Below are 55573 nucleotides of genomic sequence, written 5' to 3'. Positions count from 1 at the left end.
CGAGCCGGAACCCCGGGGCCGCTCAGCCGTCCTCTCGACCCGACCGGGCACGGCCGTAGCCGCGCGGGGTGTCGCCCAGCACCGACCGGAACTCCCGGGTGAGGTGTGACTGGTCCGCGAAGCCCAGTTCCGCGGCGAGCGCCCCCAGGTCCGCCGCCGGATCCGCGCGCATCCGTTCGGCCGCCTCCTGGAGGCGACGACGGCGGAGCAGCAGCTGGGGCGGCATGCCCACGTACCGGGCCGCGAGCCGCTGCAGCGAGCGCTCGGACACGTGCAGCCGCCGGGCGAGATCGGCCGGGCCCCCTACCCCGGCACCCGCCTCGACGAGGTCGACCATGCGGTTGGCCACGGCACCGTCCTGCGCCTCGCCACGGGGCCGGCCGACCGCCAGGGCCCGGACGTGGTCGGCGAGCAGGGCCGCCGCACGCTCGTGCCGCTCGGACGGGTCCGGCGCCGACATGGCCCGCGCGACGGCCGGGCACAGTCCGAGGACGTCCAGGCGCACCGACCCGTCGAGGAGCTCCGCCGGGTGCTGCGTGAACAGCAGGACCCCCGCCGGGCGCAGCAGCGCACCGACCGCCCAGCCCCGGCCCGTCAGCACCCGGGTGGACGCGCGGCTCGTGGGCCCGTGCAGCGTCACCCCGTCCGGCTCGACCACCACGTTGCTCGCCGGATACCCCAGCACCAGCTGCTCGATCCGTTCCCCCGCCGGCAGGTCCCACTCGGGGATCCACAGCTGCCGGACGAGGTGGGCGACGTCGTCGGGCGCGGGCAGCCGCGCGACCGTGGCGCGCGGTCCCGGGGTGAGGTGGCCCCGCGTGGTGGGCGGCTCGCTCATGGCACGAGCGTAGTCAGCGGAGGGTGGCGGGAATCTTCAAGACCGGCCGCGGACCGCTCCCTAGGCTCGGGGCATGAGCACAGAGCAGAACCTCCGTGGGGTCACCGGAGCACACACCACCGACGGGACGCCGCACGGGTTCACGTCCCTCACCCCGTTCCTCGCCGTGGTCGACGCCGGCGCGGCGATCGGGTTCTACACCCGCGTTCTCGGCGCCGACCTCGTCGACCGCACCGACATGCCGGGGCCGGACGGGACGCCCGTCGTCGTGCACGCCACTCTCGACCTCGGCAACGGACGTCTCCAGCTGGGCGAGGTGAATCCCGCCTTCCACCTGGTGGCCCCGCCCGCGGGGGACGACGACTGCTACTCCCTGGGTCTCTACGTCCCGGACGTCGACGACGTGGTGGCACGCGCCGTCGCCGCCGGCGCCACGGTCCGCGAGCCGGTCAGCACGTTCGTCTCCGGCGACCGCTACGGCAGCATCCGCGACCCGTTCGGCGTCCGCTGGTCGGTCATGACCCGGGTCGAGGACCTCTCCGAGGAGCAGAGCAGTACCCGCGTCGCCGAGTGGGCGGAGTCGGCGGGGCAGGGATGAGGGCCAGGGCACGGTCCTCGCACGCCCCCTCCTCGCATCCCCACCTTCTCGAACGCGACCGGGGGCCCGGTGCTGCGGGCGGGACGGTTCAGGACGCGGCGAACCAGAAGTCTCCGAACCCGTATTTCAGCACCCGGTAGGCGAAGCCGTTCTCGGCCGGTCCCTCGAGGGCGTAGTCGAAGCGAGCGACGACCTCGCGCTGGGCGTCGTACTCGGCGAACGTCATGGCCTGGCCGCTGTTGACCAGGAGCGGACCACCGAGGTCCTGCACGTTGCTGACGATCGCGGAGTAGGGCACGGGGAGCGTCTCGACCAGGGTGTAGGTCCCCGCGTTCTCGTCGACGAGGTACTTGCGGTACTCCGAGCGGAGGGAGGGGTCCGCACCGAACACCGGGGAGGTTCCCGCGGGCGCGGGACCCGTGTAGTCCGGGCGGCTGTCGATCCTCCAGAACCTGTTGTCGAACATCGTGAGGTGGTACTGGCCCTCCGCCAGCCCCTCGTCGTCGTGGCGGACCACCGAGTGCTGCCCGCCGCTGTCCGGGAAGTCCCCCGTCTTCTCGAGGAGCAGGCCCTCGGCGTCGGTGCCGGCCCAGACCTCGCGCTGCCCGATGATGTAGTCGATCGCGGGACTCCCGTGGACGTCGTCGACCTTCAGGATCGCGGAGGTCTCGCGGGAGCTGACGATCACGGAGTCGCCGTCCGGGGACCAGTCGACCGAGTTCAGGTGCAGCCAGTCGTCCAGCGCGTCCGAGCCGTAGGGCTGCGTGCCGGACTTGTAGTCGGCGAGGAGTTCCGTGAAGTCGACCACCTTCTCGGAGGTGCCGGTCTGCAGGTCCAAGGACACCACGACGTCCTCCACACTGTCCTTGGCGGTCTCCGTCGCCAGGATCACGACCTTCCCGTCGTCCGTGACATCGAAGTCGTGGTGCATCTCGTAGCCCGAGAGGACGTAGGTGGCCACGACCCGGCCGAGGCCGTCGATCCGGGCCAGCTCGTTGTCGGCGACCGTGGTGACGACCGTGCCGTCGTAGAACTCCAGGCGGTCCGTGCGGTAGCCGTCATGCGTGAACTCGGCGCGCAGGACGCCCGAGTTGTCGTAGAACAGGGTGTGGTCGGGGTGGCGCAGCAGGCCCGAGACGGCGAACAGCCCCTCGGTGAGCTCCTCGGCGTTCCCCTCCACGGTCCGGTCGAGGGTCGTGAGACCGCCCGCAGCGCTCGGCGGCGCGGTCATGGTGAACGAGAACTCCGTGGCTTCGCCGCCGTCGGGTCGCCATGTGGTGGTCACGGTGTTCTCGACACCCGGGACCACCCCGATGAGCTGCCCCTCGAACGACGAGGCGCTCGGGTCGTGGTCCTCGGCGACGCGCGTGAAGTCCTCGGTGCCGGGAGAGCTGACGGTGTAGGTCAGGGTGCCGTTGTCCTCGGTCTCGAACTGGGCGTAGACACCCGTGGTGTTGGTGCCGTAAGGGTTGAGCACGAGCAGGGGGTCCGTGGGAGAAGAACCCAGGGTCTGCAGATCCTCCAGCGTCGCGTCGACCACCTGCTGCACGTCCAGGGCGAACCCACCGGGCTCCACGGCAGCGCCGTCGCGGGCGACCCGGACGGTGTAGAGGTTCGTGTCGGCCTCCGGGAAGATCTCGGCCGTGGCCACCAGCTGCCCCGCGGCAGGCACCACGGGCGGAGCATCGGGCTGCTGCGGCACTCGCGGAGGCGTGACCGCGACGGCTGGGCTTCCCGACAGGACCAGGACCGCCGCCGTGAGAAGGGTGACGGAACGAGCGCGGGCTCTCTTCGACATCTCGGACTCCTCGCGGTGGGCGCGGCGGTCAGGTCCGGCCGAGTGTAGCCACCGGAGGGTCCTCTGATCAGGGGAAATGGTGTTGCGGAGGCAAACGCCCCAGCCGAGAAGCATGTCCGCGACCCAGGATGACCCCGGATGACCGCCGGACGGCGCCGCTCCGGGTGGTCGCACGCTGCCGGCGGCGCCGCCCGTGCGGGCTCCGGTCCCGGACCGGACCCTTCGGGTCCGCCTCACCGCCCCTCGCCGGGCTCGCACTGGTCGGCGCAGTCGCGCAGCCGCGCCACGAGCTCCTGCGCCGCCGGGTCCTGGTCGAACTCGCTCACCACGAGCCGCCGGACGCCGGAGCTCTCCCGGACCTCGATCACGTAGGACCGCTGGTCGGCCGCCCCGCGGCGGGCGGTCGGTGCGGGCGGTCCCAGCCGTTGCGCGCGGACGGTCTCGAAGAGGGCGAGGAGCGCGTCCCTCTGCGCCTGCGGCAGGGCCTCGGTCTCGAAGGTCCGGTCCACGGCCAGTCCGGGGAAGTACGCGATGCCGCCCTCGACGCGGTAGCTGACTCTCGCCATGGTCGGCACCGTCCCTTCGTAGGACGCGGGTCGGACCCGGCCGATCCTGTGCGGGGACCGGCGGGGCCGGGAAGGACTCAGTTCCCGATCCTACCCGTGGTGCCCTGCCGGATCAGCTGCCAGCAGCCGTCCGCCCCCTCGAACGTGGACATGGCACCGGTGGCGACGTCGCCCGCGAGGGTGCCCGCGTACTGGGCGGCGCCGGCGTCGAAGGACAGGAGCAGGGTGCCGTCCTGCCGGTGCCACTTCCCGGACAGGTCCCCGGTGAACGACCCGTCGTCGTGGAACGTGAGGGCCGTCTGCGCGGAGGAGTCCGTGCAGCCCCAGCTGAAGTGGAGCACCCACTCACCCGCGAGGGTGCCGGCGGAGCGAGCCGCGCCGGGGGCGATCCCCACCTGCTGCCACGCGTCCGCCACCACGGCCTGCTCGGCGGCTCCGCACAGAGCCGCGGCGTGCTGGACCGTGAGTCGTGCGAAGTCCGTGAACTGGGCGGTCCACCGCAGGCTCCGCAGCTCGGGGTCCCGCATCGCGGCGTACCAGATCCGCCCGGCCTTGTCCCAGCTGAAGCCGCCGAGCCCGGTCGCCGCGAGGTAGAAGGCCCGGTTCGGGATCCCGGAGTTGATGTGCACCCCTCCGTTGTCGTCCAGGGTGTGCACGAAGCGGGACATGTGGTCGGGCTGCGGGTCCTTGCCGAGCACGGCGTCGTCGAACGCGGTGCCGGGGGCCTTCATCGAGCGGAGGCCGACACCGTTGACGGCACTCGTGAACAGGCCGGCCCCGATGACCCAGTCGGCGTCCGCCGCGGTCTGCCGGGGAACGGACACGTACTGCTTGACCATGGCCCCGACGACGTCGGAGAAGTGCTCGTTGAGCGCCCCGGACTGGTACATGTACAGGAGGTCCGACTCGTGCGTGGTGACGCCGTGGGCGAGCTCGTGCCCGATGACGTCCACGGCGGCGGTGAAGCGGTTGAAGTACTGGCCGTCGCCGTCCCCGAAGATCATCTGGTGGCCGTCCCAGGCCGCGTTGTTGTACCTGTCCTGGTAGTGGACCGTGCCGAGCAGGGGCATCCCGGCGTCGTCGAGAGAGTTGCGCCCGAAGACCTCCTGCATCAGGTCGAACGTGGCGCCGAGCCCGTCGTAGGCCTCGTCGACGGCGGGGTCCTCGCCGGCGGGGTCCCCCTCGGAGCGCACGAGCGTCCCCGGCAGCTCGGCGGTGTTGCCCGCCGAGTGGACCCTGCGCTCCTTGTGGGCGGTCGCCCGCGCCGCGACGGTCCGAGCGGTCAGGTCGGCGATCAGCCGCTCCGCGCGGACCGTGGTGTCCACGGCGAGCGCGGCCAGGGCGTTCTTGCGGGTCCGCTCGTCCCCGTGCACCGCCATCTGCTCGTGCACGTACGGCGGGATCACGCCGCAGAACGGGCCGTGTCCGCGCCGGTGTTCGTGGTCCATGGTGCTCATCTCCTGACGTTCCCGCATCAGATCCGGTTGCCCGCGGCGTCCAGCGCGCCGGGTGCCGGCCCTGCGGAGTCCAGCCTCCGCCCGGCGACGTCCGCCGGCTGACCGGCACTGCTGTCCGCCGCCTCCGGCCCGCCGGGGGATCCCGGCCTGACCAGGTACCAGCACCCGCCCGGCGAGCCGTCGAAGGTGGACATCGCCCCCACCCCCGCACTGCCGGTGATCGTTCCGCCGTACTGGGCGGGTCCGTCGGCGAAGCGGAGCAGCAGGGTTCCCTCGCGCTGCCGCCAGGACCCCGAGAAGCCGCCGCCCGAGAAGGTGCCGTCCGGGTTGAACTCCAAGGTCACCCGGCCGTAGTCGTCGGTGCAGCCCCAGCTGAAGTGGAGCACCCACGGACCTGAGATCGTCACTGTCCAGCCTCTTTCCTCGTCCGGTGGGCGGGCACCGGCGGGACCGCTGCCCAGAGGTCCTCGTCGTCCCGACGTCACGGGTGGGACCGAGCACCTGGTGGGAACGGACCGCCGGCCGGGTCCTCCGGGGACCGGTGGACCATGTGCATCGATCATCCCACCGGGATCCGACGGTGTACCGGCCGGCGCGGGATTCAGCAGCCGGAGCCCTGCGGGTTCTCGAGGCAGTCGTCCGCGTAGTTGCGCACCGTGGAGCGCCAGACGCTGATCGGCACGGGCGCGCTCGCCACGTCGTTGAGACCTGCCACGGGCAGCCACGGACCGCCCGCGACGGAGTACTCGCCGGAGAACCAGGTGGTGAGCGAGACGGCGTAGTCGCCGGTCTCGGTGTAGACGTGGCTGGTGTCGGTCTCCACGTCCCACGCCCCGTCCGCGAGCGGGGCGCCGCTGAGCTCGGTGGGTCCGAGCGCGGTCCCGTCGCCGTAGTCCCACGCGTACTGGACCGGGACGGCCCGCACCTGCACCGGGAAACCGCCCAGCTCGGTGCTGAACTGCTGGGGCAGCGCCTCGGCCCAGACGTTGGTGTGCATGCCACGCAGCGTGTCGGGCGCCGGCTGGACAGCACTGGCCGCGGGGGCGACGGCGAGCGTCCTGAAATCCTGCAGCGTGAAGGTCGGCAGCTCCACGATCTCCTCCCCGCCCTCCGCCTCGGCGACCGAGATGCACATGGGCTCGCCCCAGGGGGTCCTGGGACCTTCGCCCTGCCGCACCACGACGTTCATGTACACACCCTCCCCACCGTCGGCCGTGGTGCAGTTCCGCTCGGCCAGACAGTTCTCGAGGATGTCGCCGGTCCGGTTGGTGCAGGGGTTCTGCAGGCTGAACGTCTGCGACTTCGACTGCGCGATCGTGTCCGGGTTGAAAGGCTGGTCGATCCCCTGGTCGCTCAGGTACTGGCGCAGCGCTTTCTGGAAGGCCGGGTCCTCGTCCGGGTTGTAGATATCTGGAATCGCGGTGCCAGAGCCCCGAAAAGGCGATGGGACATGTGCCCGGTCAGAGTCGACGCCCATATCTATCTGGAGAACTACTTGATCACCAGCCGCACGCGCGGTTGCATTACTGAATTCTGGCACGCCTCGTTGGCCAGCCCTTGACCCACCAAAACCCCTGGACTGCGCGGCATCTCCCGTCAATTCATCTGATCTATCTAACGCCTGTGAAATGGCTGGCGTGACAAATACCAACAAAAATGCCAGCATAAATGATGCAAAGTTATTTACTAGCATTACCCGCCCCGGGGAGATCTGCCGCAGATATATATATCCACTTATCCATCATATAGTCCATGTAAATGACATGAGGATCTCCCACGCCGTCATCGGGAGGTACATCCAGCGAGATACGGCCCCCTTCGACCAATTTCGCACCTTCTGTGGAGCCCAATACAACTGGCTTATATACACCATCGGCTGCAGGTGCGATCGTCGAGTCCTGAATTCTCACAGATTCTCGACCGCCGATAGCCCAGGCGTTGGAATCGTATATTTCGTCCAAAAGATCTAACTGGTCCAAACACACTTCGCATTGCAGACTGATGATGTCCCGCGCATACGAGGTGTCGCCGGTCTGGTACGCGTACCACATGGCATCGGACCAGTAGTCGAGGAAGGCCTGTGCGCCGTCCCGCGACTCCTCCTTCGCGAGCTCCGGCATGACGGGCTTCGGCACGTTCTGTGCAGGTCCGTCGAGCGAGGCCGGCACGTAGTCCTCGGATGTGGCATCGGGACCGGGTTCCAGCGAGGCGGGCGCAGCAGTCGGGGCGGCAGCGGAAGGCGACGCCGCCGCGCCGTCGTCGTCGGTGCCGCAACCCGTGAGCAGGAGCGCCGCCAGGGCGACGCCCCCGACGGCCGTGCCGACTGGGTAGGACCGGACCATGAAGTTCCCCGCTTCGCTCTGCCGCGGCCGGACGACCCGGCTGGATGGGTCAGATCGTAAGTGCCCCCCACTGTGCGTGGACAACCCCTGTGGACACGGGTAAAGCCGCGTATTCATGGGGCCTGGTCAGGGGCACCATGGTCACGACTTCGTTAACGTCAAGCTGACCAGAAGGGTGTTATAGTCGCTAGCACCTGAAGATCCGTACGTGCTTGGAGGTGACGATGACCGCGCAGAACGTGGCGCTGGCCGTGTCGACCGTCATCTTCGCCGCCCGGGACACCGGGCCCGCCGGCTGCAAGGAGCTCTGGCTGCCGCTGGTCCGTCGCATCCGGGACCCCTTCCGGGGGATGTGGGCCCTGCCCGGCGGGCCGCTCCAGCAGCACGAGGACCTCGAGGCCTCCGCCGCCCGGTCCCTGCAGCTCACCACCGGCCTGCAGCCCGGCTATCTTGAGCAGCTCTACGCCTTCGGCGGCCTGACCCGCTCGGCCAGCGCCGAGGAGCGGGTGGTCTCGATCGTCTACTGGGCCTCGATCCGCGCCGACCAGGCCTCCGACCTCCACGCCGACCTCAACGTCACGTGGATGCGCATCGCCGAGCTGCCGCCCCTGGCGTTCGACCACAGCGACATCGTGGACTACGCCCTCTACCGGCTGCGCAACAAGATCACCTACAGCCGGGTGGCGCACTCCTTCCTCGGCGAGACCTTCACCCTCGCCGCGCTGCGAGAGGTGCACGAGGCGATCCTCGGCACACCCCTGGACCCGGCCAACTTCCGGCGCCAGGTGCTGGCCTCCGGCGCCGTCCTCGACACCGGCACCCGCCTGGAGGGCACCCGACATCGCCCGCCCCGGCTCTACCGCTACAACACCGACCTCGACCTCGCCGACCGCACCCCGGCCGGCCGCACCATCCAGGAGCAGACATGACCTCCGTCGCCACCCGCATCGACCTGCTGACCGAGAAGCCGGCCGGCCTCCCGGGCACTACCCCGGCCACGAGCACCTGCAGCACCGACCTCTCCGCGAGCCCGTGGGACTTCGCGCCGACCGTCTCCGCCGGCTACGGCCCCGGCGCGTCCGAGGGCGACGTGGTGCCCGCCGGCGCGCCCGCCCAGCCCTCGATCCCCGAGGAGTACCAGCACGCCTCCGCCGAGGATCTCCGCCGGCGGATCACCGCCGCCAAGGAGACCCTGGGCGAGCGCGTGGTGGTGCTCGGCCACTTCTACCAGCGCGACGAGGTCGTGGAGCACGCCGACTTCCTCGGCGACTCCTTCCAGCTGGCCCGCGCCGCCAGGAGCAGGCCGGAGGCCGAGGCCATCGTGTTCTGCGGCGTCCACTTCATGGCCGAGACCGCCGACATCCTCTCCGGCGACCACCAGTCCGTGGTCCTGCCCAACCTCGCCGCCGGCTGCTCGATGGCGGACATGGCCGACGAGGACTCCGTCGAGGAGGCGTGGGAGCAGCTCATGGACGTCCTCGGGGAGACCGCCGTCGACGGCCGGCAGACCGTGATCCCCGTGACCTACATGAACTCCTCCGCCGCGCTCAAGGCGTTCTGCGGCCGGCACGGCGGCATCGTCTGCACCTCCTCCAACGCGGCCACCGTCCTGGAGTGGGCGTTCGAGCGCGGGCAGCGGGTGCTGTTCTTCCCGGACCAGCACCTGGGCCGCAACACCGCCAAGGCCATGGGGATCCCCCTCGAGCAGATGCCGATGTGGAACCCGCACCAGGACCTCGGCGGGAACACCGTCGACGAGCTCATCGGGTCGAAGGTGATCCTCTGGCACGGCTTCTGCTCCGTGCACCGCCGCTTCACCGTGGCCCAGATCGAGAAGGCCCGCGCCGAGCACCCCGGGGTGCAGGTGATCGTGCACCCCGAGTGTCCCATGCCCGTGGTCGACGCCGCCGACGAGAACGGCTCCACCGACCACATCCGCAAGGCGATCGAGGCCGCCGAGCCCGGCAGCACCTTCGCGATCGGCACCGAGATCAACATGGTCAACCGGCTCGCCGAACAGCACCCCGAGCACACGATCTTCTGCCTGGACCCGGTCATCTGCCCCTGCTCCACGATGTACCGGATCCACCCCGGATACCTCGCGTGGGTGCTCGAGGAGCTCGTGGCCGGCCGCGTGATCAACCAGATCTCCGTGGACCCCACGACCGCCCGGGACGCCGAGGTGGCGCTCGAGCGGATGCTGGCGGCGCTGCCGCGGTGAGCACGCACCCGTTCCCGCGCGTGCTCGTGGTGGGCAGCGGCATCGCCGGTCTCACCGCGGCCCTGGGCGCCGTCGACCGCGGTCTCGACGTCGTGCTGCTGAGCAAGGACGCCCTCGACGAGACCGCCACCGCCCGCGCCCAGGGCGGGATCGCGGCCATGACGGCCGCGCTGCCCGCCGGCCAGCCCCGCGACTCCGAGGAGCTGCACGTCCAGGACACCCTCGAGGCCGGGGCGGGGACCTGCGACGACGACGCCGTGCGCGTCCTCGTGCGCGGCTCCGCGGCCGCGATCGACGAGCTCGTGGCGCACGGGGTCGACTTCGACCGCACCGGCGGAGCAGGCTCGCCCTGGCTGCAGGGTCTCGAGGGCGCCCACTCCGTGCCCCGGATCCTGCACGCCGGCGGGGACGCCACGGGCCGCGGGATCCAGCGGGCGCTCGTGGCGGCCGCGCTGGCGGCCGAGTCCTCCGGGCGACTGGAGATCCTCCGGCACACCGTGCTGGTCGATCTCGTGCTCGTCCCGGGCGGCCGGGTGACCGGGGTCCGCGTGCTGGCGGGCTCCGGGGAGCGGGTCCGCGAGCTGGCCGCCGATGCCGTGGTGCTCGCCACCGGCGGGGCCGGGCAGCTCTATCCGCACACCACCAACCCCGCCGTGGCCACCGGGGACGGCATCGCCGCGGCCCTGCGCGCGGGCGCCGCGGTGGCGGATCTCGAGTTCGTGCAGTTCCACCCGACGGCGCTCGCGGCCCCCGGCTGCTTCCTGGTGTCCGAGGCCGTCCGCGGCGAGGGCGCGGTGCTGCGGGACGCCGCCGGCCGGCGCTACCTCGAGGACGTGCACCCGCGTGCGGAGCTCGCCCCGCGTGACGTCGTGGCGCGGGAGAACGTCCGCCGGTCCCTGGCCCAGGACGGACGGCCCGTGCTGCTCGACTGCACCCGGATGACCCCGCCGGGTCCCGGCCCGCACGGGACCCGCGCGACCGCCGAGTTCCTGGCCCGGCGCTTTCCCACGATCGACGCCGCCCTCCGCGCGCACGGCGTCGACTGGTCCCGCGAGCCGGTCCCGGTCACCCCGGCCGCGCACTACCTGATGGGCGGCGTCGCCACCGACGACCTCGGCCGCACGACCGTCCCGGGGCTCTACGCCGTGGGCGAGTGCGCGGCCACCGGTGTGCACGGCGCCAACCGGCTGGCCTCCAACTCGCTGCTGGAGGGCGCCGTCTTCGGGGCACGGGTCGCCGGAGCGCTCCGGGCGGACGCGCTGCGGGCCGGACGAGCGGACGACGACGCCCCGGCGCGCCTCGTCCTGCCCGGCCGCGCCGACGTCCTGCCGGCGGCCGGACGACCCGGGAGCCCCGTGCCGTCCGGCGGGACGGCGTCGCCGTTCGCCCAGGACACCGTGCCGCTCGACCGGGAGGGTGCGCTGGTCGTGCAGCACGCCAGGCCGTTCGAGGGAGACGCCGTGCCGTTCGACGCGGACGGTGCGCCGGTCGCGCGGAGCACCGCGCCGTTCGAGGGGGACGCCGTGCCGTTCGACCGGCGGCTGTTCCAGGACGCCATGTGGGCGGGCGCCGGCGTCCTGCGCGACCGCTCGGGACTCGAGGCGCTGGACCGGCGGCTGGCCGGGTTCCGCCCCTCGTCGGCGCTCACCCGCCGCGCGGTCGAGGACCGGAACCTGCTGACCGTGGGCCGCGCCCTGGTCGCCGCGGCCCTGCACCGCACCGAGTCCCGCGGGGCCCACTTCCGGGAGGACTTCCCGGCACCCGCTCCCGCCCGGGCCCGGCGTACGTTCTGGCGCCTGGACACGCCTCGACCTGCACCGGGCAGCCCTTTGCTGACCAGCACACATGCCATCACCGACATGTTCGATATACCGGAGAGGATCCCCGCATGCTGACCCGAGCCGCCGTCACCGAGGTCGTGGAGCGGGGGCTCGCCGAGGACGCCCCCTGGGGCGACATCACCTCCGAGCACCTCATCCCGGTCCATGCCACCGCCCGGGCCGAGCTGGTGGCCCGTGAGGCCGGCGTCTTCTCCGGCGGGCAGGTCTTCGCCGCGGCGTTCGCCGCCGTGGACCCCGCCGTGGCCGTCGAGCTGGTTCGCGCCGACGGCGAGCGGTTCGAGGCCGGGGACACGCTGGCCGTGGTCACCGGCCCCGCCCGGGCCGTGCTGACCGGCGAGCGCGTGGCCCTGAACCTCACCCAGCGGATGTGCGGGATCGCCACGCTGACCGCCCGCTACGTCGCCGCCGTCGAGGAGACGGTCGCCCGGGTGGAGCAGGCCGCGAACCTCCCGGTCGGCACCATCACCCGCACGCGGGTGGCCGACACCCGCAAGACCACCCCCGGGCTGCGGGTGCTCGAGAAGCACGCCGTGCTCAGCGGGGGCGGGCACAACCACCGGCACTCCCTCTCGGACGCCGTGATGGCCAAGGACAACCACCTGGCCCTGCTCACGGCCGACGGCACCGATCTGACCGGCGCCCTGCGGCAGCTGCGCCGTCGTCTGCCCCACACGGTGCACCTCGAGGTGGAGGTGGACCGCCTGGACCAGATCGAGGCGGTCCTGGCCGGGGGCGCGGACACGATCCTGCTGGACAACTTCTCGCTGGACGACCTCGTGAGCGGTGTGGCGGTCATCGACGGCCGAGCGACCGTCGAGGCCTCCGGCGGCGTGAGCCTGGAGACCGTCGGGGACATCGCGGCCACCGGGGTGGACGTCATCTCGGTGGGGGCGCTCACCCACTCGGCCCGGAACCTGGACCTGGGACTGGACATCGGCCTCGGCACCGGTCTCGGCACCGGCCCTGGCACCGGGCCCGGCGTCCGGACGGGCTGACCGTGCTGTACCTCGACTCGGCCGCGACGACCCCGGTCCGGCGGGAGGTCCTGGAGGCCATGTGGCCCTACCTCACGCAGGACTTCGGCAACGCCTCGAGCCACCACGAGGCGGGTCGGCGGGCGCTGGCCGGGCTCGAGCAGGCGCGCGGCACGGTCGCGCAGGTGCTGAACTGCCGGCCCGCGGAAGTCGTGTTCACCTCCGGCGGGACCGAGGCGGACAACCTGGCCGTCAAGGGCATCGCCCTGGGGCGCCGGGACCGGAACCCCGCGTGCACGCACGTGGTGACGAGCGCGGTCGAGCACTCGGCCGTGCTCGGCTCGGCCCGGGACCTGGCCCGCTGGGACGGCTTCGAGCTCACCGAGCTGGGCGTGTCCGCCGAGGGCCTGGTGGACCCCGGCTCCCTGGAGAGGGCTGTTCGCCCGGGCACCGGGGTGGTATCCGTGATGTATGCGAACAACGAGACGGGTGCGGTCCAGGCGATCGCCGAACTGGCTGCGGTGGCTCGGGCGCGGGACGTCCCGTTCCATACGGATGCGGTCCAGGCGGCCGGGTCGCTGGAACTGGACGTACAGGCGCTCGACGTGGCGGCGCTGAGCCTCGCCGGGCACAAGATCGGGGGGCCCAAGGGCGTCGGCGTGCTCTTCCTGCGCCGGGGGACCCCCCTGCGAGCGCTGCTGAGCGGCGGGGGGCACGAGCGCGGCCGCCGCTCCGGGACGTCGGACGTGGCCGGGGCCGTGGGCTTCGCCGCGGCCCTGCGGCTCGCCGCCGAGGAGCGCCCGGCCGGGGCGGCCCGGCTGGCCGGGCTGCGGGACCGGCTCATCACCGGGATCCTCTCCGCGGTGCGGTCGGCTGTGCTGACCGGCCCGGACCCGCGGGAGCGGCCGACCGCGCGGCTGCCCGGCAACGCCTCCTTCTGCTTCCCCGGCGTCAACGGCGAGACGGTGCTGGTGGACCTGGAGGCGCGCGGGCTGCTCGTCTCGTCCGGGTCGGCCTGCTCGGCCGGGGACGCCGAGCCCTCCCACGTGCTGACCGCCATGGGGATCCCGCCCGAGGTCGCCACGACAGCGGTCCGGTTCACGCTGTCCGCCGGGATCACCCCGGAGCAGGTGGACGGCGTCGTGGCGGCGACCCGGGACGTCGTCGAACGCCTGGGCGCACCGCGCGGCTGAGCGTGCTCAGCCGACCGGCACCGGGTGCTGCACCCCGCCGTGCACGATCGCCAGGACCGGCTCGCCCGGCTGCTCCACGGTGCGCATGCTCTCGGGGACCAGGTTCCACGCTCCGTCGGGGCAGGAGCGGGGCGCGGGTCCCTCAGGAACCGCGCTCGAGGCGCCCCCGCCGTCGAAGCCCTCCAGCCGGAAGCCGACGAGGGTCCGCCACAGCGTGCTCGGCGCGCTCGCGATCGCCCGGGTCTCGGTGACGACCAGGTCCGTCCGCTGGGCGCGGACCTCGGAGGTCCCCGGGTGGACGCACTCCCACGAGATCACGGTCACCGACCGGGTCTCGGCCACGAACTCGAGGGCGGCCGCGTTGGCCTGCAGCGTCCGGTCGTCCCAGCCGAGCGCGGCCCCGGCGTCGGCGCGGGTCACGAAGCCGGTGCCGTCGTCGTGGAGCTGCGAGGTGGTCCAGGGCGGCGGCGCCAGCCCGATCGACGCTCCCGCCGCCGCCAGAGCCGCCAGTACCGCCATGATCATCTGCATGTGCTTCCCGTCTTCCCGTCCCCCCGACGCCGGAGGAGTTCCCACGGGTCGTTTTTCCGAACGTTAATGCAGGCGGAAGAACGGGTCCAGCGGCGTGACCGTTCTGTAACCCTGGTCCGACCTGCGGCGACGCGACCCGCACGACGACTCGCCTCGCCCGGTCACCGTCAGGCCGCGACTCCCCGCTCGGTGGGCACACGGTGCACCACGCCCTCGTGCACGAGCTCGAGAGCCGGCTTCCCGTGCTCCTGCGACCGCTCGGTGGATCGCGGCACCCGCGCCCAGACCTCGCCCTCCTTCTCCGGGCAGGCGTCGAGATCGGGGCCCTCGACCACCGACACGGACACGGCGTCCTCGGCGAAGCCCCGCAGCTCGAAGCCCGTGACGGCCCCCGTCACCGAGCTGCGCTGTGCGGCGGCGACCAGGTCCGCCCGCGCGGTCGTCGTCGTCCGCCGCTCCTGCAGGGCCACCACGCCGGTGGACTCCTGCGCGCACTCCCAGGACGCCGTGGCCACGGAGACCGTCTCGGCGACGAAGTCGAGATCCGCCGCGGAGGTCTGCAGCCGCTCGTTGCTCCAGCCCACGGCTCGCAGGACGTCCTCCCGGCCCACGGAGCCCGTGCCGTCGGCGTCCAGGGTCACGGCCGCCGAGGCCGGCACGGTCAGCCCGATGGTGGTGGCCGTCGCGGCGGTGGCCACGCACGCCAGCAGTCTCTTCGTCACGCTCTGTCCCCCCGGTCCCCCCCCTGTCCCCCGACAGGAGTCCGGCCATCAGGCCGTGTTCCGGAAGGCTAGTGAAAAGTGCTCGAGGCGTCCAGCGCGACGGAACGGTCCCGCCGCCCACCCGGGCAGGAGGACCGCGCGCGACCGCCCGCCGCGCCTCAGCCGGCGGCCTGCTCGCGCAGGACGTTCTTGCGGATCTTCCCGGAGGCGGTGCGGGGCATCTCGTCGACGAGGGTCAGCGTCTTGGGCACCTTGTAGCGGGCGAGCCGCCCGGACAGGTGCTCCTGGATCGTCCCGGCGGTGACCTCCCGGCCCTCCCGGGGGACGACGACGGCGTGCGGGACCTCGCCCCACTTCTCGTCGGGCACCCCGATGACCGCCACGGCGGCCACCTCCGGCAGCTCGAGGATCGCCGCCTCGACCTCCGCCGGGTAGATGTTCTCCCCGCCGGAGATGATCATGTCCTTGATCCGGTCCGAGACGAAGAGGTAGCCGTCCTCGTCCAGGTAGCCCATGTCCCCGGAGTGGAACCACTCGCCCTCGAACGCGTCCGAGGCGTCGGGCCGGTTCCAGTACGCCCGGATGACGTTGGGTCCCGAGAGCAGGATCTCCCCGGCCTCCCCGGGCGCCGCGGGCTCCCCCGCAGCGTCCACGATCCGCACGTCGGAGAAGAAGTGCGGCAGCCCGGACGAGCCCGCCTTCTCGCGCGACTTCGCCGCGGGCAGGTGGGTGGCGCCCGGGGAGGTCTCCGTCATGCCGTAGTTGGCCGTGAACGCCAGGCCCCGGCTCTCGTAGGCGTCCAGGACCCGCATGGGCACCGCTGAGCCGCCGCAGGAGAGCTTGCGCAGCGAGGACAGGTCCGTCGCGTCCCAGTCCGGGTGCTCGCACAGCATCTGGTAGGTGGTCGGCACGCCCGACAGCGAGGTGACCCGGTGGCGCTCGATTAGCTCCAGGACCCGGCCGGGCACGAACTTGGACTCGAGCACCAGCGTGGCGCCCTTGAGCAGCGTCGGCAGCACCCCCATTCCCAGCGAGGCCACGTGGAACATCGGGGAGATCATGAGCGAGACGTCGTCGGCGGCCAGGTCGTAGTCGACCAGGACGTTGACGCAGTTCCAGGTGAAGTTGCCGTGGGTCAGGCACGCCCCCTTGGGCCGGCCGGTGGTGCCGGAGGTGTAGAGGATCACGGCGAGGTCGTCGAGTCCGACCGGGACGTCCTCCGTCCACGGCTCGGCCGCCGCGATCATCGTCTCGACGGCGGTGACCCCGTCCGCGTCCTCCGCGGCCACGACCCAGCGGGCCACGTCCGCCGACTCCCGCGCGGCCGGCTCGGCCAGCCCCGTCAGGTTCTCGTCGTGGATCAGCACCGAGACGCCCGCGTCCTCGAGCTGGTAGCGGATCTCCGGGACGGCCAGGCGCGTGTTGAGCGGGACGAGCACCGCCCCGAGCGCCCCCGCCGCGAACATCGTCTCGAGGAAGGCCGGGCTGTTCTCGCCGAGGAAGGCCACCCGGTCCCCGCGACCCACCCCCCGGCCGGACAGGGCCGTGGCCAGGCGCCGCGACCGGTCGTGCAGCTCCCGGTAGGTCAGCGTGCGCTCACCGTGGACCACGGCCACCTTCGGGCCGGACTTCTCGAGCCTCCGGACGAGCCAGGATCCCAGTCCCTGATTGCGCATGCGATCGTCTCCTCGAACACTCATCAAAGCCAATAGTTGAAAATTTCCACTAATTGCTTTCCAGCGTAGAGAGAGGTGGATCACATTGTCCAGAGGGGCGCCGTCCAGGGCTGCGGCGGACGGGGCGGAGCCGGGCCTAGAAGGCCACCTTCCGCAACAGCCGGGAGAGCTCCTCGCGCTCCGCCGGGGAGAGCGGGGACAGCGACTCCGCGGTGGACGCCTCCATCACGGCCTTCGCCCGCGCGTACAGCTCCCGGCCCGCCGCGGTCGGTGCGATGATCTTCGACCGGCGGTCCCTCGGGTCGGTCCGGCGCTCCACCGCCCCGCACTTCTCGAGCTCGTCCAGGAGAGCCACGATCTGGCTGGGGTCCAGGACCAGGAACTGGCTGAGCTCCCGCTGCGTCAGCTGCTCGTCCGCGCAGGCCAGCGCCAGGACCGAGTAGTGGCGCACCTTCAGCTCCAGCTGCGCGAGCCTCCTGTTGGCCACGGAGGAGCCGATGGAGGCCGTGCGGGCCATCAGGAAGACCGGCTCCGCCGCCAGCTCGGCCTCGGTGAGCCGCTCGAGGCCGGCGGCGGATTCGGTAGGGGTGGTCATAGCGCTGCTCCTGGGGCCGGGGGCTCCATTGTACGGAACCGGTGAACCCAGCATAGATGGAGCTTCTTAACCATTGACTTTCTCAACGAATGGCGGTGGAATGGGGTGAACCCGGTGCCGTGACGGGCGTCACGCGTCCGCCGGACCGCCGCCGGCAAGCACAGCAGCAGAAGCACAGCAACAGACGAAGCGGCAGCAGAAGAAGCTGCAGCGAAGAGGCACAGCGAAGGAGCCACCCCATGGCGCAGGACAGCACCGCATCCCCGAGCACCTCCCCCCTCGCCGGCAAGGTCGCCGTGGTGACCGGTTCCGGGCAGGGCCTGGGCCTGGCCTACGCGCAGGAGCTCGCCCGGCAGGGTGCGGCCGTGGTGGTGAACGACGTGAACCAGGAGACCGCCGACCGCGCCGTCGCGGCCATCGCCGAGGCCGGCGGCCAGGCTGTCGCCGTGGTCGCACCGGTGGGCTCCACCGAGACCGCCACCGCCCTGGTGCAGGGAGCGGTGGACGCGTTCGGTCGCCTGGACATCCTCGTCACCAATGCCGGGGTGCTCCGGGACAAGTCCGTGCTGAAGATGACCGACGAGGACTTCGACCTGGTGATCCAGGTGCACCTGCGCGGCACCTTCACCTGCGCCCGCGAGGCCTACCGGTACTTCAAGGAGAACGGGGTGGCGGGACGGATCATCACCATCGGCTCCCCCACCGGCCAGTACGGCAACTTCGGGCAGACCAACTACGCCGCCGCCAAGGCCGGGATCGTGGGCATGGTCCGCACCTGGGCGCTGGAGATGAAGAAGGCCGGCGTCACCGCCAACACCGTGATCCCCGTGGCCGCCACCGCCATGACCGAGACCATCCCCTACTTCGCCGCCGCCGTCGAGGCCGACCGGGCCGGGGAGCCCATGCCGGAGTTCTTCCGCAAGGACCTCGGCTTCGGCAACTCCGCCGACGTCGCCGGGCTGATCGCCTACCTCGCCTCCGACGACGCCGCCGGGATCACCGGCCAGGCCATCGGCGCCGGCGGGGACCGGCTCCAGGTCTTCAGCCACCCCGCCCCCGTGGTCACCGAGTACCGCGACGGCGGGTGGACCTTCGAGGCGCTGCGCGAGGAGTTCCCGCGGATCGTGCAGGACGGCCTCCAGCCGGTCGGTGAGACCCTGCCCCCGCTGCCGGAGGAGCTGACGCCCGAGTCCGCGACCGAGCAGTCCTAGGAGGCGCCGGCATGCGCTACGAATACGGTCTCGACCTCGCGTCCCTGGACGCGATCGACATGCACGTGCACGTCGAGTGCGACAGCCACGGGCACCCGTCCCTGCCCGCAGCACTGACGGAGGCCTCGGCCAAATACTTCCAGTCCGAGGACCGCTCCCCGTCCCTCGACACCATCGCCGAGCGCTACCGCGAGTGGAACATGGCCGCCGTCGTCTTCACCGTCGACGCGACCACGGCCCTGGGGCACGAGCCGAACTCGATCGAGGAGATCGCCGCCGGCGCGGCCCGCAACAACGACGTGCTCATCCCGTTCGGCTCCGTGGACCCGCACCAGGGTCCCGCGGCGGTGGAGCGGGCTCGTGTGCTCGTGGAGGAGCACGGGGTCAGGGGCTTCAAGTTCCACCCGTCCCTGCAGGGCTTCGACCCCTCCCACGAGGAGTTCTACCCGCTCTACGAGGCGATCCAGGCCCTGGGCGTGCCGGCGCTGTTCCACACCGGGCAGAACGGCATGGGCGCCGGGCTGCCCGGCGGGGGCGGGATCAAGCTGGGCTACTCCAACCCGCTGCTGCTGGACGCGGTGGCGGCGGACTTCCCGCAGCTCCAGGTCATCATGGCCCACCCCTCGGTGCCGTGGCAGGAGGAGGCCAACTCCATCGCCACGCACAAGGCCAACGTGTGGATCGACCTCTCCGGCTGGTCGCCCAAGTACTTCCCCGAGTCCCTCGTGAAGGCCTCCAACCGGATGCTCCAGGACAAGGTCCTCTTCGGCACCGACTACCCGCTGATCACCCCGCAGAAATGGCTGGGCGCCTTCGCCCAGCAGTCCTTCACCGACGAGGTCCGCCCCAAGATCCTCAAGGACAACGCCGTGCGCCTGCTGGGCCTGGGAGGGTCGCGGCCATGAGCGCCCCGCAGGACACCGGACGCCTCTATCCCGACTGCGATCCGTACCGGATCGAGGACAGGCTCACCGAGGCCGAGAAGGAGCCCCTGCGCCGGTTGCGCCGGGTTCTCGAGGAGGAGGCGCGGCCCCTCCTGGCCGAGTACTGGGAGGCCGGGGAGTTCCCCTATCAGCTCGCCCCCTCCCTGCACGCCCTCGACCTCATGACCCCGCCCGGGCTCACGGCCGACGGCGCAGTCCCCCGGTCCCTGTACCACGGGTTCCGGATCTTCGAGCTGGCCCGCACCGACGCCTCGATCGCGACGTTCTACACCGCCCAGGCCGGGCTCTTCCGCACGGCCTGCCGCGTGGGCGGCACACCCGAGCAGTTCGCCGAGTGGGACCCGAGGATCACCTCCTTCGAGATGACCGGGGTCTTCTGCCTCACCGAGCCCGACCACGGCTCCGACATCGCCGGCGGGCTGGCCACCACGGCCCGGCGCGAGGGCGAGGAGTGGGTGCTGACCGGCACCAAGCGCTGGATCGGCGGCGCCTTCACCGCCGACCGCCTCGCCGTCTTCGCCCGCGACGAGGCCGACGGACAGGTCAAGGGGTTCCTCGTGGACCGGCGGGCCCCGGGGGTGCGCCTCGAGAAGATCCACGGCAAGACCTCGCTGCGGATGATGCAGAACGCCGACATCCACCTCGACGGGGCGCGGGTGCCCGAGTCGATGCGACTGGGAGCCGTGAACTCGTTCAAGGACGTCGCGGCGATGCTGCGCGCCATGCGCTCCGACGTCGCCTGGATCGCCACCGGCGTCCAGGCCGGCGCCTACGAGGCCGCGCTGGCCTACGTGCGGGAGCGCGAGCAGTTCGGCCGACCGGTCGGCAGCTTCCAGCTGGTCCAGGAGAAGCTCGCCCGGATGCTCGGCAACGTCACGGCGTCCCTGACCATGGTCGCCGGCCTCGCCGAGCGGCAGCAGGACGGGGTCTACCGGGACGAGGACTCCGCCCTCGCGAAGATGTGGATCAGCCTGCACATGCGCGAGACGGTCGCCCTGGCCCGCGAGCTCGTCGGCGGCAACGGCATCACCCTGGCCCACGACGTCGCCCGCTTCCACGCCGACGCCGAGGCCGTCTACTCCTACGAGGGCACCCACGAGATCAACGCGCTCGTGGTCGGCCGCTCGCTCACCGGCCGGAGCGCGTTCGCCTGACCCGCCCTGCCGGCCCCGACGCCCCGCACCGGCGGCCCGTTCCGCCGACTGCTGCACCGGCCCACGACTGCCCACGTTCCACCCCGACACGACGAAGGACACACCATGACCGAAGCACAGCCCCAGCCCCGGACCGTCGTTCCCTTCGACGAGGTCAAGAACCTCGTCGGCACCGACCTCGGGCACTCCGCCTGGCGGGAGATCACCCAGGACCAGGTGAACACGTTCGCCGACGCCACCGACGACCACCAGTGGATCCACACCGACCCCGAGCGCGCCGCGGAGGGGCCCTTCGGCGCCCCGATCGCCCACGGCTTCCTGACCCTGTCCCTGCTCATCCCCATGTGGTCCGAGCTCTTCGACGTCACCGACGTGAAGACCAAGGTCAACTACGGCCTCGACAAGGTCCGCTTCACCTCGCCCGTCAAGGTCGGCTCGCGGATCCGCATGACCGTGACCATCACCGACGTCCAGGAGGTCAAGGGCAACGGCCTGCACCTGGTCGCCGACGGCACGATCGAGATCGAGGGCGAGGAGCGGCCGGCCGTCGTCGCCACGTTCCTGAACCGCTTCTACGCCTGATCGCGGCACGCCACCGGCCAGAGAGGGCCCGGGTGACCACGACCCCTCCTCGTGGTCACCCGGGCCCTCCGGTGCCGGGCACGGTGCCGAGGGGCTCAGCCGGTCGCGCCGGTCCGCCCGCAGGCCGCCACGGCGTCGGCCACCGCCGGCACGACCCGGGGATCCAGCGCGGACGGCACGATGTGCTCGGCGGTCAGCCCGTCCGCAGCGGCGATCGCCGCGAGCGCCCGGGCGGCCTCCAGCTTCATGGCCGGGGTGATCCGCCGCGCCCCCGCGTCCAGGACCCCGCGGAAGATCCCCGGGAAGGCCAGCACTTCGGTGATCCGGTTCGGGAAGTCCGACCGGCCCGTGGCCACCACGGCGGCGTGCTTCGCGGCGACGTCGGGCACGACCTCAGGGTCCGGATCGGCCAGGGCGAACACGACCGCGTCCTCGGCCAGCTCGGTCAGGAACTCCTCGGGGATCCGCTCGCCCGACACGCCCACGAGCACGTCCGCGCCCTCGAGGGCGTCCTTGGGTCCGCCGATCAGCCCGCGCGGGTTGGTGCGCGCCGCGCAGTCGGCCTTGATCGCGTCGAGGTCGTCCCGCTCCCGGGAGACGATGCCGCGGGAGTCCATCAGCACCACGTCCTCGACGCCCTGGGCCAGCAGGATCTCCGTGGTCGCGATGCCCGCCGCACCGGCGCCCGCGACCACGACCTTGAGCCCGGACAGGTCCTTGCCCACCAGCTGCGCGGCGTTGAGCAGGGCCGCCAGGACGACGACGGCGGTGCCGTGCTGGTCGTCGTGCATCACCGGGACGTCCAGCTCCTCGATCAGCCGCTGCTCGATCTCGAAGCAGCGCGGGGCCGAGACGGCCGCGAGGTCCACCGCCCCGAAGGACGGGCGCAGGACCTGGACCGTCCGCACGATCTCGTCGACGTCCCGGGTGTCGAGCACGAGCGGGATCGCGTCCAGGTCCGCGAAGGCCTTGAACAGGGCCGCCCTGCCCTCCATCACCGGCAGGGCCGCGGCGGGCCCGACGTCGCCGAGTCCCGGCACGGCGGAGCCGTCGGAGACCACGGCCACGAGCCGGCCGGCCCAGGTGTGGGTGCTCGCCGTGGCGGGATCGGCAGCCACCGCACGGGAGACCTCGGCGACACCCGGGGTGTACGCGACGGACAGGTCGCGGAGGGTCCCCAGCGGGGACGTCGGGACCACGGAGAGCTTCCCGCCCTCGTGGGAGCGGAGGATCTTCTCGTGCGGAACGGGGCCGGTCTGCTGGTTCTCGTCGCTCATGCGGGGTCCTCGTGCTCTCGTCGTCGAGTGCGAACAGGGTCCCCGACATTGTCCCCCACCGGGACGGCCGGCACCGCATGCCCGGAACGCCGCGGGGTCCCCGGGCCGTTCCGCGGCTCCTCCCCGGAGAGGCACAGGGCCCCTGGAACGACACTGGGTCTCCGGAACGACACAGGGCTCCCGCAACGGCACAGGGCCCCCGGACCGTGCGGTCCGGGGGCCCTGCTCGCGGTCCGGCGCGCGAGGCGCCGGCGGTGCGGGGATCAGATGATGGAACGACCCCCGGTGCGTGCCTTCTCGAAGCGCTCCTGGACGTCGGCCCAGTTCACGATGTTCCAGAAGGCCTTGACGTAGTCGGCCTTGACGTTCTGGTAGTCGAGGTAGAAGGCGTGCTCCCACATGTCCAGCTGCAGCAGCGGGATCGTGGCCACCGGGACACCGTTCTGCTGGTCGTACATCTGCTCGATGACCAGGTTCCCGCCGACGGGCTCGTAGGCGAGGATCGCCCAGCCGGAGCCCTGGATCGTGGTGGCCGCGGAGGTGAAGTGGTCGCGGAACGCGTCGAAGGACCCGAAGTGGTCCTCGATCGCCGCGGCGAGCTCACCGGTGGGCTTGTCCCCGCCCTCCGGGGAGAGGTTCTGCCAGAACACCGAGTGGTTCACGTGCCCACCGAGGTTGAACTGCAGGTCCTTGGACAGCTTGGCCGCGGCGGCACCGTCACCGTTGGCGCGGGCGTCGGCCATCTTCTCCAGGGCGGTGTTCGCCCCGGCCACGTAGGTGGCGTGGTGCTTGTCGTGGTGGAGCTCCATGATCTTCGCGGAGATGTGGGGCTCCAGCGCCGCGTAGTCGTAGGGCAGATCGGGAAGGGTGTACTTCTCGGCCATAGGAGAGTCCTTTCGATAGCTGTCGTGTGGTTCCACCCTCGTCCTGCGCGCGCGCGGGGGTCAAGGAGGTTCCGCCACCAGCGTACGGTGCTCCGCGGAGGGGCGCGCCGGGACGCCGAGCGGCCTCCGCGGGCGGTGTCCCGGCCGGGCCGCCGCCCGCGGAGGCCGCCGTGGTCTCAGACGAAGTCGGGCGGGCTCTCGAGCGGGCAGCGGGGCGGGTGGGGGGTCAGCTGGGACGGGACCGTGAACTCGTAGTCGCCCGACTCGAGCATCCGCCGGAGGGACTCGAGGGCGTTCCGGGCGCTGCGCCGGGCGGCGCCCCGGAGCAGGAACCAGAGCCAGGCCTTCGACTCGGTGTACCGCCCGTCCACGACCTTCTCGATTCGGGTGCCGCCCTCGACCTGCTCCCAGGTGATCGTCACGAGGAGGTCGACCACGCCCTTGGTCGTGCGCATCCCCAGGCGCCGGCCCGGCACGTGCTCGGAGACGATGTTCACGAAGGAGAACCGCAACGGGCCCAGGTGGGCCACGGACTCGATCGACGTGCCGAGCTGCAGCACGGGCGTGCTGACCCTGTAGTCCCGCTCCGGGATCGGGTTCCACCGGCGCAGGCACCCGGGGTCGAGCAGGAAGCGCTCCACCAGCTGCGGACTCGCCGCGACGACGGCGGTGTCCACCAGCCGGAACGTCGTGTTCTCCTCGGGCATCGCACCCTCTCCTCCGCGGTCGGATCCGCGCACGGGGCAGGCGGACGGCGTGCACGGACGGGGACGATTCGCATGTGCACATGCATACTCTAGCGACGGAGCGGCGCAGTGCCACCGTCCTGGGGTGCACAGGGGGTGGAGAAAGTTGTCCACAGGTGTGGACGGGCGTGTGCAGAATTCGAACGTCCGTACGCACCTTTCCCGAAGCAGGCCGTCGTCGCCGGTCAGCGCGCGGTCCGCGCGGCGGACGACGGCGTAATTCCACCAATGGAAGTTATCCACCCTGTGGACAAGTCCTGTGGAGAACCTGTTGAGAAGACCGGGCGGGAGGTCACGGGGAGTCGTCCACGGCCTCACCGTCCGCCAGGACCGGGAGATCGGCGGGTCACGACCGGACGGCCGGGCCCCGGGACGGGAGCGACCGGTGCCCGCCCGCGAGCGCGCGAGGACAGCGGCGCGCCGCCGCGAGGCCCGCACCCGGTGCCCGGACCGGGGTCACCGGTCGTCCCCTCCCGGGCGTGGCCGGTCGGCGGCGTGCAGCCCCACGACGCACGCCACGATGCCCGCCAGGAAGACGGCCTTCGGCCACGACATCTGCTCCTGGCCGGTGCCGGCCGCCCACGCGACCGTCAGCACGGCGCCGATGCCCGTCCACACGGCGTAGGCGGTGCCCATCGGCACCACACGGGCGGCCCGCGCCAGGGTCAGCATGCTCACCGCGAGGGCCACCGCGAAGAGCAGGCCGGGGCCGACCCGCGAGAAGCTCTCGGAGGCGCCCAGGGCCGTGGCCCAGACCGCCTCCAGCACACCGCTGACCACGAGCAGGGCCCAGGCGCGGGCCCGCCGGACCCGCAGGTCCGGCACGGCCCGCGGCTCAGCCGACAACCTTGAGCCCGATCACGCAGCCGATGATGCCGAGCACCAGCAGCACCTTCAGGGCCGTCGCGGACTCGCGGCCGGTCAGCATGGACCAGGCCACGGTCAGGGCGGCACCGATCCCCACCCAGACGGCGTACGCCGTGCCCGTGGGCAGCTCCGCCATGGCGTAGGCGAGCCCGGCCAGGCTCACGGCGGCCGTCACGGCGAACACCACGGTCGGCACGGGGCGGCGGAGGCCGTCCGAGGCCGCGAGCGCGGAGGCCCACACCGCCTCGAAGACGCCCGAGAGCACCAGTACGATCCACGCCCCCACGGCGGTCAGCGCCTCGGGACCACGCGGATCCAGAGGAACCCGTGGGCGTCGAGCAGGAGGCCGTGGCGCAGGTCGAGCTCGGCGTTGCCGTGCAGCTCGACGCCGTGGGGGAGGAACCCGGACAGGGTCTCGCCGGTGACGAACTGGGACCAGTCGGAGAAGTTGGCCAGGCACAGCACGATCGTGTTGCTGCCCGGGCGCTGGTAGCCCAGCACGTGGGGGTTGCGCGCGTCGAAGGGGATGAGGGTGTTGCCGTCGAGCTCCGGAGCGTTGCGGCGCAGCTCGACCATCCGGCGGATGCCCCCGAAGATCCTCCCCTGCACGGAGACCAGCTCGTGACGGCGCTCGTAGTCCTGGACGGGCCGCGGCGGGCGGTGCACCCACCGGGCGTCCCCGGCGTGGGCCGGGTCCTCGTTCCAGGCGGGGTCGTTGAGCTGGCCGACCTCGTCCCCCAGGTACAGCAGGGGGATGCCGCCGGTGCTCATCGCGACGGAGTGCGCGAGCAGGATCCGGTCCACCGCGGGTCCCGGGTCCTCGGCGAGACCCAGCAGCGACGCCGTGGTCCCGCACACGCGGCAGTCCCCCGTGCGGGGGTTCTCCTGGAACGGGACGCCGTCCGCGAAGCTGCCCGGGTGGCGCCCGGTGTAGAAGGCGTTGAGGAAGCGGCGGTGGTCGTGGCCGCGCACGTCCAGCCGGGCGGCGTCCTCGTCCGAGAACGTCCACCCGATGTCGTCGTGGCCGCGCACGTAGTCCACCCACGCCGTGCCGGGCGGGAGGGCGTGGCGCTCCTCGAGGGCCTGCGCCAGCAGCTTCGGCTCGCGGGTGGCCATCGCCTCCCACGTGAGGGCCATCTGGAGCGGGTTGTAGGACAGCTGGCACTGACCGGGCTCGATGTACCGGGCGACCTCGTCCGGGTGGACGATCGCCTCGGACTTGAACAGCACGGCCGGAGCGGCGATCCGGCACAGCGCGTTGTAGGCGCGCAGCAGCACGTGGGCCTGCGGCAGCGACTCGCAGGGGGTGCCCAGCTGCTTCCAGATGAACGCGACGGCGTCCATGCGCAGCACCTCGACGCCCTGGGCGGCGAGGAAGAGCATCTCCGCGGCCATCGCCCGGAAGACGGCGGGGTTGGTGTAGTTGAGGTCCCACTGGAAGGAGTAGAAGGTGCTCCACACCCACCGGGGGTCCTCCTCGGCGGCCCGGACCGGCGTGAAGGAGCCGGGGTGGTCGTCCGGGAAGATCTCGCGCGTGGTGCGCTCGAACTCCTCCGGGACGGTCCGGTCCCGGAAGATCCAGTAGTAGTCCTCGTACTCCTGCTCCCCCGCGGCGGCCCGGCGCGCCCACTCGTGCTCGTCGGAGGTGTGGTTGAAGACGAAGTCGAGGACCAGGCTGATCCCGTGCCGGCGCAGCTCCCGGCTCAGCTCGGCGAGCTCCTCCATGGTCCCCAGCTCCGGCGCCACGCGCCGGTACGACGACACCGCGTAGCCGCCGTCCGAGTTGCCCGCCGGGGCCTCGAACAGGGGCATGAGGTGCAGGTAGGTCAGTCCCAGCTCCCGGAAGTAGGGAATCTGCTCCCGGATCCCCTGCAGGCTGCCCGCGTACCGGTCCACGTAGCAGACCCCGCCGAGCATCTGCCGGGAGCCGAACCACGCCGGGTCACGCTCCCGCCGCGCGTCCAGGTCCTTGAGGTCCGCGGGGCGCTCGGCCCAGGAGTGCGCCAGCTGCAGGCCGAGCTCGCCGAGCTGCTCGAGGAAGTCCTCGCGGTGGCCGTAGATCTCGGCGAAGAGCAGGGTCAGCCGGGGGAAGTGCTCGTCGAACCGTCGGTCGAAGTCCGCCCACCCGGTGTCCGGGAGGTCTGCGGCGCGGCGCTCGTGCACCTGCTGGCGCACGTACGCGGTGATCACGCGTGCCTGGTTCTCGGGCGACAGTCCCGGGATCCCGGACGTAGTGGTGTTCGGCACACTGCTCCTTCGGTCGTCCACCCCGGGCGGGGTGAGGCGATGTCCGAACTCGAGATCCTCCTTGACGACGAGCCCTCGGATGGTCACGGACGCGCTGCCCGACGTCGGCGGGAGCGGCCCGCCCCTCAGCATACTGATGCGTCCCCGGCATTTCAGCGGATGACCGGGACGTTCCTCCACATCCCTGTGCACAGAGTTTTCCACAGGTGTGGACGACTCCTGGGGACACTGCGGGGAAAGCGGCGGGAGCGCCGCGTGGTCACAGGCCGGGACCGCCTCCGGACCCGGGGGCGATCCCGGCGCGCGTGTGGAGAACCCTGTGCAGGGCGGTTCCCGCCGGCCCGCCGCCCGGCCTCAGTACCCGTTGGCGGCGAGCCACTCCTGCGCGGCGGCCGCCGGGCTGACCTGGTCCTCGCCGCTGACCTGGCGGTTGAGCTCGATGAGGTCCTCCGTGGTCAGCTGCCCGGACAGCTCGTTCAGGGCGTCCACCGCCTCCTGCGGCAGCCGGTCCGCCGCGGCCAGCGGCAGCACCTGCTGGGCGATGAAGTTGTTCTCCGGGTCCTCCAGCACCACGAGGTCGTTGTCCACGATCGCCGGCGTGGTCGTGAAGATGTCGGCGGCGTCCACGTCCCCGTCGAGCAGCGCCTGGACGGTGAGCGGGCCGCCGCCGTCGTTGATCGGCTCGAAGGACTCCGGCACGCAGCCGTAGTTCTCCTCGAGGCCGTCGAGGCCGTAGGCGCGCTCGGCGAACTCGGGCGGGCCCGCGACGACCAGCTCGCCGCACACCTCCGCCATGTCGGCGATGCTCGTCAGGCCGTACTGCTCGGCGGTCCCGGGAGTGACCACCATGGCGTCCTTGTTCTCCGCCTCGGCGGGCTCCAGCACGGTCAGGCCCTCGGGCAGGGCGTCCGGCAGGGCGTCCATGATCTCCTCGGCCGAGCTCGCGGTCGCCTCGGGGTCCGCGAAGAGCAGGAGGTTGCCGGAGTAGTCCGGGACCACGTCCACGGACCCGTCCTGGACGGCCCCCACGTAGGCCTCGCGGGCGCCGATGCCCATGGACGTCTCCGTCTCGACCCCGGCGGACTCCAGGGCCCCCACGTAGAGCTCGGCCACGATCTGGCTCTCCGGGAAGTCTGCGGAGCCCACGGTCACGGTCTCCGAGGACGCCGCAGCGGACCCGTCCTCACCGGCGAGGGGGTCGCCGCCGCCCCCGCAGGCGGTCAGGCCCAGCAGCAGGGCGGCGCCCAGGGCCGGCGGGGTTGCGCGGCGGCGGAGCACGGGGGAAGTGGTCATGGTGGTTCTCCTGTCGATCGGTGGTGGAGGGAGCCGGGGGTCAGGGAGCGGCCAGGCGCAGGCCCGGTGACGTGGACAGCCGCTGGGCCAGTGCCAGGAGGGCGTCCACGGCGAGCGCGAGCACCGCCACGAGCACGACGGAGCCGAGCATCCGCTCGTAGTCGCGCACCGCGAGGCCGTCGATGAGATAGCGGCCGAGGCCCCCGAGGTTGATGTAGGCGACCACGGTCACGGTCGCGACGACCTGCAGGGCGGCGTTGCGGATCCCGCCCAGGATCACGGGCAGCGCGTTGGGCACCTCCACGCGGGCCAGCACCTGGCCCCCGGTCATCCCCATGGCGGCCCCGGCGTCCTTGAGGGACGGGGGCACGTTGGCGATCCCGGCGTAGGTGCCGGACAGGATCGGGGGGATCGCGAGCAGCACGAGCGCGATGATCGGCGGCACCAGGCCGAGTCCCAGCAGCAGGGTGAAGAGCGTCAGCAGGCCCAGCGTGGGCAGGGCGCGCAGGGCGCCGGCCAGGCCGACGACGACGCCGGAGCCGCGGCCCGTGTGCCCGACCCACAGGCCGAGCGGGACCGCCACGGCCAGGGCCACGGCGAGGGTCACGCCGCTGTAGGTCAGGTGCTCGAGCAGCCGGGCGGGGATGCCGCCGGACCCGGACCAGTTCCCGGGATCGACCAGCCACGACAGGGCGTCGCCGAAGAGGCTCATGCGTCCGCCCCTCTCCGCACGCGCAGGGTGGGCGCCGGTGCCGCCCCCGCACGCTGCCAGCGCGTCAGCGCGTGGCCGGCGCCCCGCAGCACGAGGTCGATGAGCACGGCCAGGACCACGGTCAGGACGATCCCGACCGCGATCTCCTCGAGGATGGAGCGGCGCAGCCCGTCGGTGAACAGGGTGCCGAGGGACTGGACGCCGATCACGGCGCCGACGCTCACCATGGAGATGTTGCTGACGGAGGCGACCCGCAGACCGGCGACCAGGACGGGCACCGCGAGCGGCAGCTCGACCGCGAGGAAGCGCCGCAGGGGACGGTAGCCCATCGCGGTGGAGGCCTGCAGGACGTCGCGGTCCACGGACTCGAAGGCGTCCACGGAGGAGCGCACCAGGATCGCCACGACGTAGATGGTCAGCGCCACGACCACGTTCACCACCGAGGTGATCTGCGTGCCCAGGAGCAGGGGCAGCACCACGAAGAGGGTCAGGGACGGGATGGTGTAGAGCAGCGAGGAGCCCGTGACGAAGACCGGGCGCAGCGTCCGGTTGCGCGCCGCGAGCCGGGCGACCGGGATCGCGATCAGCGCGCCCAGCAGCAGCGGCAGCACCGACTGGACGAGGTGCATGCCCGTGAGCTCCAGGACGTAGGGCCAGTTGCGGCTGGTCCAGGTCATCGGGGGGTCCGCCCCCCGAGCCGTGCGTCCTCGATGGCCGCGATGATCTCCCCCGGCTGCATGATGCCGGCGGCCCGGCCGTCGTCGTCGACGACCACGGCCAGGCCCGACGGCGAGGACAGGGCCGCGTCCAGGGCACTGCGCAGCGAGCTTCCGGGCCGGTGCAGGGTGCCGCCCACCACGGGGTCGTCCTCCGCGCCGGGCCGCACCCAGCCGCGCGGGGTGCCGTCGTCGTCGATCCGCAGGGTCCACCCGTCGGGGACGGGACCGTCCCCGGCCCCGACGACGCTCTGCGTGCCGTCCGGGCGCACGACGGACACCGGGTGCACGGGGATGTCGTGGGCCGAGTCGAAGGTCAGGGAGCGGAAGCCGCGGTCGCGGCCCACGAAGTCCGCCACGAAGTCGTCGGCGGGGGCGCGCAGCAGCTCCTCCGGGGTGGCGTACTGCGCCAGCCTCCCGCCCGTGGCGAAGACGGCCACCCGGTTGCCCAGCAGGATCGCCTCGTCGATGTCGTGGGTGACGAACACGATGGTGCGGTTCAGGCGGTGCTGGAGGTCCAGCAGCTCGCGCTGCAGGTCCTGGCGCACCACGGGGTCCACGGCGGAGAACGGCTCGTCCATCAGCAGCACCGGCGGGTCGGCCGCGAGCGCCCGGGCCACCCCCACGCGCTGCTGCTGGCCGCCGGAGAGCTGGGAGGGGTACCGGGAGCCCAGGGCCTCGTCGAGTCCCACGGTGGTCAGCAGCTCGCGGGCCCGTTCCCGCGCCTGCTTCTTCGGGACGCCGTTGAGCCGCGGGACGGTGGCGATGTTGTCCACCACGGTGCGGTGCGGCAGGAGCCCCGACTGCTGCATGACGTAGCCCATGGAGCGGCGCAGCTCGTGGGCGGGCACGGACGAGACGTCGCGGCCCTCCACCGAGACGGTGCCCGAGGTCGGCTCGACCATGCGGTTGATCATCCGCAGGGACGTCGTCTTGCCGCAGCCGGAGGGCCCCACGAACACGGTGAGGGATCCCCGGGGGACCTCGAGGTCGAGGGCCTCGACGGCGGTCGTCCCGTCCGGGTACGTCTTGCCCGCGCCCTCGAACCGGATCGCGATGTCGGTCATGGAGATCCTCCCGTTGCCGTCCGGCCAGTATAGGCAAGCGGCTCGGGCGCCCCGCTAGACTCGCGTCCACCGGAGGCGGCCCCCCAGCGGGGCCTCGGGCCGACGCGGAGGAGAACGAGGATGCACAGCCTGGAGCTGCTGCTCGGCGAGGACGCCGAGGCGGCCGTGCGCGCCGACTGGGACCGGCTGTCCGAGGCAGGACTGCCCAGCTCCGGCCGGCACGGCTCCGTCTCCAACCGGCCCCACATCACCCTGGTGGCCGCCCCGTCCCTGGCCCCGGAGACCGTTCCGGGGATCGACGCCCGGGTCGCCGCCGCCGCCGGGTTCGTGGACCTGCCCCTGGCCAGTGCCGGCGTGCTCCTGTTCGGCCCGGGCCGCGGCGGATACGTGGTGGTCCGCCAGGTGGTGACCACCCCCGAGCTGCTCGAGCTGCACCGCCGGGTCTGCGCCGCCGTCGGCGCGCTCCCCGGGCAGGCGCGCACCTCGTTCCCCGGGGCCTGGACACCGCACGTCACCCTGGCGCGCCGGATGCGGCCGGACCAGGTGGCCGCCGCCCTCGAGGTCCTCGCGCCGCACCCCGAACCGCTGCGCGCCGTCGCGCTGCGCCGCTGGGACGCGGACGCCCGCACCGTGGTGCAGCTGGCCTGAGCACCGGCGCGGACGGGGACCGCTGCACTCGCGGGCCGCCCCGACCCGGGACACCGGCCCCGCGCACCGGGGCGGTGCCCGGGCGGCGCGGGGTCAGAGCTCCAGCTCGTAGAAGAAGGACAGGCCGCCGTCCCCGTCCTCGAAGCGGGTGAAGCCCGCCGACTCGTAGAGTCCGCGGGCGGCCACGTCGTCCTCGCTGGTCGCGAGGTCCACCAGGTCGGCGCCGCCCGCCCGGGCCCGGTTGAGGACTGCCGTGAGCAGGCTCCGGCCGATCCCCTCGCCGCGTCGCCCGGGCACGACGTAGAGCTCGGCGAGGTACCACTCGTCGCCCGCCGACCACAGGCCGGGGCGGACGCGGACCACCGCGATCCCGTCCGGGCCGTCCCCGGCCAGCAGCACGAGGGTCCCCCCGCGCCCCATCAGCTCGACCAGGCGCTGCGCCAGCCAGTCGGCGCCGGGGGTGGCCGCGTCGTACTCCCGGTTGAAGGCGTCCAGGAGCCGCCCCGCGGCGGGGGCGTCCTCGGGTCCCGCGGTCCGCACGTCGACCATGCGGTGATGGTCCCACCCCGCCGGGTCCCCTGACCAGCCCCTCGTGCCGGCCGCGGGCCCGGATCCGCGTAGGCTCGGGGCATGACGAGCGCACAGGACATCGCCACCTGGATGATCGACCGCATCCGGACCGAGGGACGGCTGTCCCAGGAACAGGCCGTCCGGGACATCCCCGAGACCTTCGGGCCGGAGTGGGTCCGGACGCTGGAGAACGGGCACACCGGGATCAGCAAGGAGGTCCTCGCGGAGTTCCGCAAGGCCCACGGCGGCACGGTGCAGTGGGACCGTGACCGCCGCTTCTGGTCGGTCAAGGGCTGAACCACGGGGGCGCGCCCCCGAGCAGCTGCGGATCGGTACAGCTAGCGGGAGCGGAGGACGTCGAAGAGCGAGGAGTCGTCGTGCCGGCCGTGGCCCTCGCGGCGGCCGCGCACGTAGAGCTGCTCGGCCGCCGCGGCCAGCGGCACCGGCTGCTCGACCGCCCGGGCGGCGTCGGTGACCAGCCCCATGTCCTTGACGAAGATGTCCAGGGCGGAGCGGACCTCGGCCTCCTCGCCCTGCAGCATCCGCGGGCCGCGGTCCTCGAACATGAAGGATGTGGCGGCCCCGGTGGAGAGGACCTCGAGGCACTGCGCCGGATCCAGGCCCATGGAGTCCGCCAGGGCCAGCGCCTCCCCCGCGACCGCGATGTGCACGCCGCACAGGAGCTGGTTGACCACCTTGAAGCGCTGTCCGTCCCCGGCCCGGGGGCCGACGACCGGCGCGTTGCCGGCCATCGCGTCGAGCAGCGGCCGCACCGCGGCCACGTCCTCGTCGGCGCCGCCGACCATGACGAGCAGGTCGCCCGTGGCGGCGCGCGCCGTCCCGCCGGACACCGGTGCGTCGACGACCCGCCGCACCCCGCGGGCGGCGAGGGCCCGGGCGCAGGACTCCACGGCCTGGGGGCCGACGGTCGCCATCACGAGCAGCACGGTCTCCGGGCCGAGGGCGTCGCCGATGCCCTGCTCGCCGAACAGCACGTCGTGCAGCTGCGCCCCGGTCGCGACCATCACGACGACGACATCGGCTCCTGCCGCCGCGTCCCGCGGGTCGGCCAGCAGCTCCACGGCGTCGCCCATGTGCTCCTGGGCACGGGGCGAGACGTCGAAGCCGCGGACGGCGAAGCCCTCGCGGGCCAGGGAGAGGGCCATGGGGGCGCCCATGGCGCCGAGGCCCAGGAAGCCGACGGACAGCGGTGTGCTCATGACGGGTTCTCCTCGGAGTCGTTCTGACGGGGCTGGTGCTGATCCGGGTGGTGCTGACCGGGGTCGTTCGGGTCGCTCTCGCGCCCGGCCCCGTGGCCCCGGCGAGGATCGAGCGACCGGGCGAGCTCTGCCGCCCGGTCGAGGACGCCCACGACGTCCGCGAGGGCGCTCTCGCCGCCCACGTTGCCGGGGAACACCACGTAGGGTCCTCCCCGCGTGGTGTCCGGGGCGTCGGTGGGCTGGAACATGGAGATCTGCCCCGGGAAGAACTGGCCGGCCACCGTGGCGCGGCGGATCCCGAGACCGCGGTGGGCCACCTCGTGGGAGGTGATCCCGCCCTTGGCCACGACCCACGCCGGGCGGGCCTGCGCCACCTCGTGCACGACCTCCACGAGCGCGTCGGAGACCGAGCGCGCGATGGCCAGCGACTCCCCGGGGTCGTCCGTGCGCACGAGCTCGCGGCTCGTCCACACGACGGCGTCGCTGCTCGCCAGCGCGTCGATGATCCGCGCGGCGGCATCGGCCACGTAGCCGGGACGGGCGTCGTCGTCGAGCAGGGTGGGCACGTCCAGCTCGACCTCGAAGAGCTCCCGCCGTGCGCGCAGCTCGGCGAGCTGGCGGTTGGTCAGCCCCACGTGGGACCCCACGGCCACGAGTCCGTGCGGCAGGCGGCCGGGGCCGACCGAGATGTCCTCGGGACCGAGCCGGCGGGAGTCGGAGAGACCGGCGAGCGGCCGCACGAACGACGGGCCGCAGCGGGTGACGAACGTGCGGCCCTCCGCCTCGAGGACCGCCAGGGCCTCCGCCACCGTGTCGAGGTCCGCATAGTCCGTGGCGTTGACGACCACCCACGCCCGGTCCCGGGCCCGGCGCAGGATGTCCGCGACGGCCGGCACGCCCCCGGACCGGATGTCGTCGAGGCCGATCGAGAGGATCGAGTCCCGCTGGAGCGTTCCGCCGGAGCGCTCCACGAGGAAGTCCCTGAGGTCGGAGGAGGAGTAGCCGAACGTGGCGTCGGCGGCGAAGTCGGTCTCGCCCACCGGCATCGGCCGGCCCTGGAGGACGGCGTAGTGCACGTCCCCCTCGGTGTAGCGGCCGGCCTCGATCATGGCCGGGGCGAAGAGGAATCCGTCGACCGCCACACCGCGCTGCTCGAGGGCGTCCGCCAGGGCCGTGGGTTCGGCGACGACGTGCCCGCGCAGCGTGGAGTCGCTGCGGGAGACGAGGTGGGGCAGGGGCAGGTGCTCGGCCGCGAGGCTCTCGAGCACGGCCGACACGAGCTCGGTGTTGATCGCCACGGCCTCCTCCTCGGGCCGGGCCCGGCTGTTCGTGAGCACGAAGCAGGTGCGCCCGGGGTGCCGGACGACGTCCAGCACGGTCCCGGGATCGATCTCGAGGACGACGTCGACGTCGTGGACGCACTGGGACCCGGTGGGGTCGTCGTCGAGGACGAGCAGGGTGCGCGGAGTGGCCATGCGCGGGGCTCCTTTCGGCGGTGGATCAGGACAGGAGGCGAGTGCCGGGCCCCGGGGCCGGGACTCCGTGCCGGAATGCGGTGCCGGAGGTCGGTGCCGGGAGACCGGCGCCGGCCCGCCGCGCCGGGACGCGGTCCCGAGCCGACAGTCCACCTGTAAGACATCAGACATGTTATGTGAGCCAGGACACGTGGTCAACGGGCGTCCTCCCCCGTCATCCGGACAGCCCCGTCTTCCGGACAGCCGGCGCCGATCGACCATCCGATGACTGACGTCCGACGGGTCCTAGAATGGTGGGCGTCCGACGGGTCCCCGCGGAGCAGCCGCCGGCGGACGCCGCACGAACGCAGGAGGAGCCGCATGGCCCGCCCGTCCCTGGTCGACCAGGTCGCCGAAGCCCTCCTGGAGCGCATCGTCTCGGGAGACCTGCCGCCGGGGGCGGCCGTTCCCGGCGAGCTGGACCTCGGCTCGCAGCACGAGGTCAGCCGCATGACGGTGCGCGAGGCCATCAGGACGCTGGGGGCTCAGCGCATCCTGCGGGTGGAGCGCGGACGGGGCACGTTCGTGAACCCCGTGTCCCAGTGGGCGTCGCTCGACGCCGTCCTCCGGGCGGTGTCCGAGGGGCAGGACGACGCAGCGGCCGCGGTGCAGCTGATCGAGCTGCGCCGCTTCCTGGAGTCCGGCGCCTGCGAGCTGGCCGCCGGGCACGTGACGGCCGAGGACCTGGCGGAGCTGACCCGGGACGTCGACGCCATGGAGTCGGCCCACCGGTCCCGGGACGTGGCCGCCTTCGTGCGCGCGGACCTGCGCTTCCACCACCGGATCCTGCAGGCCTCGGGGAACGTGTTCGTCGCGGTGCTGTTCGAACCGCTGCACCGGATCCTCGAGACGCGGCGCGCCCAGACCTCCCGGGTGCCGGAGATCCAGGCCCACGCCGTCGCCGAGCACCGCAAGGTGGTCTCCGCCCTGGAGTCCGCCGACCCTGCCCGCGCCCGTCGGGCCATGGACGAGCACATGCAGCAAACCCTGGCCGATCTGAGGACCTACGTGCTCGGGGAGCGATCCCCGACCCGCCCCTGACGCCTTCTCCCTCCCGCTCCGCCCGTGCGTGCCGCCCGAGCGCGCCGGTCCCGTGCCGTCGTGCCGTGCCGTCGTGCCGTGCGCCGGAGGTGTGGACACCCATTTCCGGGTCCGGCTATCCTGGAGGGAGAAGATGCCCATGAACCGCGGTGGGAGAGTCCCGCCGGTGCACCCTGACCGGCGGGCGCCGTAGGAGCAATTCCTCCCCAGGAAACTCTCAGGCCCCCGTACCACAGCGGATCGGCAACTCTGGAAAGCAGCCCGGCGTGCGTCGCCGGACTCACCGACGGTGCAAGCGGCCCCCGGCCGCGGAATCTCTCAGGTCCCAGACAGAGCGGGGAGGAACTCGAACCGATCCACGCCGCCCAGGCGTGCAGCACCCGGGAGTTCCGCATGACGACCCAGCTCACGACCACGACCCCCCCGGCCGTCTTCGCCGACCGGCACATCGGTGCCCGCCCCGACGACGTGCAGACCATGCTCGACCGGGTGGGCCGCACCAGCCTCGAGGACCTGGCGGACGCCGCCGTGCCCGCCGACATCCGGCAGACCACCCCGCTGGACCTGCCCGCGGCGCTCAGCGAGCAGGAGGTGCTCGAGCGGCTGCGCGCGTTCGCGGAGCGCAACACCACGGCCGTGCAGATGATCGGGCAGGGCTACTACGACACCCACACGCCCCCGGTGATCCAGCGCAACGTGCTGGAGTCCCCGGGCTGGTACACCGCCTACACGCCCTACCAGCCCGAGATCTCCCAGGGGCGCCTGGAGGCGCTGCTGAACTTCCAGACCATGGTCGCCGACCTCACCGGGCTGCCCGTGGCCAACGCCTCGCTGCTGGACGAGGCCACGGCCGTGGTCGAGGCCGTGCTGCTGATGCGCCGGGCCAACAAGGCCCGCGGCAACGGCGCGATCGTCGTCGACGCCGACGTCCTGCCGCAGACCCTGGCCCTGGTGCTGGCCCGCGCCGAGGCCCTGGGCTTCGCCGTGGAGATCGCCGACCTCACGGCCGGCCTGCCCGACGGCGAGATCGCCGGCGTGGTCCTGCAGCAGCCCGGGGCCTCCGGGCGGGTCGTCGACCACGCCGCGGTGATCGCCGCGGCGAAGGAGCGCGGGGCGATGGTCACGGTCGCGGCCGACCTGCTGGGCCTGACCCTCATCACCCCGCCCGGCGAGCAGGGCGCGGACATCGCGGTGGGCTCCTCCCAGCGCCTCGGGGTCCCCCTGTTCTTCGGCGGTCCGCACGCCGCCTACATGGCGGTGCGCTCCGGTCTGGAGCGGAACCTGCCCGGGCGCCTGGTGGGCGTCTCCAAGGACGCCACCGGACGGGCGGCCTACCGCCTGGCGCTGCAGACCCGGGAGCAGCACATCCGCCGGGAGAAGGCGACCTCCAACATCTGCACCGCGCAGGCGCTGCTGGCGGTCGTGGCCGGCATGTACGCCGTGCACCACGGCCCCGAAGGGCTGAGGGCCATCGCCCGGCGCGTGCACGCCCGCGCCCGGACCCTCGCCACCGTGCTGCAGGACGCCGGTCACGAGCTCGTCGCGGACCAGTTCTTCGACACCGTCGCCGTGCACGTCCCCGGGCGGGCGGAGCAGGTGGTCCGCGCGGCGGAGGCCCGCGGCGTGAACCTGCGGCACGTCGACGCCGACCACGTCGGGATCTCCTGCGACGAGACGACCACGGAGGAGCACCTCGTGCTCGTCGCCGAGGCCTTCGGCGTGGCGGACGCCACCGCGGCGGTCGCCGGCGGCCCGCGCGGCCTCGAGCTGGACGAGGGGCTGCGGCGCACCTCCGCGTTCCTCACCCACCCGGTGTTCTCGGCCCACCGCTCCGAGACGCAGATGCTGCGCTACCTGCGGCGCCTGGAGAACCGGGACCTGGCCCTGGACCGGACGATGATCCCGCTGGGGTCCTGCACCATGAAGCTCAACGCCACCGCCGAGATGGCCGCCATGAGCTGGCCCGAGTTCGCCTCGATCCACCCGCTGGCCCCCGCCCACCAGACCACCGGGTGGCGCGAGCTGATCGCCGACCTGGAGGAGCGCCTGCAGGAGATCACCGGCTACGCGGCCGTGTCCCTCCAGCCCAACGCCGGCTCCCAGGGCGAGCTGGCGGGGCTGCTGGCCATCCGCGGCTACCACCGGTCCCGCGGTGAGGAGCAGCGCTCCGTCTGCCTCATCCCGGCCTCGGCCCACGGCACCAACGCCGCCTCCGCGGTCCTGGCCGGCATGAAGGTCGTGGTGGTGGGGACGGCCGCCGACGGCACGATCGACCACGCCGACCTCGACGCGAAGATCGAGGCCCACCGCGACCAGCTGGCCGCCATCATGATCACGTACCCCTCCACCCACGGGGTCTACGACGCCGACGTGCGCCTGGTCTGCGACTCCGTCCACGCCGCCGGCGGTCAGGTGTACATCGACGGCGCCAACCTCAACGCCCTGGTCGGCCTCGCCCGGCCGGGCAGGTTCGGCGGGGACGTGTCCCACCTGAACCTGCACAAGACCTTCTGCATCCCGCACGGCGGCGGCGGACCCGGCGTCGGGCCCGTGGCGGTGGCCGCGCACCTGGCCCCCTTCCTGCCCGGTGACGCGACCCGCGCCGAGGCGGACGGGGCGGCCGGCGCACCGATCTCGGCCACGATGTTCGGCTCCGCCGGGGTGCTGCCGATCTCCTGGGCCTACATCGCGATGATGGGCGGCGACGGGCTCACCCGGGCCACCCGGACGGCGCTGCTGACGGCGAACTACGTCGCCTCCGCCCTCGACGAGCACTACCCCGTGCTCTACACCGGCAACAACGGGCTGGTCGCCCACGAGTGCATCCTGGACCTGCGGGCGCTCACGGCCCGCACCAAGGTGACCGCCGAGGACGTGGCCAAGCGGCTGATCGACTTCGGGTTCCACGCCCCGACCCTCTCCTTCCCGGTGGCCGGGACGCTGATGGTGGAGCCGACCGAGTCCGAGGACCTCGCCGAGATCGACCGGTTCATCACCGCGATGACCACCATCCGCGAGGAGATCGAGCAGATCGCCCGCGGCGAGCTCAGCGCCGAGGACAGCCCGCTGCGCCACGCCCCGCACACCGCCGATGTCGTGGCGGCGGACGACTGGGACCGCCGCTACCCCCGCGAGCAGGGCGCCTTCCCCGTCCCGGAGCTGCGCCAGGACAAGTACTTCCCGCCGGTCGGCCGCATCGACGGCGCCGCCGGGGACCGCAACCTCATCTGCTCCTGCCCGGCCCCCGAGGCCTTCGAGAACTGATCCGGCACCGCCCTGCCCCGGATCGCAGCGACACGAAAGGCACCGACATGAGCGTCAGCACGACCTCCCGACACACCGCCCTGCACGACGAGCACGCCGCGCTGGGCGCGGCCTTCACCGACTTCGGCGGCTGGGACATGCCCCTGAAGTACGGCTCCGAGCTGGCCGAGCACCGCGCCGTGCGCTCTGCGGCCGGCCTGTTCGACCTCTCGCACATGGGCGAGGTCCGGGTGACCGGCCCGGACGCGGCGACCTTCCTGAACACGGCCCTGGTGGGCGACCTCGCCGCCGCCGCCGTGGGACGGGCCAAGTACTCGCTGATCTGCACCCCCGAGGGCGGGATCATCGACGACCTGATCTGCTACCGGCTCGCCGAGGACGAGTACCTGGTGGTGCCCAACGCCGGCAACGCCCCGGCCGTGCTCGCCGCTCTCCAGGAGCGGGCCGCCGGCTTCGACGTCACCGTGGCCGACGAGTCCGCCGACACCTCGCTGATCGCCGTCCAGGGACCGTCCGCGCAGGCGGTCCTGCAGGAGCTCGTCCCGGCCGGGCAGCAGGAGCTGGTCGGCGGGCTGAAGTACTACTTCGCCGCGCCGGCGACCGTCGCCGGGACCGACGTGCTGCTCGCCCGCACCGGCTACACCGGGGAGGACGGCTTCGAGCTCTACGTGCCCGAGGCCCGGGCCGTGCCGCTGTGGAACGCGCTCCTGGAGGCCGGGCAGAGCCACGGGCTGGTCCCCTGCGGCCTCGCGTGCCGCGACTCCCTGCGCCTGGAGGCCGGGATGCCGCTCTACGGCCAGGAGCTCAGCCGTGACCTCACCCCCTACGAGGCCGGTCTCGGCCGGGTCGTCTCCGTCACGAAGGAGGAGGACTTCGTGGGCCGCACGGCCCTGGCGTCCCGCAGGTCCGCCGGGACGACCCGCACGCTGGTCGGCCTGCGCGGCGAGGGCCGGCGCGCGGCCCGCGGCCACTATCCGGTCAGCGCGGACGGCGAGGTCGTCGGGGAGGTCACCTCCGGGGCGCTGAGCCCGACGCTGGGCCACCCCATCGCCATGGCCTACGTCGACAACGAGCACGCCGAGCCCGGCACACAGGTGCAGGTCGACCTGCGGGGCAGGCCGGCGCCGTTCGAGGTCGTGGCCCTGCCCTTCTACCGGCGCGGGCAGTGACCCCTGCCCGCGCCGACCGGGGCCGGGTCGGTCCTCCGCCGGCACTCCTGCCGTGTTCCGTCCTCGTCCCCTCCTGCTGAGAGGTTCCCGACCATGAGCACCATCCCCCCGCACCTGCGCCGCCCCGCCGAGCAGTACGTGCAGGCCCCGGAGGAGCAGGCATGAGCACGCCCGAGCACGCACCCGGCGGCGCAGCGGCACCTCGGGACCCGTAGCGCACCGGGACCCTCCCACCCATCGCAGCCCCACCCGGGCACCCCTCTCCTCTGGAGCGTCACCGTCATGGCCATCAGCGTCTTCGAACTGTTCACCGTGGGCATCGGCCCCTCGAGCTCCCACACCGTCGGCCCCATGCGCGCCGCACGGCGCTTCGCCGAGACCCTGTCCGGCGGCGACCTGCTGGAACGCACCGCGGACCTGCGCGTGGACGTGTACGGGTCGCTGGCCGCGACCGGCCGCGGCCACGGCACCTTCACCGCGATCCTGCTCGGCCTGGAGGGCTACGACCCGGAGATCGTCCTCCCGGCCGAGGTGGACGAGCGGCTCGCCGACCTGGCGGCCACCGGGACCCTCCGGCTGTGCGCGGCCCTCGGGCGCCGCAAGGACGTCTCCTATCGGGTCGAGGACATGGTGCAGCACCCGCTGACCGTCCTGGAGCGGCACACCAACGGCATGCGCTTCCGGGCCCTGGACGCCTCCGGCGCCGTGCTGGCCGACGAGACCTGGTTCTCCGTGGGCGGCGGGTTCATCGTCCGCGAGGGCGAGGAGGGCGCCGCCGCGGCCGAGCTGGACGCCGCCAGCTCCCAGGTGCCCCACCCCTTCCGCACGGCCGAGCAGCTGCTGGCCCACTGCGAGCGCACCGGCAGGCCCATCAGTGAAGTGATGCTGGCCAACGAGAGGACCTGGCGGAGCGAGGAGGGGATCCGGGAGCAGCTGCTGCACATCTGGACCGTGATGGAGGAGTGCAAGGACTCCAGCCTGCACCGCACCGGTCCCCTGCCGGGCGGGCTGAACGTCGCCCGCCGCGCACCGCAGTGGCACCGGCGCCTGCGCACCGAGGACCCGGACCGGGACCCGGGCTTCTGGCCCGAGTGGGTGAACCTCGTGGCCCTGGCGGTCAACGAGGAGAACGCCTCCGGCGGGCGGGTGGTCACCGCCCCCACCAACGGGGCGGCCGGCATCATCCCGGCGGTGCTGTTCTACGCCACCCACTACTCCCCCGCGGCCCGCGCCGCCGCCGCGGAGGGGCCGGAGGCGCTCGCGGCGGCGCGGCGGGACATCGTCGTCCGCTTCCTCCTCACGGCGGGGGCGGTCGGGGTGCTCTACAAGGAGCAGGCCTCGATCTCCGGAGCCGAGGTGGGCTGCCAGGGGGAGGTCGGCTCGGCCTCCTCGATGGCCGCCGGCGGCCTCGCCGAGATCCTGGAGGGGACACCTGCCCAGGTGGAGAACGCCGCGGAGATCGCCATGGAGCACAACCTCGGGCTGACCTGCGACCCGATCGGCGGCCTCGTGCAGATCCCGTGCATCGAGCGCAACGCGATCGCCGCGGCCAAGGCGATCAACGCCGCCAAGATGGCGATGTGGGGCGACGGCACGCACCGGGTCAGCCTCGACGAGGTCATCGTGACCATGCGCGAGACCGGCAAGGACATGAGCCACAAGTACAAGGAGACCGCCCTGGGCGGACTCGCCGTCAACGTGGTGGAGTGCTGACCCGGCGCCGCCGGGGAAGCGGTCCTCAGTCCGTGCCGGGCTCCCGCAGGAGCTCCGCCGGGACCAGGTGGGCGTCCATGACGCCCTCGAGCAGCCGGGGATCGACCGGCCTGCCGCGCCGCAGGACGCTGATCGTGCCGGACGCCTCGAAGACCACGCACGCGATCTCGTCGAGGCTGCGCACGCCGGCCCGCCGGAGGGCCCCGAAGAGCTCGGACTCCACCACGTGGACCCGATGGAGGTTCTCCTCCAGCACGCGCTCGCCCGCCATCAGCAGGACGGCGCGGTTGTTCATCAGCGCCGACACCCGGATCCCCGACCGGAGCTGGCCGAAGGCCGCCTCGAGCGCGAACAGCGTCCCGAGCCCCAGCACGCCCGCGGCGAGCGTGGGCGTGTCCCCCAGGACCGCGCGCCCGGCCACGGCACCGAGCATGACCGCCACGACCGCGTCGAAGGTCGACAACCGGGACAGCACGCGCTGGCCGAAGAGGCGCACCATGAGCAGGAACGCCAGGTAGATCCCCACGGCCGAGGCCACCACCGCCAGTGCCCCGGGGGCGTCCACGCCGAGGCCGGCCACGGCGTCGTCGAGCACGGGTCAGACCTCCTGGTCCGCGAACTGCGTCTCGTAGAGCTCCGCGTAGCGTCCGCTCCCGGCGAGCAGCTCGGCGTGCCGGCCGCGCTCCACGATCCGGCCGTCCTCGACCACCAGGATCTGGTCGGCGGAACGGATGGTCGAGAGGCGATGGGCGATCACCAGGGCGGTGCGCCCCTCCATCGCCTCGCCCAGGGCCGCCTGGACATAGGCCTCGTTGGTGGAGTCCAGCGCCGACGTGGCCTCGTCGAGGATCACCACGCGCGGCGCCGCGAGCAGCAGGCGGGCGATCGTCAGCCGCTGCCGCTCGCCGCCGGAGAGCCGGTAGCCGCGCTCGCCCACCACGGTGTCCAGTCCGTCCGGGAGGGACCGGATCACGTGCTCCATCCGGGCCCGGGCCAGGGCGTCCCAGAGCTGCTCGTCCGTGGCGTCGGGCCGCACGAGGGTGAGGTTCTCGCGGATCGACTCGTGGAACAGGTGCCCGTCCTGGGTCACCATCCCGATGGTCTCCCGCAGGGAGGCGAACGTCGCGTCCCGCACGTCCGTCCCGCCGATCCGGACGGCCCCCGAGGTGACGTCGTAGAGCCGGGCCACGAGCTGGGCGATGGTCGACTTGCCGGCGCCCGAGGAGCCCACGAGGGCCACGGTCCGCCCCGGCAGGACGGTGAAGCTCACGCCGTGCAGCACCTCCTCGCCGCCCCGGCTGTCGAGCACCGCGACGTCCTCGAGCGAGGCCAGCGAGACGTCCTCGGCGGAGGGGTAGGCGAACCGGACGTCGTCGAACTCCACCGACGCCGGGCCGGCGGGCAGCGACCGGGCCCCGGGCCGTTCCCGGATCAGCGGGACGAGGTCGAGGACCTCGAAGACCCGCTCGAAGCTCACCACGGCGCTCATCACGTCCATCCGGGCGTTCGCGAGCATGGTCAGCGGGGTGTACAGCCGGGTGAGGAGCAGGGCGAGGGTCACGACCGCGCCCGCGTCCAGGTTGCCGAGGATCGCCTGCGCACCGCCGAGTCCGTAGACCAGGGCCAGGGCGAGCGCGGAGACCAGCGTCAGGGCCGTGACGAAGACGGTCTGCAGCATGGCCACCCGCACGCCGATGTCCCGGACGCGGCCGGCGCGGCGGGCGAACTCCGAGGCCTCCGAGTCCGGGCGGCCGAAGAGCTTGACCAGGGTGGCGCCGCCGGCGGAGAACCGCTCGGTCATCTGGGTCGACATGGACGCGTTGTGCTGGGCGGCCTCCCGCTGCAGGTTCGCGAGGCGTCCGCCCATGGCCCGCGCGGGGATCAGGAAGATCGGCAGCAGGAGCATGGAGAGCGCGGTGACCTGCCACGAGATCGACACCATCACGACCACGGTCAGGATCAGGGAGACCACGTTGCTCACCACCCCGGAGAGCGTGTTGGAGAACGCCCGCTGGGCACCGATGACGTCGTTGTTGAGCCGGGAGACCAGGGCGCCCGTGCGCGTGCGGGTGAAGAACGCGATCGGCATCCGCTGCACGTGGTCGTAGACGGCGGTGCGCAGGTCCAGGATCAGGCCCTCCCCGATCAGGGAGGACAGCCACCGGTTGACGACGTTCAGCCCCGCGTCCACGACGGCCACGGCGGCGATGGCCAGCGCGAGCCAGACCACCACGGCCACGTCGTCCCCGTCGGTGATGGCACGGACGACGTCGCCGGCCAGGATCGGGGTGACCACGCCGAGCACGGCCGTCAGCACCGAGATCACCAGGAACACCAGGAGCCTCCGCTTGTGCGGGCGCGCGAAGGACACGATGCGCCGGAGCGTCCCCCGGTCGATCTTCCGGTCCTTGACCTCCTGGCCCTGGACCGTGCGCCACATGACCATGTGCGGCGAGTTCTGCAAGCTCATGCGTCCAACCCCGATCTGCGGGGATCGCCCGCGCTGGATCCGCCGCGGCGTCGTGGTGGTCGTGCGCGCCGCGCCGGGGACGATTTTACGCGCCCGCGCCGACACGTCCGCGCCCGCCGCCCGCACGGCGCCCCCGGGCGCCGTGCGCGGACGACGACGAGCCCCTGCGCCGCAGGACGCTGCGGCGCAGGGGCTCGTGATTCCGGGGCCGGGCACCGCGGCCGGGCGCCGCGGCCGGACACCGGGGACGGGGGCGGCCTCCGGAGGACTCAGTCGCGGACCGCGGACCGGCGCCGGGCCGCGATCAGGTGGTCCACCGACCAGCGGCCGGCCCCGGCCAGGGCGAAGAGGACGGCCGCGGCGGCGAGCAGCAGCACGAGCTCGATCCCGCCGTCGGCGGCGAAGAAGCCCGCCGGCAGGTGCACGAGCACGAGGGCGCCCAGCATGACCAGGGCCAGGAGGGCCGCCACCACGCGGGTGCCCAGGCCCAGGACGAGCATCAGCCCGCCCCCGAGCTCGAGGGCCGCGACGGCCGGCGCCGCGAGCTCGGCCGCCGGGACGCCCATCTGGGCGAAGGAGGTCTGGGTGCCGGCGACGGTCCACTCGGCAACCTTCTGCCAGCCGTGGAGGAAGAACGTGACGCCGAGGACGACGCGCAGGAGGGTGAGGCCGGCGGTCGCCGCGGAGGAGGCGGAGGTCTCCGCCGGGGCGGAGGAACGGGAGGGGGACGTGCGCTGCGGCGCCTGTGTTGTGGACATGTCACCACCGTAGCGCAGACTTAGTTTCCGGAGCAAGCTTTTTCCGCCGCACGTGGCGCGTCACGGCTGGTCGGCGGCCATTCCGCGGGCGGTCGGGCCGGAAGCGGCGTCGTCGACCGTGCGCCCGATCAGCGCGAGCTGCTGGACCTGGACGGGTGTCAGCCGGTCGATCACCGTGCGGCGGACGTGCTCCACGTGACCCGGCGCCACCTGCTCGACCCGCTCCAGACCCCGGTCCGTGATCTCGGCGAGCACCACCCGCTTGTCCTGCTCCCCGCCGGTGCGCACCACGAGGTCGTCGCGCTCGAGGCGTGCCACGATCCGGGACAGGCGGGACTGGGAGGTGTTGGTGGCCGCCGCGAGGTCCGACATCCGGCGCCGCCGGTCCGGCGCCTCCGAGAGCATCGCGAGCACGAGGTACTCGGCGAGGCTCAGCTCCGCCTCGGCCTGCAGCTGGGACTCGATGCTGCCGGGCAGGGTGAACATGATGGAGACGAGCGCCAGCCAGGCCTCTCGCTCCTCGGGGGACAGCCATCGGGTCTCGGTCATGGACCCGATTCTACGAGCCGGTGCTTGACGCCGCATGGGAACGCGGTCCCCGAGCGCGCGCCATAATGGAACCCATGGACTCCCTCGGCACCTGGCCCCGGCCCGTTCCCGCGGACGACCGCGACTTCGACGTCCAGGTGATGCGGAGACTGCGCACCGCCCCCGGCGACGACGGGGCGCCCGACCGGCCCTCGCTGGGCGAGCGGCTGGGCACGTCGCTGCTGCTCGTGGTCCCGGTGCTCACCGCGCTCGCCGTGGTCCTGCTGTGGCAGCAGTGGTCCCGGTCCGGCTCGGTGCTGCTCCTCGCCCTCGTCGCCGTCCTCCTCGTGGCCACGGCCCTGTGGTGGACGGCACGGATGAAGCGGGCCTTCAGGACCGCGCAGGGCCGGCTGGGCTCCCGCCTGGCGCACGTCGTGGACCACGGCGTGGGCGTCGTCCGGGAGATCGCCCTCGAGCCGGTCGCCGAGGAGGAGCACCGGCGCGCGAACACGGGCGCGGAGGCGGCCGAGGACTCTCCCGGGGCCGGCGGCCGGGTACGTGCGAGGCTGCGGCTGTCCGTGAACCCCGTGCGCGGGAGCGGGTTCAGCACCGACGTGGAGGCCGTCTACGACGCCGACGCCGCCCTCCTCCTGGAGGTCGGCTCGCACGGGCCGGTCCGCTTCCTGCGCGACGACCCCGAGGGGACCACCGTGATCGACACGCGGCTCACCGAGGAGCAGGTCCAGCAGGTCTACCGGGGTGCGGCCCTCAACTGAACCGGCATCGCGGCGGCCGGGCATCCCGCCGGCCCGCTGATCTCCCGCCCGGCGTCCTACTGACCCGCGGGCCCACCGGCCCGCCGGGCGGTCGCCCGCTGCTCCTCCTCGACCCGCCGCCGGAGCTGCTCGCACAGGTCGTCCCCCGCCCGCAGCAGCTCCGGCAGCCGGTTCCGCTCGGTGGTCTGCGCACGGAAGGCGTCGGCCACACCGACCCCGTGCTCGGCGCGGCGGACCAGCTCGACCGGCAGACCGGCCCGCACCGGGCCCGGGAACAGCACCTTGAGGTAGGCCCCGGAGCGTCCCCGCTCGGTGAAGCGGCGCAGCCAGCCCCGGACCTCCATGCTCGCGCGGAACGTGCCGCAGGGGATGCGCGCGTCCGTGACCTGCAGCTGCACGTCGCCGATCCGCCAGACGTCGCCCAGCCGCGCGTCGTCGACGTCGAAGCCCGAGAGCGTAAGGTTCTCCCCGAAGGAGCCGTCGGGGATCTCCCGCCCCAGCTCCTGCTCCCAGAAGTCCAGCTCCTCGCGCGCGAACGCGTACACCGCCTGGTCGGTGCCGCCGTGGTACTTGCCGTCCCCGATGAAGTCCCCGGCCACGCCCGACCCGAGCCCGCCCCGGCGCGGACCGGGTTCGCGGATCTCCACCGGACCTTCCGCGGGGCGCTTGTGGATGCCCGTGGGCCGGTTCCGCTTGGCGGGGTTGCGCTCGGCCCGCCCCACGTTGACGCTGCGGACGAGGGCGGTCACGGCCGGACGTTCTCGTCCGGCCGGCCGGCCTCGTCCCCGGCGGACTCGTCCAGCTCGTTGTGGTGGGTCGGGGAGTACACCGCGGAGCCGATGAGGTACCCGGAGCGGGCCAGCGCCATGCTGCCCACCGCCGAGGTCACGAGCTGCAGGACCACCGCGGCGAACAGCTTCACGGCGTTCTCGACGCCGGGGAGGAAGAAGAACGCCCCGGTGAGCACGAACGAGACGCCGATGCCCGCGGCCGTGGCGATCGCCGAGGACCGGGTGTACAGGTCGGGGAGCCGGATCAGCCCCACCGTGGCGGTGAGGAAGACCAGCGCCCCCAGGACGATGAACCCCTGTCCCACGACGCTCATCCACAGGGTGTCGTGCATGATCGGGTCGAACTCCACCTTCATCGCCTCCCCTTGGTCAGTGCGCGGGACAGGGACAGGGTCGCCAGGAAGCCCACGAGGGTCGCGATGAGCACCAGGTCGAAGACCGGGGGGCTCATCGCGAGGACGCCGAACAGGGCGATCAGCCCCACCACGGCGAAGAACAGCAGGTCGGAGGCGATGGCCCGGTTGGCGTCGTTGGGACCGCGGAACATCCGCACTCCGGCGACGACGACGGACGCGGCGAGCACCAGCACGCCGAAGAGGATGCCGATCATCGGGGTGCCCCTGCCGGTCGGATGCCGTTCAGCATGTGGGTCTCCATCTCCTGCAGGCTCGCGCGGGCGTCCTGCGGTCCGTCCGAGTACATCGAGTGCACGAAGATGTCGTAGCCCTCCGTGCCGGCGTCCCGGTCGACCGCGGCGCCGCCCGGACCCGACCGTGCCACGGTGGCCAGGGTCAGCGTGCCCGGTGTCAGGGAGATGAGCACGCTGAGCAGGACCGTCTCGAACTCGCTGCGGCACCGGGTCCGGTAGCGCACCACGATGGGCGAGGAGATGTGGCGCGGCGTGAACACGTCGCGCGTCACCGCGACGTTGGACAGGATCAGCTCCCAGGCGTACCAGAGCAGGAAGCCCACCAGGCGGGGTATCCACGTCAGCCACTTCACGAGTTGCTCACCGCCTCCACGTACGTGCTGGTGTCCACGAGACCGTCCGCGGCCGTGGCCGAGACGCCCAGCAGCAGCTCGCCGCCCACGCCAAGCGCGAGGGTGACGACCGCCAGGACGAGGGCGGGGGCGATGAGCCCCACCGAGATGCGGCGCTCCTTCGTGCCCACGGCGGCGATGACCTCGCTCGAGGAATCCTCCGGTTCGCCCAGGAACATCTTCCCCCAGATCTTCAGCGAGTACAGCAGCGTGAACAGGCTGACCCCGACCGCCACGAGGGCGACCACGACCTGCTGCTCCTCGAACGCGGCCAGGATCAGCGCCAGCTTGGCCACGAACCCGGAGAACGGCGGGATGCCGGTGAGGGACATGGCCGCGGCGAAGAACACCACGGCGGTGAGCGGTTCGCGCCGGAGCAGGCCCGTGACCTCGCCCAGCGGGTGCTTCCCATAGGCGATCTCCACCGCGCCGGTCGACAGGAACAGGGCCACCTTCACCACGGCGTGGTGCAGGAGGTAGAAGATGCCCGCGGTGAGCCCCACGGCACCGAACAGGGCGACGCCCAGCAGGATGTAGCCCATCTGGCTCACCGTGGAGTGGGCGAGGATCGTGCGTGCGTCCCGCTCCCCCACGGCACCGAGGACACCGACCACCATGGTCACGGTGAACACCACGAGCCCGATCCACAGGTAGCCCTCCATGCCGTCGAAGACCACGGAGTAGATCCGGTAGATCGCGTAGACCGCCACCTTCGTGTGCAGGCCCGAGAACAGTGCGGTGACCGTGGGCGACATGAAGGGATACGTGCGCGCCAGCCATCCGTGCACCGGCACCACCGCAGCCTTCACCGCGAGGGCGGACAGGACCACGGCCACGGACACCGCCACGGCGGTGGACTCCGCCGCCCGGCCCGCCAGCTCACCGAGGTTCACGGTGCCGGCCGTGCCGTAGACGAGTCCGACGCCCGCCAGGAGGATCGTGGAGGCCAGCAGGTTGACGCTCACGTAGATCCGCGAGGACGTGACCTGCATCAGCCGTCCCCGGCCGCGGTGGGCGAGGATGATCAGCGCGTAGGACGGCAGGAGCATGACCTCGATGAACACGAAGAGGTTGAACAGGTCCGCCGTGAGCAGGGCCCCGTTGAGGCCCGCGGTGAGCACGAGCACGAGGGATCCGAAGTAACGCTTCTCCGCCTGCCCGGAGACCACCCCGAACCAGGCGCTGACCAGTGTCACGAAGCCGGTCACGGTGAGCATCAGCGCGGTGAAGAGGTCGGCCGCGAACGGGATGGCGATGCCCGAGGGCCAGAGACCGATGCGGTGGACCAGCACGGTGCCGCCGTCCAGCAGGGTGCTCAGGAGCCACGCCGCCCACACCACGTTCGCCGCCAGGACGATCAGCAGTCCCGCCTTGCCGATCCGCAGGGAGCCCCCGGCGAGCACCAGCAGTCCGGCGGCCAGCAGGGGGACGATGACGAAGAACGGGATCAGGTCCGCGCTCATGCGCGACCACCCCGCCCCGGGTCCCGCTCCGGGCTGGTGCCCACAGGGTCCGGTCCCCCGGGTGCGCCGGGATGCGTCCCGGCGCCGGCTGTGCGGTCGTCCATCAAGTCAGGGGTCTCCATCTCCCGGCCGGTCAGCTCGAGATCGGTGTCGTCGTCGTCGTCGCCGGTCACGGCGAGCACGAGCATGTACATGGTGATGGCGAACGCGATGACGATCGCCGTCAGCACGAACGCCTGCGGCAGGGGGTCCGCCGTGGTCGCGGGATCCGGGGAGTACCCGAGGGGCTCGCCCCGCCGGTCGACGCCGCCGGCCGCCATGATCAGCAGGTTCACACCGTGGCTGAGCAGGACGAAGCCGATGATCAGGCGGACCATGCCGCGCCGCAGCATCATGAACACGCCGCCCCCGATGAGCACGCCCACGGTCAGTGCGAGTGCCATCAGGAATCGTCTCCTCGGGGTCGGGCGTCGGGTTCGGCGGGCGTTCCGGGAGGCGTCCCGGCCGGTCGCCCGGCCTCCCGCTGGAGGACCCGGATCCGGCTGAGGTCCAGGGGCGCCGTGCTCGGGTGGTGCGGCTCGGCCGTGGTGGAGGTCGATCGGGGAGCGTGCGACGGCACCGCGGTGGAGCCCACCCGCCGGAGGGGCGGTGGCTCCTTCTCCTCCACGCCCAGGCGGCTGATCGCGGCCAGGATCACCCCGACCACCGCGAGGTACACGCCGACGTCGAAGATCAGCGCCGTGGTCATGTGGAAGTCGAACACGTAGAAGTGCACGGGGCGGAGGAAGGACCCCTCGAGCAGGCCGAGCAGGCCCACGCCCACCGCCACGACCACTCCGGCGCCGATGAGCTTCAGGTAGGGCAGGCCGATGCGGCTGACCCGGTCGTCCTGGGCCGAGAGGTAGACGAGGGCGATGCCGGCGGCCCCGATGAGGGCGGCGATGAAGCCGCCTCCTGGCTGGTAGTGCCCGCGGAGCAGGAAGAAGAGGGACAGGACGACGATCACCGGCCCGAGCAGGCGGTCGGTGACCCGCAGGATCATCGTGTTGTCCTCGGCGTCGCTGATCGGCGAGCCCGGCGGCTCGGTGATGGGGCTGTGCAGCTTGGGCAGCAGGCCGCGCGACTCCAGGGCCACGACGATCGCGATGCCGGCCACGCCCAGCACGGTGAGCTCGCCGAGCGTGTCCAGGGCCCGGAAGTCGACGAGGATCGTGTTCACCACGTTCGTGCCGCCGGTCTCCGTCTCACCCTCCGTGAGGAAGTACTGCCCCGCGTCGGAGAGCCCGCGACGGCCGGTGAGCGCCCAGGTGGCCACGGCGGCCGAGGCACCCGAGAGGACTGCGACGACGGCCGCCGTGGACGTCCGCCGCTTGCCCGTGCGGTGGAAGGTGGACGGCAGGCGGTTGAGCAGCAGGACCACGACCACCACGGTGAGGATCTCGACGAGCAGCTGGGTCAGCGCCACGTCGGCCGCACCGAGCTCGAAGAACCACAGGGCGACGGCGAAGCCCACCACCCCGATGATGGTCACGAGGGCGATCCGGCTGCGCACCCCCAGGGCCAGGAGCACGCCGACCAGGACCACGCCGAGCAGGACCCAGTCCAGCGGGTTCGTCACGGCCCCCTGCAGCGGCGGCACGTCGACCGTGAACAGGCCCACGACCGTCAGCAGCACCAGCACGGCCACGGGCGGGACCAGGTGCCGGTAGGGGGCGTCGTCGCGGGTGAGGTCGCCGACCCGCTCGCCCAGGGCGTCCGAGCCGCGGCGGAACGCCTCGACGGCGCCCACGCCGGTCATGGGCGACAGCTCCCGGTCCAGGAGCCGGTCCATCCCGCTCCGGGCGAGCACGAGGGCGCTGCCGAGGGCGAACACCGCCAGGGACATGAACAGCTCGGGGGCGAAGCCGTGCCACAGACCCAGGTGGGGCTCGGCGTCGGGACCGGCCACGGCGGCCGCGGCGGCGCCGAGCAGCGGCTCGGCCACCACGCCCGCGAGCCCCAGCACCAGGCCGGCCGCGGAGACCAGCACCACGGGTGCCAGGAAGGCGGCGGAGGCCTCCTTCGGCGGGTCCTGGGCCGGGCGGCCCGGGAAGATCGTGATGACCATCCGGGCCGAGTAGGCGAAGGTGAAGGACGCGGCCAGGACCGCCACGCCGCCCACGAGCCACACGGCGGCCGGGGGCGCGGGGCTCTCGGCCATGGCCTTGAACATGGCCTCCTTGGAGATGAAGCCGAACAGCGGCGGGAGCCCCGCCATCGAGACCGCGGCGAGGGTCATCACGACGGCGGTGACGGGCATCGTCCGGGCCAGCCCGGAGAGCTTGCGGATGTCCCGGCTGCCGGTCTGGTGGTCGATGACCCCCACGGACATGAACAGCGCGGACTTGAACAGCGCGTGGGCGGCCACGTGCACCACGGCTCCCACCACGGCGTAGGAGGTGCCGATGCCGATCGTCGCCGTCAGGAAGCCCAGCTGGCTCACCGTGGAGTAGGCGAGCAGCTCCTTGAGGTCGTGGCGCTGCAGGGCGAACACCGCGCCCATCAGGGCGGTGAACAGGCCCACCGAGATGAGCAGGACGTTCCACACCGGCACCTCGCTGAGGGCGGTGGAGAAGCGCAGCATCAGGTAGATGCCAGCCTTCACCATGGCCGCCGCGTGCAGGTAGGCGCTCACGGGGGTGATCGCGACCATGGCGTCGGGCAGCCACGCGTGGAAGGGGAACTGCGCGGACTTGGTGAATCCCGCGACGGCGATCAGCACCGCCACGAACGCGGCGAATCCCGGGGACGTGGACCACACGTCGTCGACGAGGATCTCGCTGAGGCGCGTGGTCCCGGTGGCCACCCACATGGCGACCGCCGCGGTGAGCAGGCACAGCCCGCCGACCACGGTGACCAGGAACGTCCGGATCGCCGGGTCCCTGGCGTGCGGGCCCGAGCGGGCGATGAGCAGGAAGGAGCACAGGGTGGTCAGTTCCCACATGACGAACAGGAGGACCACGTCGTCCGCCAGGACCAGACCGAGCATCGCCGCCGCGAAGAACGTCATCAGGGTGTAGAAGGCGCTGTGCTTGCCCTTGCCGAGGTAGCGCGCCGAGTAGCCGATCACGACCGCGCCGATGACCAGCACGAGGAGTCCGAAGAACAGCCCCAGACCGTCGAGGCGCAGGTGGAAGGACACGTCCAGGGTGGGCATCCAGGGGATCTGCTGGGAGACCTCGTCGCCGTCCCCCCGGCCGTTCCACACCATGACGAGCGCACCGGCGAGCACGAGCAGGACCGCGGCGAGCGGCCAGCCGGCGTCGCGACCCGCCTTGCGGCCCAGGACGGCGGCCACGGGGCAGAGCAGTGCGGTGAGAGCGAGAATGATCAGGAGGGACACGCCTGGCAACCGTCCGGTCGGTGGGATGGGAACGAGGTGGACTGGGCCGTCGACGGTGCGGCCGCGTCGGCCGGCGTCCCGGCCGGGACGGTCAGGATCCCCGGGGACAGCCGGAGAGCGAAGGCCCCCAGGAGCTGAGATAGCCGTTGGTCCCGTTGGACACGCTCCGGCCCGCCGCGGAGAGCGCGCGTCCCGGCGGCACGGCGTGGGCCGGGTCGTGGGCGCGGTTCCTGGGGCTGGTCATCGCCCCGAATTTATCATGACGCCCACCACGGACCCGGGCGAGCGGATCCGGCCCTCCCGGCACCTCGGCGCGCGGTCCGGCAGCGGCCCCCGTTCGTGACGGGGTCAGCGCGGCTCCCGCCGGGCACTCGAGCCGGAGTGCGGGACGGTGGGCGTGGCGTCGGTCTCGGTGTCCGGCTCGACGCGCGCCCGGCGCTCCGGTCCCCCGGACGGGGCCGGCGGCGCCGTGGTGAGGCCGCCCTCGGAGCGGTCGTCGAGGACGCGGGTGCGGTCGCCGTCGGGATCGCCGTCGGGATCGTCGTCGAGGTCATCCTCCAGGTCATCGTCCAGGTCGTCCTCGCGGACGGGGCGCGAGGAGCGGAACGGGCCACGCCGCCCGGCCGTGCCGGGGTGCCGGGGCGCATCGTTGATCGCGGTCACGGACACGGCCATCGCGTTGAGCGCGAGGCCGGAGAGCACGAACAGCCACGCCGCGACGGGGTACCACGCCAGGCCGAGGAGTACTCCGATCACGATGAGGGCGACGGAGGTCAGGTAGGCGGGGGTCAGAACGCGCTGGACGTTGAACTTCATGGTTTCCATTCCACCACGGGCGCGCTCCGATCGACCAACGCGGCCGGACGCTTTCCGCCCCGTTCCCGGCTTCCGTGCTCCCGTGCGGGCGGGCAGCCGCGGACGTTCGGCCGCCCGTCGTATGCCGTGGGCGGCATGGACGGCTCCGGGATCCGGACTGCCCGGGCCGGTCCGGCCGCACGAGAACCGCGCTCCCCGACGCCGGGGTGCCGACGGGAGCGGAGGGTCCCCCTCCTGCGACGCCGGCACCGGACCGCCGGCACGGGCGTCCCCCAAGGAGCAGTCCACCGGGCGACGAGGGTCGGTCCCGCGCACCGATTGCTGATTGCTGATTGCTGATTGCTGATTGCTGAGAGCAGAAAGCAGGCTTTCCTTCTTGTCAGTCCGCGAAGGCAGTTGGAGACTGATCGTCGGGCACCGGGACCGGAGCACTCCCTCCCGGGCCCTCACCGCCAGCCCCAGGCTGTCTCCCCATGAAAGGCACGGTCCATGACCCAGTCCACGACGCAGTCCCCGACCCTCTCCCTGCACGACGGCAACACCATCCCGCAGCTCGGCTACGGCGTGTGGCAGGTCGACGCCGACATCGCCGAGGACGTGGTGGGACGGGCCCTCGAGATCGGCTACCGCCACATCGACACGGCCATGATCTACGGCAACGAGGAGGGCGTGGGCCGGGCGATCGCGAACAGCGGCATCCCGCGCGACGAGATCTTCGTGACCACGAAGCTGTGGAACGAGGACCACGGCCACGACTCCGCACTGAAGGCGGTCGACGCCTCCCTCGAGCGCCTCGGCCTCGACCACGTGGACCTGTACCTCATCCACTGGCCCACCCCCCAGCGCGGCAAGTACCTGGAGACCTGGAAGGCCTTCCGGGAGATCCGCGACAGCGGCAAGGCCCGCTCCATCGGCGTCTCCAACTTCCCGCAGGAGGAGCTGCAGGAGATCATCGACGCGACGGGTGTGGTCCCCGTGGTGAACCAGGTGGAGCTGCACCCCTACTTCAACCAGTCCGCGCTGCGGGACTTCAACGCCTCGCACGGCATCCGCACGGAGGCCTGGTCCCCGCTGGGCCAGGGCGGCGACCTGCTGAAGGACCCGGCCATCGGCTCGATCGCCCGCAAGCACGGCGCCACCCCGGGGCAGGTCATCATCGCGTGGCACCTGGCGATCGGCAACGTGGTCTTCCCCAAGACCGTCACCCCGGAGCGCATCCGCGAGAACTACGAGGCCCTCGACGTGCAGCTGGACGACGACGACGTCCGGGCGATCAGCGGCCTCGACAACGGCGGGCGGATCGGCTCGGACCCGAAGGACTTCAACTGAGTCCTGGCTCCTCCGGGAGACGCCCGGG

Annotated in this window: 55 protein-coding genes and 2 riboswitches; of the genes, 18 read left to right on the top strand and 37 right to left on the bottom strand. The window is 72.5% G+C overall.

Annotation, left to right across the window (positions count from 1 at the left end):
- Positions 1–22: 22 nt before the first annotated feature.
- Positions 23–838, bottom strand: coding sequence for an AraC family transcriptional regulator (locus ACH9D3_RS10790; RefSeq protein ID WP_396410893.1), 816 nt, complete (start codon positions 836–838; stop codon positions 23–25).
- A gap of 73 nt (positions 839–911) precedes the next feature.
- Here ACH9D3_RS10790 and ACH9D3_RS10785 point away from each other — a divergent pair, with 73 nt between their 5' ends.
- Positions 912–1436 (top strand): VOC family protein, encoded by a 525-nt coding sequence (locus ACH9D3_RS10785; protein ID WP_396410892.1) that lies wholly within the window; start codon positions 912–914, stop codon positions 1434–1436.
- Between the two features lie 88 nt (positions 1437–1524).
- On the opposite strand, the gene ACH9D3_RS10780 is transcribed toward ACH9D3_RS10785, so the two are convergent.
- From ACH9D3_RS10780 to ACH9D3_RS10755, 6 genes are all read right to left on the bottom strand, one after another.
- Positions 1525–3111: an aryl-sulfate sulfotransferase gene (locus ACH9D3_RS10780; protein ID WP_396410891.1), complete on the bottom strand. Its 1587-nt coding sequence runs from the start codon at positions 3109–3111 to the stop codon at positions 1525–1527.
- Positions 3112–3467: 356 nt separating this feature from the next.
- Positions 3468–3800 carry a protealysin inhibitor emfourin gene (locus ACH9D3_RS10775; protein WP_396410890.1) on the bottom strand — a complete coding sequence of 111 codons (333 nt, stop codon included), beginning with the start codon at positions 3798–3800 and terminating at the stop codon, positions 3468–3470.
- A gap of 77 nt (positions 3801–3877) precedes the next feature.
- Entirely contained in the window at positions 3878–5257 is a 1380-nt protein-coding gene (locus ACH9D3_RS10770; protein ID WP_396410889.1) for a M4 family metallopeptidase, read from the bottom strand.
- A gap of 17 nt (positions 5258–5274) precedes the next feature.
- Positions 5275–5664, bottom strand: coding sequence for a hypothetical protein (locus tag ACH9D3_RS10765; RefSeq protein WP_396410888.1), 390 nt, complete (start codon positions 5662–5664; stop codon positions 5275–5277).
- A gap of 194 nt (positions 5665–5858) precedes the next feature.
- Complete coding sequence (locus tag ACH9D3_RS10760; RefSeq protein WP_396410887.1) at positions 5859–6734, bottom strand: PKD domain-containing protein; 876 nt, start codon at positions 6732–6734, stop codon at positions 5859–5861.
- 202 nt (positions 6735–6936) lie between these two features.
- On the bottom strand, positions 6937–7599 hold the full coding sequence (locus tag ACH9D3_RS10755; protein WP_396410886.1) for a DUF6318 family protein: 663 nt from the start codon (positions 7597–7599) through the stop codon (positions 6937–6939).
- A 224-nt stretch (positions 7600–7823) separates the two neighbouring features.
- Between ACH9D3_RS10755 and ACH9D3_RS10750 the strand changes: the two genes are divergently transcribed.
- From ACH9D3_RS10750 to ACH9D3_RS10730, 5 genes are read left to right on the top strand one after another with little or no spacing between them, the layout of a single operon-like run.
- Positions 7824–8528 carry an NUDIX hydrolase gene (locus ACH9D3_RS10750; RefSeq protein WP_396400113.1) on the top strand — a complete coding sequence of 235 codons (705 nt, stop codon included), beginning with the start codon at positions 7824–7826 and terminating at the stop codon, positions 8526–8528.
- The gene (gene nadA / locus ACH9D3_RS10745) at positions 8525–9820 is read left to right on the top strand and encodes a quinolinate synthase NadA (protein WP_396410885.1); all 1296 of its coding nucleotides are present in this window, start codon (positions 8525–8527) and stop codon (positions 9818–9820) included. The genes ACH9D3_RS10750 and nadA overlap by 4 nt, the downstream gene beginning before the upstream one ends.
- On the top strand, positions 9817–11715 hold the full coding sequence (locus tag ACH9D3_RS10740) for an FAD-dependent oxidoreductase (protein ID WP_396410884.1): 1899 nt from the start codon (positions 9817–9819) through the stop codon (positions 11713–11715). The genes nadA and ACH9D3_RS10740 overlap by 4 nt, the downstream gene beginning before the upstream one ends.
- Positions 11709–12656, top strand: a complete 948-nt coding sequence (gene nadC, locus ACH9D3_RS10735; protein WP_396410883.1) for a carboxylating nicotinate-nucleotide diphosphorylase — start codon at positions 11709–11711, stop codon at positions 12654–12656. Before ACH9D3_RS10740 ends, nadC begins: the two co-directional genes overlap by 7 nt.
- A gap of 2 nt (positions 12657–12658) precedes the next feature.
- A complete protein-coding gene (locus ACH9D3_RS10730) occupies positions 12659–13828 on the top strand; it encodes an aminotransferase class V-fold PLP-dependent enzyme (protein ID WP_396410882.1) in 1170 nt (389 codons plus the stop codon).
- A 6-nt stretch (positions 13829–13834) separates the two neighbouring features.
- On the opposite strand, the gene ACH9D3_RS10725 is transcribed toward ACH9D3_RS10730, so the two are convergent.
- The 4 genes from ACH9D3_RS10725 to ACH9D3_RS10710 all read right to left on the bottom strand — a co-directional run bounded on the left by ACH9D3_RS10725 (position 13835) and on the right by ACH9D3_RS10710 (position 17352).
- Positions 13835–14359 carry a hypothetical protein gene (locus ACH9D3_RS10725; protein ID WP_396410881.1) on the bottom strand — a complete coding sequence of 175 codons (525 nt, stop codon included), beginning with the start codon at positions 14357–14359 and terminating at the stop codon, positions 13835–13837.
- A 167-nt stretch (positions 14360–14526) separates the two neighbouring features.
- Positions 14527–15081, bottom strand: coding sequence for a hypothetical protein (locus tag ACH9D3_RS10720; protein ID WP_396410880.1), 555 nt, complete (start codon positions 15079–15081; stop codon positions 14527–14529).
- Between the two features lie 158 nt (positions 15082–15239).
- A complete protein-coding gene (gene menE / locus ACH9D3_RS10715; RefSeq protein ID WP_396410879.1) occupies positions 15240–16757 on the bottom strand; it encodes an o-succinylbenzoate--CoA ligase in 1518 nt (505 codons plus the stop codon).
- Between the two features lie 136 nt (positions 16758–16893).
- Positions 16894–17352, bottom strand: coding sequence for a MarR family transcriptional regulator (locus ACH9D3_RS10710; RefSeq protein ID WP_396410878.1), 459 nt, complete (start codon positions 17350–17352; stop codon positions 16894–16896).
- Positions 17353–17591: 239 nt separating this feature from the next.
- Between ACH9D3_RS10710 and ACH9D3_RS10705 the strand changes: the two genes are divergently transcribed.
- The 4 genes from ACH9D3_RS10705 to ACH9D3_RS10690 all read left to right on the top strand — a co-directional run bounded on the left by ACH9D3_RS10705 (position 17592) and on the right by ACH9D3_RS10690 (position 21243).
- Complete coding sequence (locus ACH9D3_RS10705) at positions 17592–18563, top strand: SDR family oxidoreductase (protein ID WP_396410877.1); 972 nt, start codon at positions 17592–17594, stop codon at positions 18561–18563.
- A gap of 11 nt (positions 18564–18574) precedes the next feature.
- The gene (locus tag ACH9D3_RS10700; RefSeq protein WP_396410876.1) at positions 18575–19468 is read left to right on the top strand and encodes an amidohydrolase family protein; all 894 of its coding nucleotides are present in this window, start codon (positions 18575–18577) and stop codon (positions 19466–19468) included.
- Positions 19465–20661, top strand: coding sequence for an acyl-CoA dehydrogenase family protein (locus ACH9D3_RS10695; RefSeq protein ID WP_396410875.1), 1197 nt, complete (start codon positions 19465–19467; stop codon positions 20659–20661). Before ACH9D3_RS10700 ends, ACH9D3_RS10695 begins: the two co-directional genes overlap by 4 nt.
- A 105-nt stretch (positions 20662–20766) precedes the next feature.
- Positions 20767–21243 (top strand): MaoC/PaaZ C-terminal domain-containing protein, encoded by a 477-nt coding sequence (locus tag ACH9D3_RS10690; RefSeq protein WP_396410874.1) that lies wholly within the window; start codon positions 20767–20769, stop codon positions 21241–21243.
- 95 nt (positions 21244–21338) lie between these two features.
- Here the strand turns inward: ACH9D3_RS10690 and ACH9D3_RS10685 are convergent, their stop codons facing one another.
- The 10 genes from ACH9D3_RS10685 to ACH9D3_RS10640 all read right to left on the bottom strand — a co-directional run bounded on the left by ACH9D3_RS10685 (position 21339) and on the right by ACH9D3_RS10640 (position 31052).
- Positions 21339–22520, bottom strand: coding sequence for a malic enzyme-like NAD(P)-binding protein (locus ACH9D3_RS10685; protein WP_396410873.1), 1182 nt, complete (start codon positions 22518–22520; stop codon positions 21339–21341).
- Between the two features lie 263 nt (positions 22521–22783).
- Positions 22784–23404, bottom strand: coding sequence for a superoxide dismutase (locus tag ACH9D3_RS10680; RefSeq protein WP_396400099.1), 621 nt, complete (start codon positions 23402–23404; stop codon positions 22784–22786).
- A 176-nt stretch (positions 23405–23580) separates the two neighbouring features.
- The gene (locus ACH9D3_RS10675; RefSeq protein ID WP_396400098.1) at positions 23581–24111 is read right to left on the bottom strand and encodes an SRPBCC family protein; all 531 of its coding nucleotides are present in this window, start codon (positions 24109–24111) and stop codon (positions 23581–23583) included.
- A gap of 495 nt (positions 24112–24606) precedes the next feature.
- Complete coding sequence (locus tag ACH9D3_RS10670) at positions 24607–24975, bottom strand: DMT family transporter (RefSeq protein ID WP_396400097.1); 369 nt, start codon at positions 24973–24975, stop codon at positions 24607–24609.
- Between the two features lie 10 nt (positions 24976–24985).
- The gene (locus ACH9D3_RS10665) at positions 24986–25303 is read right to left on the bottom strand and encodes an SMR family transporter (RefSeq protein ID WP_396410872.1); all 318 of its coding nucleotides are present in this window, start codon (positions 25301–25303) and stop codon (positions 24986–24988) included.
- A gap of 5 nt (positions 25304–25308) precedes the next feature.
- Positions 25309–27207 (bottom strand): amylosucrase, encoded by a 1899-nt coding sequence (locus tag ACH9D3_RS10660; protein WP_396410899.1) that lies wholly within the window; start codon positions 27205–27207, stop codon positions 25309–25311.
- A 411-nt stretch (positions 27208–27618) separates the two neighbouring features.
- Positions 27619–28557 (bottom strand): glycine betaine ABC transporter substrate-binding protein, encoded by a 939-nt coding sequence (locus ACH9D3_RS10655; protein ID WP_396410871.1) that lies wholly within the window; start codon positions 28555–28557, stop codon positions 27619–27621.
- A gap of 40 nt (positions 28558–28597) precedes the next feature.
- Entirely contained in the window at positions 28598–29269 is a 672-nt protein-coding gene (locus tag ACH9D3_RS10650; protein ID WP_396400094.1) for an ABC transporter permease, read from the bottom strand.
- Positions 29266–29946: an ABC transporter permease gene (locus ACH9D3_RS10645; protein ID WP_396400093.1), complete on the bottom strand. Its 681-nt coding sequence runs from the start codon at positions 29944–29946 to the stop codon at positions 29266–29268. Before ACH9D3_RS10645 ends, ACH9D3_RS10650 begins: the two co-directional genes overlap by 4 nt.
- Positions 29943–31052 (bottom strand): ATP-binding cassette domain-containing protein, encoded by a 1110-nt coding sequence (locus tag ACH9D3_RS10640; RefSeq protein ID WP_396410870.1) that lies wholly within the window; start codon positions 31050–31052, stop codon positions 29943–29945. Before ACH9D3_RS10640 ends, ACH9D3_RS10645 begins: the two co-directional genes overlap by 4 nt.
- A 120-nt stretch (positions 31053–31172) precedes the next feature.
- Here ACH9D3_RS10640 and ACH9D3_RS10635 point away from each other — a divergent pair, with 120 nt between their 5' ends.
- Positions 31173–31700 (top strand): 2'-5' RNA ligase family protein, encoded by a 528-nt coding sequence (locus ACH9D3_RS10635; RefSeq protein WP_396400091.1) that lies wholly within the window; start codon positions 31173–31175, stop codon positions 31698–31700.
- Between the two features lie 93 nt (positions 31701–31793).
- Here the strand turns inward: ACH9D3_RS10635 and ACH9D3_RS10630 are convergent, their stop codons facing one another.
- A complete protein-coding gene (locus tag ACH9D3_RS10630) occupies positions 31794–32249 on the bottom strand; it encodes a GNAT family N-acetyltransferase (protein WP_396410869.1) in 456 nt (151 codons plus the stop codon).
- Between the two features lie 81 nt (positions 32250–32330).
- Here ACH9D3_RS10630 and ACH9D3_RS10625 point away from each other — a divergent pair, with 81 nt between their 5' ends.
- Positions 32331–32567: a DUF6953 family protein gene (locus ACH9D3_RS10625; protein ID WP_396410868.1), complete on the top strand. Its 237-nt coding sequence runs from the start codon at positions 32331–32333 to the stop codon at positions 32565–32567.
- Between the two features lie 41 nt (positions 32568–32608).
- Here the strand turns inward: ACH9D3_RS10625 and ACH9D3_RS10620 are convergent, their stop codons facing one another.
- Both ACH9D3_RS10620 and ACH9D3_RS10615 read right to left on the bottom strand, forming a co-directional pair.
- Entirely contained in the window at positions 32609–33490 is an 882-nt protein-coding gene (locus ACH9D3_RS10620; protein ID WP_396410867.1) for an NAD(P)-binding domain-containing protein, read from the bottom strand.
- Positions 33487–34965, bottom strand: a complete 1479-nt coding sequence (locus tag ACH9D3_RS10615; protein WP_396410866.1) for a four-carbon acid sugar kinase family protein — start codon at positions 34963–34965, stop codon at positions 33487–33489. Before ACH9D3_RS10615 ends, ACH9D3_RS10620 begins: the two co-directional genes overlap by 4 nt.
- A 360-nt stretch (positions 34966–35325) precedes the next feature.
- Between ACH9D3_RS10615 and ACH9D3_RS10610 the strand changes: the two genes are divergently transcribed.
- From ACH9D3_RS10610 to ACH9D3_RS10595, 4 genes are all read left to right on the top strand, one after another.
- Positions 35326–36045 carry an FCD domain-containing protein gene (locus ACH9D3_RS10610; RefSeq protein WP_396410865.1) on the top strand — a complete coding sequence of 240 codons (720 nt, stop codon included), beginning with the start codon at positions 35326–35328 and terminating at the stop codon, positions 36043–36045.
- 140 nt (positions 36046–36185) lie between these two features.
- A riboswitch (glycine riboswitch) is annotated at positions 36186–36288 on the top strand.
- Positions 36289–36388, top strand: a riboswitch (glycine riboswitch). It begins immediately after the preceding riboswitch.
- 50 nt (positions 36389–36438) lie between these two features.
- Complete coding sequence (gene gcvP / locus ACH9D3_RS10605; protein ID WP_396410864.1) at positions 36439–39309, top strand: aminomethyl-transferring glycine dehydrogenase; 2871 nt, start codon at positions 36439–36441, stop codon at positions 39307–39309.
- 47 nt (positions 39310–39356) lie between these two features.
- Positions 39357–40478, top strand: coding sequence for a glycine cleavage system aminomethyltransferase GcvT (gene gcvT / locus ACH9D3_RS10600; RefSeq protein ID WP_396410863.1), 1122 nt, complete (start codon positions 39357–39359; stop codon positions 40476–40478).
- Positions 40479–40760: 282 nt separating this feature from the next.
- Positions 40761–42191: an L-serine ammonia-lyase gene (locus ACH9D3_RS10595; protein ID WP_396410862.1), complete on the top strand. Its 1431-nt coding sequence runs from the start codon at positions 40761–40763 to the stop codon at positions 42189–42191.
- 25 nt (positions 42192–42216) lie between these two features.
- Here the strand turns inward: ACH9D3_RS10595 and ACH9D3_RS10590 are convergent, their stop codons facing one another.
- From ACH9D3_RS10590 to ACH9D3_RS10575, 4 genes are all read right to left on the bottom strand, one after another.
- Complete coding sequence (locus tag ACH9D3_RS10590) at positions 42217–42786, bottom strand: DUF421 domain-containing protein (protein WP_396400082.1); 570 nt, start codon at positions 42784–42786, stop codon at positions 42217–42219.
- A gap of 3 nt (positions 42787–42789) precedes the next feature.
- Positions 42790–44637 carry an ABC transporter transmembrane domain-containing protein gene (locus ACH9D3_RS10585; RefSeq protein ID WP_396410898.1) on the bottom strand — a complete coding sequence of 616 codons (1848 nt, stop codon included), beginning with the start codon at positions 44635–44637 and terminating at the stop codon, positions 42790–42792.
- 293 nt (positions 44638–44930) lie between these two features.
- Positions 44931–45419 (bottom strand): DoxX family membrane protein, encoded by a 489-nt coding sequence (locus tag ACH9D3_RS10580; protein ID WP_396410861.1) that lies wholly within the window; start codon positions 45417–45419, stop codon positions 44931–44933.
- Positions 45420–45479: 60 nt separating this feature from the next.
- The gene (locus ACH9D3_RS10575; protein WP_396400080.1) at positions 45480–45968 is read right to left on the bottom strand and encodes a MarR family winged helix-turn-helix transcriptional regulator; all 489 of its coding nucleotides are present in this window, start codon (positions 45966–45968) and stop codon (positions 45480–45482) included.
- 74 nt (positions 45969–46042) lie between these two features.
- On the opposite strand from ACH9D3_RS10575, the gene ACH9D3_RS10570 reads away from it, so the two are divergent.
- A complete protein-coding gene (locus ACH9D3_RS10570; RefSeq protein WP_396410860.1) occupies positions 46043–46723 on the top strand; it encodes a hypothetical protein in 681 nt (226 codons plus the stop codon).
- Positions 46724–46779: 56 nt separating this feature from the next.
- Here the strand turns inward: ACH9D3_RS10570 and ACH9D3_RS10565 are convergent, their stop codons facing one another.
- From ACH9D3_RS10565 to ACH9D3_RS10525, 9 genes are all read right to left on the bottom strand, one after another.
- Positions 46780–47472: an MOSC domain-containing protein gene (locus tag ACH9D3_RS10565; RefSeq protein ID WP_396400078.1), complete on the bottom strand. Its 693-nt coding sequence runs from the start codon at positions 47470–47472 to the stop codon at positions 46780–46782.
- Positions 47469–47870 carry a cation:proton antiporter gene (locus ACH9D3_RS10560; RefSeq protein WP_396400077.1) on the bottom strand — a complete coding sequence of 134 codons (402 nt, stop codon included), beginning with the start codon at positions 47868–47870 and terminating at the stop codon, positions 47469–47471. Before ACH9D3_RS10560 ends, ACH9D3_RS10565 begins: the two co-directional genes overlap by 4 nt.
- The gene (locus ACH9D3_RS10555) at positions 47867–48124 is read right to left on the bottom strand and encodes a monovalent cation/H+ antiporter complex subunit F (RefSeq protein ID WP_396400076.1); all 258 of its coding nucleotides are present in this window, start codon (positions 48122–48124) and stop codon (positions 47867–47869) included. Before ACH9D3_RS10555 ends, ACH9D3_RS10560 begins: the two co-directional genes overlap by 4 nt.
- Entirely contained in the window at positions 48121–48516 is a 396-nt protein-coding gene (locus ACH9D3_RS10550) for a Na+/H+ antiporter subunit E (RefSeq protein ID WP_396400075.1), read from the bottom strand. Before ACH9D3_RS10550 ends, ACH9D3_RS10555 begins: the two co-directional genes overlap by 4 nt.
- Positions 48513–50018, bottom strand: coding sequence for a monovalent cation/H+ antiporter subunit D family protein (locus tag ACH9D3_RS10545; RefSeq protein WP_396400074.1), 1506 nt, complete (start codon positions 50016–50018; stop codon positions 48513–48515). The genes ACH9D3_RS10550 and ACH9D3_RS10545 overlap by 4 nt, the downstream gene beginning before the upstream one ends.
- Complete coding sequence (locus ACH9D3_RS10540; protein WP_396400073.1) at positions 50015–50461, bottom strand: sodium:proton antiporter; 447 nt, start codon at positions 50459–50461, stop codon at positions 50015–50017. The genes ACH9D3_RS10545 and ACH9D3_RS10540 overlap by 4 nt, the downstream gene beginning before the upstream one ends.
- On the bottom strand, positions 50461–53400 hold the full coding sequence (locus ACH9D3_RS10535; RefSeq protein WP_396410859.1) for a DUF4040 family protein: 2940 nt from the start codon (positions 53398–53400) through the stop codon (positions 50461–50463). Before ACH9D3_RS10535 ends, ACH9D3_RS10540 begins: the two co-directional genes overlap by 1 nt.
- A 91-nt stretch (positions 53401–53491) precedes the next feature.
- The gene (locus ACH9D3_RS10530; protein WP_396400071.1) at positions 53492–53644 is read right to left on the bottom strand and encodes a hypothetical protein; all 153 of its coding nucleotides are present in this window, start codon (positions 53642–53644) and stop codon (positions 53492–53494) included.
- Between the two features lie 104 nt (positions 53645–53748).
- On the bottom strand, positions 53749–54216 hold the full coding sequence (locus tag ACH9D3_RS10525) for a hypothetical protein (RefSeq protein WP_396410858.1): 468 nt from the start codon (positions 54214–54216) through the stop codon (positions 53749–53751).
- A gap of 489 nt (positions 54217–54705) precedes the next feature.
- On the opposite strand from ACH9D3_RS10525, the gene ACH9D3_RS10520 reads away from it, so the two are divergent.
- Positions 54706–55545, top strand: coding sequence for an aldo/keto reductase (locus tag ACH9D3_RS10520; RefSeq protein ID WP_396410857.1), 840 nt, complete (start codon positions 54706–54708; stop codon positions 55543–55545).
- Positions 55546–55573 lie beyond the last annotated feature (28 nt).

It is taken from the genome of Kocuria kalidii (genome assembly GCF_044462225.1).
In the GTDB taxonomy this organism is placed as follows: domain Bacteria; phylum Actinomycetota; class Actinomycetes; order Actinomycetales; family Micrococcaceae; genus Kocuria; species Kocuria kalidii.
The sequence above is the reverse complement of the archived record's forward strand: the minus strand, read 5'-3'. Positions and strand labels throughout refer to the sequence as shown.

Bases quoted from the DNA above. Each gene is read 5' to 3' on its own strand.
- ACH9D3_RS10790 (WP_396410893.1), bottom strand. From the start codon at position 838: ATGAGCGAGCCGCCCACCACGCGGGGCCACCTCACCCCGGGACCGCGC.
- ACH9D3_RS10785 (WP_396410892.1), top strand. From the start codon at position 912: ATGAGCACAGAGCAGAACCTCCGTGGGGTCACCGGAGCACACACCACC.
- ACH9D3_RS10775 (WP_396410890.1), bottom strand. From the start codon at position 3,800: ATGGCGAGAGTCAGCTACCGCGTCGAGGGCGGCATCGCGTACTTCCCC.
- ACH9D3_RS10770 (WP_396410889.1), bottom strand. From the start codon at position 5,257: ATGAGCACCATGGACCACGAACACCGGCGCGGACACGGCCCGTTCTGC.
- ACH9D3_RS10760 (WP_396410887.1), bottom strand. From the start codon at position 6,734: ATGGGCGTCGACTCTGACCGGGCACATGTCCCATCGCCTTTTCGGGGC.
- ACH9D3_RS10755 (WP_396410886.1), bottom strand. From the start codon at position 7,599: ATGGTCCGGTCCTACCCAGTCGGCACGGCCGTCGGGGGCGTCGCCCTG.
- ACH9D3_RS10750 (WP_396400113.1), top strand. From the start codon at position 7,824: ATGACCGCGCAGAACGTGGCGCTGGCCGTGTCGACCGTCATCTTCGCC.
- nadA (WP_396410885.1), top strand. From the start codon at position 8,525: ATGACCTCCGTCGCCACCCGCATCGACCTGCTGACCGAGAAGCCGGCC.
- nadC (WP_396410883.1), top strand. From the start codon at position 11,709: ATGCTGACCCGAGCCGCCGTCACCGAGGTCGTGGAGCGGGGGCTCGCC.
- ACH9D3_RS10725 (WP_396410881.1), bottom strand. From the start codon at position 14,359: ATGCAGATGATCATGGCGGTACTGGCGGCTCTGGCGGCGGCGGGAGCG.
- menE (WP_396410879.1), bottom strand. From the start codon at position 16,757: ATGCGCAATCAGGGACTGGGATCCTGGCTCGTCCGGAGGCTCGAGAAG.
- ACH9D3_RS10710 (WP_396410878.1), bottom strand. From the start codon at position 17,352: ATGACCACCCCTACCGAATCCGCCGCCGGCCTCGAGCGGCTCACCGAG.
- ACH9D3_RS10705 (WP_396410877.1), top strand. From the start codon at position 17,592: ATGGCGCAGGACAGCACCGCATCCCCGAGCACCTCCCCCCTCGCCGGC.
- ACH9D3_RS10700 (WP_396410876.1), top strand. From the start codon at position 18,575: ATGCGCTACGAATACGGTCTCGACCTCGCGTCCCTGGACGCGATCGAC.
- ACH9D3_RS10695 (WP_396410875.1), top strand. From the start codon at position 19,465: ATGAGCGCCCCGCAGGACACCGGACGCCTCTATCCCGACTGCGATCCG.
- ACH9D3_RS10690 (WP_396410874.1), top strand. From the start codon at position 20,767: ATGACCGAAGCACAGCCCCAGCCCCGGACCGTCGTTCCCTTCGACGAG.
- ACH9D3_RS10685 (WP_396410873.1), bottom strand. From the start codon at position 22,520: ATGAGCGACGAGAACCAGCAGACCGGCCCCGTTCCGCACGAGAAGATC.
- ACH9D3_RS10680 (WP_396400099.1), bottom strand. From the start codon at position 23,404: ATGGCCGAGAAGTACACCCTTCCCGATCTGCCCTACGACTACGCGGCG.
- ACH9D3_RS10675 (WP_396400098.1), bottom strand. From the start codon at position 24,111: ATGCCCGAGGAGAACACGACGTTCCGGCTGGTGGACACCGCCGTCGTC.
- ACH9D3_RS10655 (WP_396410871.1), bottom strand. From the start codon at position 28,557: ATGACCACTTCCCCCGTGCTCCGCCGCCGCGCAACCCCGCCGGCCCTG.
- ACH9D3_RS10650 (WP_396400094.1), bottom strand. From the start codon at position 29,269: ATGAGCCTCTTCGGCGACGCCCTGTCGTGGCTGGTCGATCCCGGGAAC.
- ACH9D3_RS10645 (WP_396400093.1), bottom strand. From the start codon at position 29,946: ATGACCTGGACCAGCCGCAACTGGCCCTACGTCCTGGAGCTCACGGGC.
- ACH9D3_RS10640 (WP_396410870.1), bottom strand. From the start codon at position 31,052: ATGACCGACATCGCGATCCGGTTCGAGGGCGCGGGCAAGACGTACCCG.
- ACH9D3_RS10635 (WP_396400091.1), top strand. From the start codon at position 31,173: ATGCACAGCCTGGAGCTGCTGCTCGGCGAGGACGCCGAGGCGGCCGTG.
- ACH9D3_RS10630 (WP_396410869.1), bottom strand. From the start codon at position 32,249: ATGGTCGACGTGCGGACCGCGGGACCCGAGGACGCCCCCGCCGCGGGG.
- ACH9D3_RS10625 (WP_396410868.1), top strand. From the start codon at position 32,331: ATGACGAGCGCACAGGACATCGCCACCTGGATGATCGACCGCATCCGG.
- ACH9D3_RS10620 (WP_396410867.1), bottom strand. From the start codon at position 33,490: ATGAGCACACCGCTGTCCGTCGGCTTCCTGGGCCTCGGCGCCATGGGC.
- ACH9D3_RS10615 (WP_396410866.1), bottom strand. From the start codon at position 34,965: ATGGCCACTCCGCGCACCCTGCTCGTCCTCGACGACGACCCCACCGGG.
- ACH9D3_RS10610 (WP_396410865.1), top strand. From the start codon at position 35,326: ATGGCCCGCCCGTCCCTGGTCGACCAGGTCGCCGAAGCCCTCCTGGAG.
- gcvP (WP_396410864.1), top strand. From the start codon at position 36,439: ATGACGACCCAGCTCACGACCACGACCCCCCCGGCCGTCTTCGCCGAC.
- gcvT (WP_396410863.1), top strand. From the start codon at position 39,357: ATGAGCGTCAGCACGACCTCCCGACACACCGCCCTGCACGACGAGCAC.
- ACH9D3_RS10595 (WP_396410862.1), top strand. From the start codon at position 40,761: ATGGCCATCAGCGTCTTCGAACTGTTCACCGTGGGCATCGGCCCCTCG.
- ACH9D3_RS10585 (WP_396410898.1), bottom strand. From the start codon at position 44,637: ATGGTCATGTGGCGCACGGTCCAGGGCCAGGAGGTCAAGGACCGGAAG.
- ACH9D3_RS10580 (WP_396410861.1), bottom strand. From the start codon at position 45,419: ATGTCCACAACACAGGCGCCGCAGCGCACGTCCCCCTCCCGTTCCTCC.
- ACH9D3_RS10575 (WP_396400080.1), bottom strand. From the start codon at position 45,968: ATGACCGAGACCCGATGGCTGTCCCCCGAGGAGCGAGAGGCCTGGCTG.
- ACH9D3_RS10570 (WP_396410860.1), top strand. From the start codon at position 46,043: ATGGACTCCCTCGGCACCTGGCCCCGGCCCGTTCCCGCGGACGACCGC.
- ACH9D3_RS10560 (WP_396400077.1), bottom strand. From the start codon at position 47,870: ATGAAGGTGGAGTTCGACCCGATCATGCACGACACCCTGTGGATGAGC.
- ACH9D3_RS10555 (WP_396400076.1), bottom strand. From the start codon at position 48,124: ATGATCGGCATCCTCTTCGGCGTGCTGGTGCTCGCCGCGTCCGTCGTC.
- ACH9D3_RS10545 (WP_396400074.1), bottom strand. From the start codon at position 50,018: ATGAGCGCGGACCTGATCCCGTTCTTCGTCATCGTCCCCCTGCTGGCC.
- ACH9D3_RS10540 (WP_396400073.1), bottom strand. From the start codon at position 50,461: ATGGCACTCGCACTGACCGTGGGCGTGCTCATCGGGGGCGGCGTGTTC.
- ACH9D3_RS10530 (WP_396400071.1), bottom strand. From the start codon at position 53,644: ATGACCAGCCCCAGGAACCGCGCCCACGACCCGGCCCACGCCGTGCCG.
- ACH9D3_RS10525 (WP_396410858.1), bottom strand. From the start codon at position 54,216: ATGAAGTTCAACGTCCAGCGCGTTCTGACCCCCGCCTACCTGACCTCC.
- ACH9D3_RS10520 (WP_396410857.1), top strand. From the start codon at position 54,706: ATGACCCAGTCCACGACGCAGTCCCCGACCCTCTCCCTGCACGACGGC.